The organism is Mesorhizobium sp. P3_A10 (genome assembly GCF_056403175.1).
In genome coordinates this window covers 1,235,416-1,292,707 of record NZ_JBFUFZ010000001.1, presented here as the reverse complement: position 1 = coordinate 1,292,707, position 57,292 = coordinate 1,235,416, and the positions used below count along the sequence as shown (strand labels likewise).

Genomic DNA, 57,292 nt, shown 5'->3' with positions numbered 1-57,292 from the left:
TGATCGTCGCTTTCGCTCCTATCGAAAGACTGAATAAATTCAGCTGCTTAACGCAGCCTACGATCTTTCTCAGCTCCACGCAATCCTCCACAGAAAACGACATTTTTCGACTATTCGCTGTGACGGGAGTGTGACAGGAAATTGAGGAATAGCCGGCCCGCCTATCGCCACTGTGATAATAGATCAGTTTGACGGTACACTGTCGGAATCCGAAACTGATGAGAGCGCCCAAAGCGTGGCGAGTTTCTAGATGGATTAGCTCTTGATACACGCCTTTTAAAATGTCTTCCGCAAGCCTTGGCCATCCGAGCATAGGCACAAGCACATCGTATTGGTGAATCAAATGCGCTTCTCCTCCAGGGATCGACGATAGCCTCCCAGTTGGATAGGCTGAAAATATGGACCCGGAGGTTGGTGAGTTGAAAGTCGTTTCCAGAAGCTGGGTGAGTATACTAAATATTGTGGGGAAAGAATTGTGGGGATAGACGGCGCTCTTGACGAGAGATTTTCGACATCCATCTATATTGATGGTTTCCGGTCTCTCAGAAACTTTCATGTTAAGCTTCGCCCAGGTTTAAATGTTTTGGTTGGGCCAAATGGATCTGGCAAGACTAATTTCATTGATTTTTTAGGTTTTTTGGAAGAGATTGCGAGAAGTAGTGCTACAGCAGGTGTATCTAGGTTGGGCGGGATATCAAAGGTATTTAGTCAGGAAATCATAAGAACAACGACTCCATCAGTATACACCAGAATTTGTGGAGTAGCTGAGATTCCCGAGCAGAAGGTTGGCACGCCGGGACAGAAGTTTTTTCGATATGAATACGAACTCGAAATTCGTTTCAGACGTTCTGAGCCTGTGCTCTTTATCTCAAGGGAGAAGATAAAATTCCGAACGCTCTTTGGTCCTGACGATGACATGGTAGCGGATCGAGCTGTTGGCTCCATGTCCGTTGTCAGAAAGTCCGCAAATCCCGATGCGCCACAAGAGTGGGAATTCGGACCTAGATTGGCAGCTCAGAACGGCCGCAACCCGATGAACGTCCCTGTTCGACAATCATACAGGCTCACTCCCATTCAGACTCTGGAGCGGTTTCAGGGCTTGGACCTGGCACCCGACGAAAGTATTTTATCAGCGAGGAGCATGTCGGCAGCGCTCGACGCAATCAGGCTGGCTATAACAAGGGGAAAGTCGTTCAACATTGTTCCAGACAAAGCGCGCGAGCCGGACGATCTTACGCGGCCGACGATTATTGGCCGCGACGGAACAGGTCTATCATCGACGCTCTATAGGCTCACCAAGGCGAAGAACCGAGCAAAGCCAACTTCGTCATTCGATGTAAGGTATAAGCATGGACTCGAAACGGTTGTGGAATGGACCAAGTTAGTGTTTCCGAATTTACAAGACATCGAGGTCGTGCAGGATCCGCATACGGGAAAATTTCTGGGGTATCTCATCGTTGGTGAAGAGAAGGGGCTCCGTCTTCCTCTTCAGTCTGTGAGTGATGGAACCCTTAAGTGGCTCTGTCTTGTTTGCCTGTTAGTTACCAGTGCTCATGCCTATTCGATTGAGGAGCCTGAAAATTACCTCCATCCTAAGATGCAGCAATTCCTAGTGGCCTTGCTCAGAGATACTTATGATTTTGAAGAGCCAAGCTCCGGATATTCGATCGTGTCGACCCACAGTGAGACAATGATAAATCAATTCAGTCCGATGGAGTTGGTTTTGTTCGAGTTCGTCGACGGTGCCACTCGCTGCAAAAGAATTTCTAACCCTGAAACGGTCATGGACGAGATCAACAGGACAGGATTCGGTTTGGGGTACTACTATGCAAACAACACACTCACCTAAGATTCTCGCGTTTGTTGAAGGAGAGATGGAGAGAATATTTATCAACAATAATTTCAGCTATGTAAGACTTGTTCCAGTCCAAAACGGCGACGGCTGGTCTGTCGAACTGATGTGTAAGCAAATAGTTTCGAAGTTTTTGGTTTATGGCGGTAATCCAGACTTGATAATCGTGTGGATCGATCGAGAGGATCGAGAAATATCGTCGGAGGAATTTGGGGAGGCTATCAAAAGTAGTTTGGTTAAAAACGGGGCTATCGCTGAAAGAATATCGCTTATGATATCTGACAGGATGTCGGAAAATATCATGCTGGCCGATGAAGAAGCCATGCGGCTGGAATTCGGCATTGATACCTATAAGTATGATTTCGAAGGTCAAAGAGGGAAAGGTATTATGAGTAAATTAATGAAAGATGCTGGAAACAGATACAAAGAGACCTCGGATGGTGTCAGATTGCTTAAGAAAATTAGGCTTGGTAGAAGCGCTCTTAATAGTCCGAGCGTTAGCAGGTTCTTGAGCGTTATGCAGCTAGATTGTTGGTGGGTGGCGGCGTAAATTCCAGCGCCTATTCGATTCATGATGGGCATGGAATTGCGGAGGGATGTCCGCCAGGCGCCAAGGATCGATCAGCCCGACGCTAATCCTCCTCGGCTCATCGCTTTGAGGGATTTGTTACAGCATCGGTCTAAAGGGCTATGTCGGTCGCTTCTTCGTGCAACGCCGCCAACTCGGCCGACCAAAGCCCCATTCCCTGCATAGCCGACAGCACCTTCCTAAAATTTTGGTCATTTACAACAATCGTTGCGGCGGTAGCCGCGTACTCGGCCTTTTTCTGGCACTCGCGTAGAAGATTCCTTACCGCGCTTACAAGTTTATTCCTACGGATTACCGTTTCTTCAGATAGAAATTTCTCTAGCTTATCCCCGATATCAGATATATTCGCGTGAAGTTGCTCCCCAATTTGAAACCTCTTCGTCGTAGCTCTGTCTGTATCGTTGAGAGAGACGACGTCGATGGTTGTCTCTCCTTTCTCGTCCAAGCCAACCATCCTATAGAAACGCATAGTGACGTGATCCTTCGGCGTATCTTCGTACGGATTGATAATTGGATGCGCCCCCACATTGTGGGTCGATTTACTAGCGTTGCAACGTTTGCAGGCTGGCAGAAGATTGTCCCATCTTACAACCAAGTCTGGAAAGTCATTCTTGTTCAAAAAGTGCTCAACCTCCATATATTTGCTCTCTTCGGTTAGCTTGCACTCGCAATACGCACACTTGCCAAACGATGAAGACAGAAGTGGCCTTACAATTGACTCTCTTTTCCAAACCGACTCGCCGGTATCCTTAAATTTATCTGTGAGCTCTCTCACCTTTTCGTCTGATAGATACGAAGGTATTTCAGCACGTTTCAGAGGAACCATTTTCAGTCTAACCTGATAGAAGCCATTTGGAGACGCAACAATTTTCTTAGCTGGTTTGTTGGGTGTATCATCGCATCTAGTTTTGCAAATGCCTGTTCCGCCTTCTCCAAATTGGAACTGTCAATCGCTGCATTGAATTCTTTCATACTCTCATCAAACTGCTCGGTTCTCGTATCGGACATCCCCATCACATCGGTAAGGACCTCCTCAATCGTCCATCCCTTGAATCCAAATTCAGCACTGGGAACTTGGCGCTGCACTGTATGTCCGTCCGAACCTTCAAGCGCAATTATCTCGTTTGTATCAGCTGCTTGGATAATATGGGGACTATGTGTCGTAGCTATAAACTGGCACTTCGGGAATATTGACTTCAGAACATTCGGAATCCTAGCTTGCCAGTCAGGATGCAGGTGAAGTTCTAGCTCGTCAATAAGTATTACACCATCGAAATCTTCGGCTTTAACGTGAGGATTCTTAAATCTGAATTCTATCTCCTTTATGATGCCAAAAACCACCGATAAAGTAGATTTAAATCCAGACGACAGGTACTCGTAAAATATCTCTCCACGAGGGCTATTAAGCATGATCTCATTCGAATCGGCCAGGATACGGCTAAATTTGTAGTCGCTGTCAAGAATGCCGAAGCTTCTAACTGCTAGTTGGTAGTTAGAAAACTGTTCTTTGGTCAGCGAATCCCCATGCTTTGACCACATATGTCGATTTACAAACCAATTTTTGAACTCGTATGTGTTAATGCCGCTCTTTGCCTCCTCGTACATTACGTGAATTGGGCGTTCAAGGTCTGTTCGGATGGCATCAATCTGCATGTAGTTTAGAGAGCGCGTCACTTTCAGCGAAAGCAGCTTGTTAGAGATTTGTGATAGTCCACTAACCGAGGAGTTCTTGACAGGAGAGAATTCGCTTAAGGAGAATCTGTGATTTGTCTCTGCACCGTCAACATCTACGCTTATGGAGACTGCCCCTTCTGTAGCTTGCGCGTTTCTCTTTAAAATTTGTGACTGCGAGGAAGTAAATGAGTGAGCAACACATTCTAGTATCGTCGTCTTCCCAATGCCATTCGGTCCGCAGAGGACGTTCATGCCGGGAACAAATTTTAGAGACAAGTGCCGTATTCCACCGATGTCGTCTATGATAATGGATTTAATATGCATCGCTCTTTCTGCCGGTACGTTCTACAAGTCGGATCAGGCATGCTGAATATCTACGGTACATCTTTAGAGTCAAGACGCGTGAGCTGATGAGCTTTTCCAACAGAAATCTTATGCTTCTTCGCAATGTTGCGGAAGGACATGCCTTGCAGGCGGTCCTTGGCCAATGTGTTCACATCAATCATCAATGGCGGTCGTCCTAGTTTCTGGCCCCGTTGGACCGATCGCGCCAATCCAGACAGGACACGTTCCCGAACCATTGACCGTTCGAACTCAGCAAATACGCCTGTCATTTGAAACATGGCTTTGCCGGATGGCGTTGTCGTGTCGATTGCCTGTTGATGGAGGTAGAGGTCCACGCCATTCGAATGCAAATCCTCCAGCGCCTGGACCAGTCCGGTTAGGCTCCGGCCAAGGCGAGACACGTCCCAAGCCATCACGACATCAAATTTGGCCCTGACCGCGTCTTTTAGCAAATGATCATAAGCCGGCCGTTTGTCTCGGCCTTTGGCACCACTAATTCCTTGATCCTGGTAAATGGCAGTGATGGCCCACTCCTTGGCGCTGGCTACCCGTTCCAACTCAATTCGCTGGTTCTCGGTCGTCTGCTCTTTGGTGCTTACTCTGAGGTACAACGCTGCTCGTTTCATGCGCGGCTCCTGTGTTCAGAAAACACTCCTTTTATGAACGCCGATTTTGACTCTTTGAAGGCCTTGGAAATCAAAGAGCTACCAAGCCGAATTCAATAGGGGTTTTTTGAACGGTGACTGTACGCACCTTAGCCTTCAGTGGGAGGCGCCTCGGCAGAAGTTATGCCGATATCCGTGTTGCCTGTAACAACCAAAGAGGGTCGGAGATGGCCTTTTCCGCTTTGGGCCGTCCTAATCAGCTTGGGAGGCATCTATCGGAACTTGTGGCGCAAATCTTCACTAATGTACGCTTATTGACAATTAAGTTCTGGCAGGTCTGTCTTTGATGACCGGATGATTATATTCGTCCCCTCACAGACGTCTTTGTCCTTAACTTTCTCGCAGAGGTCGCGGTTAGAAGCAATTTCATTTGCCTCAAAGCCACTAGCTGGTCCCATCTGTGCGTTCATGGCTGTCATTGCACAGGCCATTTCAGTCTCTTGACGAAACACGGCCCCGCCACAGGTGAGGAACTGTTTTATTTCGGTATCCCTCAAAACCATTGCTGATCGCACACAGTACGCCTCATCAGGGTCACGATTGCATTTTTTTATCAGATTTTTAAGCTTGGCAGCCGGTTTGTCATGCGCTTGGGCGTCGAGTTCATCGCAGGCGATATCCCATTCGGTCTTACCTCCCGACTTAGCGATTTGAACGCTGCTTACAATCCATAGGCTGGATAGCCCAATCATAAGGAAACTTTGCATGGGGCGAAACATTTGAGTTTTTCAGCCTCGCTGCTAGTGTACATGGGCAGAGGGGAGATTCTGTCCCTCAAATTTTCGTAAAGGAAGACGCTGTCCTACTAACTCGAACAGAGAATCAATTCTGGATCGACAGAGGGCAGAGTTCGAATGACTTAATCGTAATGGCGGCTTCGGAGCCTAGGCAATCATAGTAGCAAATCTTGTTCATGCCCGACTCTCGTTCACCCGTCTTGAAACACATGACTGCAACCTGCACATTGCCATCGTTGTGTCTGGTTTGGGGAGGCTGCGTAGGTAGGGCAAAAATCAAAGTGGCAAGCAGAAGACTTCCCATTTCATCCTCCAGTGCTATTAGCTAACGCAGATGGCATACACCCGTTGGCCTTCCTTGCGAACTGATATCTATCTCGCCCTTGCGTGAAGTCTCCGACAGAAGACGCCTAGGCGGGCTGCCGCTTGTGAGGGGCACCTTGGAAACTTGACAAAGCTTAAAACTCCAAATGTGTAGACGCTTTGCACCTCCCCCCGAGGTGGCAATCGCTGTCAACATTATGAATCCTTCAACCGACTAGGCCTCCCTGGTGGGGGATACCTATAGGTGACAGGGGCGGGGTCCCCTGTATCGTATATGCTCCCTGCGTAATTTGGGAAAATTCGCGTTTGTCAACTTTCAAGAAAACGCGATCGATGTGGTTCCATGAGCGATGAGATTAAGCTGAATATAGAACAACGTCTAAGCCTATAACTCTTGCACTTGTGCACCTATCTACTGGAATACGGCTTGGGGGTATCTCCCCTCGCGTCAACGAAGGGAGATAATCGATGATACTATATTCTATTCGGCCCCGTTTAGAGAAGTCGACTCGATCCTGTCAAAGAGATCTTCAGGGAGTGGCATGGCTGACCCTGAAGGTAGTTTCCGGCTTCCGATGATCAACTTAGCCTCCCGGCCCTGGCCAGGATTGGTGTTTTCCAGATAACCGTCTTCTATGGCCTTCTTTGTGGTCCTGCTGATCACTGAGGTGTCCCGGCCCAGTCGGTCAGCGATCTGGGTATTGCTGATGCCTAGAATTGCATCCCTGCCATTTTTACCTTCAACCGCCTCGACGACTGCCCGGATGTTATCGGGCACTGATTTGGCGAGGCCCTGCGAAATCGCACTGTTAACTAGCTGGTAGACGAGACGATAATCATCAGCGGTGGCGATCACGGCTCCACCCTCGGCCTGCTTCCGCGTGCAAGAATGCAATAGCGCGCTTGCTGTGATTAGAGAAAGTATGTGAGGAAAATCTCTTTTTACCTTGTCATGGGTAAACGGCAAACGCTTTGCGATGTCTCTTGCGAAAGGAATCTCGACGGACTTCGGTCCGGACTTTATATATTCATATAGAGCAAACCAAGGATCTAAGTTTAACGGCTCAACCTTTTTGGTGCTATTCTCTGCATATGCTAGGAGCGACGCAGCTATCTGATCCGACGACTCATGTATGTTCACCGAAATCATTCTGTTTTCATCTTCTGGATGAATCCCGGTTGCCGTAGTTGTCATAATCAAACCGCAGGGGCCTTCCAGGATCGGTAGTTCTGATCCTTTCAGACCTTTTTCTGTGCTCTCGACGGTGGCATACCGAACCTTTCCTTCGCTAAGCAGCTGGCGCAGAAGGGCTCTTCCCCCTCCCTCCGCCATGCCCGAGGCCTCCCCGATGATCAGGTGTTTGTTCTTCAGGGACAGGTTCCTAAGGTATATGATTGCCTTTTCTGACATGCCCTCGAACTCTTCGAACGCAGCCGGGGGAATGAACTGCTTTCCCATCCGTAGACCAAACGATTTGCCCGAGCCGGAGGGTCCCTTAATCAAGAGTGAGACCGGTCTAGGCAGCATTCCTGTAAGCAAAGTCATGTAAGACAACAACGGAATATGCGCTGGTCCGGCGAAACCCTGCTTTTGAATGTATCCTTCCAATATCAGTGGTATATCGTGAAGTTTAGAAATGTTAGCGCATTGTTCGAGTAATTCTTCTCGTTTCATAATCTCTTTCTTCATATAGTCTCCGATCTAAATAATTGTCATAATTAAAGCGGTCAATGAGGACTCAAAACGTTGACATCAACGGTTCCGCATGACCATTTTATGGGTACAAACTAAAGCAAGCTCAAAGTTCGCCTTAATTGTAAGTATAATTATATCAGTATAACCTATCCATGTCAAGAAAATGATCACGGTTTGTTCTTAGGCGGGAAGTTTCACCATTATAGGTCATGAGTTATTTATTTATGGCAATTTTCTCGACACAGCAGTCATGTTGGCGTGGGCATATCGCATCAGCATTCGTATGTCTCTGTGCCCACTGATTGACGCTACTTCCGGTAAGGATAACCCGATCTCAAAGAACCGGCTGATCGCCTCATGTCGCAGGTCATGAAAGTGGAGGGCTTCAAGGCCAACCCGCTTTGTAAGCCTTACCCACGACAGCCTGAGGGCATTGCCAGTTAGAGGAAAGACTTTTCCTGTCCCCCCTTTTAGTCCTCGCACAAGTGCAGGCCTTCGAGGTGAGTGGAATCGTCCTAGAGTGACCGTTCTTCGTGTCAGGGATGACCACTGAGCGTTGTTCCAGGTTTACGTCGCCCCAATCGATGTTGAGAATTTCACTCCTCCTCATTGCCGTTTCCAACGCAAATAGGATGATAGGGAGGACTAGGAGATTTCTTGTTTTTTCTGCCGCCGAAACGAGAAGATCGAGTTCGCCCTCCCGCAGTCGCCTTTCCCTTCTATTGCCTCTCGCCCTTAGAACGAGATCGGAAAGGGGGTTCGTTTTGATGGGAAGCTCCCACTCCCGTTTGGCAATGGTGAACATGTTGGATAGGGGAGCCAATTGGCGCGCCAACGTTGTGGCTGAGATACTCTGAAGGCGTTTATCCCTGTAGGCTGCAAAGTCGGCTGTTGAGATGGCTGACAGCTTCTTGTTGCATAAAGGGTCACGCAGAAATGCGTTAAGGACGATCGTTTCGACTTCTGCTCCCCGTTTCGCGATGACAACCTCATCCCGATAGCGTTCGACGAGTTGTCCGAGGGAAAGATATCTCAAAGCTTTTGTGTTTGTGGGAAGGTCGTTTCGATCCGCCTTGGCTTCCCAATGCCGTGCCCATTCGGCAGCATCTCCCTTCTTCAGGAATGACCTTGAAATTGTGGGGAATCCCTGGCGTCGGATCTGAACCTGCCATTTGGTCCCGCGCTTCCGAATCGTAGCCATTGCGTCGTATCCGCTGTGACAGAGTTGTGACAGCAGCGAATTCGAACGAAAATCAGGAGAGCTAACAGATCGAATTTCTTTGTGTTTTCAATCTGTTGGATGGTGGGCGTGACAGGGATTGAACCTGTGACCCCTGCAATGTCAATGCAGTGCTCTCCCGCTGAGCTACACGCCCATCCGAAGCCGCGCATACACCATTTTTGATCCAGCGCGTCAATAGCAGGAAAAAGGAAAGAGAGGCTCGCTTTGTCGCGGCGGCAAATGGCCCGCAAAAAACGCTTCAGGCTGCGTGCAGCATCTTTTCGACCTCGTTGACGAGGTCGCGCAGATGGAATGGTTTCGACAGCACCTTGGCGTCTTTCGGCGCCTTGGAATCCGGGTTCAGCGCAACAGCGGCGAAGCCGGTGATGAACATGACCTTGAGGTCGGGGTCGATCTCGGTGGCGCGGCGGGCAAGTTCGATGCCGTCCATCTCGGGCATGACGATGTCGGTCAACAGCAAGGAGAAAGGCTCCTCGCGCAGCCGCTCATAGGCGCTGGCGCCATTGTCGAAATCGCTGACCTGGTAGCCCGCGCGCTCCAGTGCCTTGACGAGGAACCGGCGCATATCGTCGTCGTCTTCAGCCAGAAGAATGCGTGCCATCTTATCCCGTCCGAATCACCCGCCAGACATTGCCGTTGGGCAAGCCTGTTAACCATCCTGTATATGAGGAGGTGACGGTAAAGATCAAGTGAACGAGGAGAAGCCAAATCCGCATTCTACAAAGTGAATTGGGCGCCGAAATGCTGGACATGCGGCGAGCGAGATGGCACTTTCCAATCATGATGCACTGGTGTTTCCGGGTTCGATCAAATTGAAGACGGCAGCCGAGGATTTTTCGGTCGTTCCACCCTTCGAAATCCGATCGGGCGCCGAGCAGCGCGTTCCCTTCCTCTTCAATTCGCCGCATAGCGGCCGCTACTACCCCGACCGCTTCCTGGCCATGGCACGGCTGGATCGAAACGCTATCCGCCGGTCCGAGGATTGCTATGTCGACGAATTGTTCGGCGGCGCCGTGGCGCTTGGCGCGCCGATGCTGGCGGCGAATTTTCCGCGCGCCTATCTCGACGTCAACCGCGAGCCGTGGGAACTCGATCCGCGCATGTTCGCCGAACCGGTGCCGTCCTTCTGCAACATCCGCTCGGCGCGGGTGGCCGGCGGGCTCGGCACCGTGCCCAAGCTGGTCGGGGAGGGGCTCGACATCTATTCCGGCCGCTTGCCGCTGGCGGAGGCGGTGGCGCGCATCGAAACCGTCTACAAACCCTATCACGAGACGCTGAAGCGGCTGTTGACCAGAACCCATGCGCGGTTCGGCTATGCCGTGCTGATCGACTGCCACTCGATGCCCGCGAGCATAAGGGTTGGCGACAATGGGGTGCGGCCTGATTTCATCGTCGGCGACCGGTTCGGCATTTCCGCATCGCCGGCGCTGACCGAGACGGCGATCGGCCTGCTCACCGGCATGGGCTATACCGTCGCCCACAACAAACCCTATGCCGGAGGCTTTATCACCGAGCATTACGGCCGGCCGGCGCGCCATCTCCACGCGCTGCAGATCGAGGTCAATCGCGGTCTTTACATGAACGAGCGGACGTTCCAGAAAACCGCCGGCTTCGATGCCCTTGCCGACGATCTGGCGCGGTTTTCGGCCGACCTGATGGCGATGCCCGATCACCACTTTATCGATCTTCCGCTTGCCGCCGAATAGCACTGCGAGCTGGGCGCGCTCCGCGAGCCATGCCGGGGCGTAAAAAAAGACCGCATCGTTTGCACGACACGGTCGAAGTCTAGGGAGGAAACGCCCAAGGAGGGCATGGACAGGAAAACCTGTCCGAGTACAAAACTATTGTGCGCTGCACAAATGTCAAGCGACCTTCAGGCTTTTTTAATTCACTATGATGTGGAAATTGCGTTTCGATGGCATTTGCGTGACATTTACGCAACAGCTATCGCTGCCCAAAAGTTTAGCACGCCCCTTGTTTTGGCGGGAAACCACCGGCAAATGACATTTCCAAGCATGCTGCAACGCGGGAGAATCAGTTGGACATCAGCATCGACTTCATGCGGCGCATTGCTCATGCCGCCGCCGCCGAGACGTTGCCGCGTTTTCGTGCGCAAGGCGCGGTGGCCAACAAGGAGGCCGGCAGCTTCGACCCGGTGACCGAGGCTGACCGTGAAGCCGAGCGTGTCATCCGGGCGCTGATATCGGCGGAGTATCCCGACCACGGCATTCTTGGCGAAGAGCATGGTAGCGAGAACATCTCCAGCAGGCATGTCTGGGTGATTGATCCGATCGACGGCACGCGCGCCTTCATCTCCGGCCTGCCAGTGTGGGGAACCTTGGTCGGGCTGACGGTCGACGGCGACGCCGTCGCCGGCATGATGGCGCAGCCCTTCACCGGCGAGCTGTTCTACGCCAACGCCTCCGGTTCCCACTATGAGGGGCCGGGTGGACCGCGAAAGCTGGCGACGCGCAAGACGACGGATCTTTCCGCGGCGACGCTGTTCACCACCACGCCGGCGCTGTTCAAGGGCGAGGCACGCAAGCGCTTTGACGCCTTCGAGAAGCAGGTCCAGCTCGTGCGCTACGGCGCCGATTGCTATGCTTTTTCGATGATCGCTTCCGGCAGCGTCGATATCGTCGCCGATCCCGGCTTGAAGCCCTACGATATCGTGGCGTTGATCCCGATCATCGAGAAAGCCGGCGGCGTCGTCACCACTTTCGAGGGCGGACCGGCGGAAAAGGGCGGCGACATCCTGGCCGCGGCGACACCGGAGCTTCACGCGGCGGCGATGGCGGCGCTGCGCGGATAGCGCTTAGCGGTCATTTGTCAGCGCCGATGGATCGAGCGCTGGAATTCCGCCGGTGTACGGCCGTAAACCTGGCGGAACGCGGAACTGAAATGGCTGTGGCTGGAAAAGCCAAGGTCCATGCCCAGAGTGGTGAGGTCGTCATAGCGGCCGAGCAGGTCAAGCGCGCGCGCCAGCCTCAGCCGCAGGTGGTAACGGTACAGCGGCATCGCCTCGACCTGCTGGAACACCTGCGTGAGATAGACCGGAGAGACGCCGACCTCGGCGGCTATTTCGGCCAGCGTCCAGCGTCTCGACAGATCCGAGGACAGGACAAGCTTGGCGCGATCCACCAGCTTCTGCCGCCCCGGACTGGCGCCGGCGCCATGCGAGGTGCGCTCGCCCAAAGCGCGGCGCACCAGCGTCAGGGCGAGCGTTTCGGCTTCGAGCGTCTCGGCGACCTTGCGGCTCAGACTGTGGCGGAGCAAAGCCACCAGCGCCTGCGCGCGCGGATCGATGCGCCGCCGCTGGCGGCGAAACGCCAAAGTGCTGCCGCTGCGCATCTGGTCCTTCGGCGCCAGCTCCCGCAACAAGCTTTCCTCGATGACGAGATCCAGGCAGGCGTCGCCGCCCTCGACCGGATGGCTGATCCGATAGGCTTCGGCCTCGTTGAAAAACAACAGCTGATTGGCTTCGGCGACAGCATCGTTGCGATCGAGATGGCGCACAAAGACGCCACGATAGGGAAACACCAGATGCGTGGCATGCGTGCACTCTTGCGCGCTCTTGTGCCGGCATTCGCCACTGCAGACGATGTCCCGGATCACCGCGGTACCGGTGTCCAGCAGAAGCTGAACCGCGAATTGCGACATGCGTTCTTCCGTCGTTGCCGAACGGGACCCGGTATTGCGGTCCCGTTCGGCACTCTACGCGGTCGACCTGCCCAATCCTGTCAGCAGTCTGTCGAAGAGCCGTCAATTCCAGAAACGGCGCATCGATTCGCAATAGGCCTCGCCGCGTGACAGACCTATGTCCTTGAGCTGTTCGTCGGTCATTTCGAGCAAGGCCAATCGACTCCTGCGCTTCACCATCTGCCGATCGATCCAGTTGGCCACCGCAATGATTTGCGCGGACAAGGACTGCCAGATCGTTCGCCGGTTTGAGGGACGAGCCGCCGCCGGCGTCGCCGCTGCTTGATTGGAGCGCATCGATCAGTCCTCACCCGAAACCGATGCGTCGGCCTCGTTCAGCGCTTGCGCGCATTCCTCACAGCAGACCTCCACCGTTCTGCCGCCGACCTTCACGCGGATGGGGTTGGCATCCAGTTTGCAGTCGCAAGCCGCACAGGTTTTCTCGGTCATGGTGTCATCTCCTTGACGTTCAGTTCGACCTGGAGAGGAGCACTTGCGGACGTCAGCGGCTGTCAAAATCTTTAGCGACTTTGCGCCGTCGCTGCGGGACGTCGCCCATCACCAAGGCGCAGCGGCAAAGCTCCTATGGGATTGCCCAACCCTCCTGACAGGAAGGTGTCAGGAGGGTTTCGCTATGGAGGTGCCATCAGAGGGAGGATTACACATGCCAACGCAATCAACAGCCAGCCGCTCCAATGATGCTCCGGCAGACGGCCGGGCCGATTTCGATTTCTTCTTCGGCCGCTGGGCTGTCAGCCATCGACGGTTGCGCAAGCGGCTCGCCGGCGACACCAATTGGGATGAATTTGGCGGAACATGCGACACGCGGCCGATCCTCGGCGGCCTCGGCAATTTCGACGATAATGTCATCGACTTGCCCGGTGGCAGCTATCGCGCCGCCACGGTCCGGACCTTCGATCCGGCGACGAAGCAATGGTCGATCTGGTGGATCGACGGCCGCAACCCGTTGACCATCGATGTGCCGATGCGCGGCACCTTTACCGACGGCGTCGGCACGTTTCTGTGCGAGGATGTCTTCGAAGGCCATCCGATCCAGGTTCGCTTCCTCTGGTCGCGGATCACAGAAAAATCCGCCCGCTGGGAGCAGGCCTTTTCAGCGGATGGCGGCAAGACATGGGAAACCAACTGGATCATGGACTTCGACCGCCAGGCATGAACGCCGGAGCGCACTTGTCAGTTACGCGTTGTCGTCGGTTCCAGGGATGAAGGCATCGAAGGCGGCGAGCAGCGGCTCGCGGTAGATATCCCGTTCCTGCAGGATTTCATGGCGGGCGCCATCGATCATCAGCAGGGAGCCGAGACGCAAATGTCTGGTGTAGGCCTCCACGGCCCTGGTCGAGACGACCTGGTCGGCGCCGGCGGCGATCACCAGCAAGGGAACCTGGATCCTGGCCATGAAATCCGGGTCGCTGACGATGTCGGTCGCCTCGGCTGCGGCTTTCAGCCAGCGGATCGTCGGGCCGCCAAGCGCGAGTTGCGGATAGGCCTCGTAGATCCCAGTGTTGCGTCGATAGCGCTCCGGGTCCGATGTCACCTTGTTGGTGGCGAACGGTGCTGTTTCCCTCGGTCGCGGACCCCATGCCGCGTAAAGCCGGCCGAGGCCGAGAATACACAAAACGGAGCAGACGCGGCGCACCGTTCTTATCGATACCGGCAGGTCTGGCACGGTGAAGAAAGGCGCGATCATCACCATGCGCCGCACACGGTTCACCATCGAGGGCGCGGCGAGCAGTGCGATCATCGCCCCGGTCGAATGGGCCAGGATGTAGTACGGCCCACGGCAATCGGGCAGCACGATCTCCTCGAAGAACTGCTCCAGATCGCCGGTGTAGTCGTAGAAGCTGCGGACATAACCGCGCTGGCGGTCGCGGATCAGCCGGTCTGAAGCGCCCTGACCGCGCCAGTCGAGCGTGGCAATGCCAAAGCCCCGATCGGCGAGGTTGCGGATGGTCTCGAAATATTTCTCGATGCACTCGTTGCGGCCGGTGAGCAGGACCACGGTGCCTTTCAACGGCCGCGTCACCGCAGGAAACAGGCCGTAGCGGATCCGCTTGCCGTCGCGGGTGGTGAAAAAGCCGCCGGCCGGGTTTTCCGGTGACGGATTGTCGGGAGTCTGGTGGAAGAGGTCCGTCATTCGGCGCTTCGTCTTTTGCTGCCTCGCCTGCCCCTGCGCGGCGTCGCCATGGTGATAGACGGCCATGCGCCAAAAGCAAAGGATTTCCGGGAGATGGGGAGAGCTGGACCTGCCAACGAGCAAGGCCGGAAACCGCTTGCGGCGAGCTTCCGGCCTCTGTCGATCCGGGAGGAAGGGACGTTACACCCGGTTCGGCCCCGTTGCCGCGCCTTGTCGGGCGCCGCTTGTTCTTAAGTCTTGAACACACTCTAGCGCCGGGTAGCTGAACGCGTGCCGAAGCCGCGGTTCATCTGCCGTTCATCAAGGGGACAAAACCGATCGGCAGGCAAAATCTTGAAATGCTTTCGGCCGCTCCCCAAATGTTGGATGCGGTCGCCAATGTCGGGGCCGCTGGTCCAGCCGAAACGCCGCTCGAGGGTTTCGCACCGGCCATACGCAAACCATGTTGCTCAACAGGAGAACACCTCATGCGTCACGTTGATTTTTCCCCACTCTATCGCTCGACCGTCGGTTTCGACCGCCTGTTCACCATGCTCGATTCGCTTGCGCAGCCCGACGGCGCGCAGACCTATCCGCCCTACAACATCGAGCGCACCGGCGAGGATTCCTATCGCATCTCGATGGCGGTTGCCGGCTTCTCGGACGAGGAAATCTCGATCGAAGCCCATCGCAATGTGCTGACCGTCAAGGGTGAGCGCAAGGACGAGGGCACCGGCGAAGGCTCCGAGCTGCTCTATCGCGGTATTGCCTCGAGGGCCTTCGAGCGTCGCTTCCAGCTTGCCGACCACGTCGAAGTCGTCGGCGCTTCACTGAAGAACGGCCTGCTTTTCGTCGACCTCAAGCGCAACATTCCCGAGGAGCTGAAGCCGCGCAAAATCGCGATCACGGCGCCTTCGGCCAAGGCCAAGCAGATCGAGGCCAAGACTGCTGCGTAATGCATCCTGAAATAAGACCGTCTCCTCCCGAGACGAAAGCGGCGCCGAGAGGCGCCGCTTTTTTGTTGCGCCGAAATCTCTGTCACCCAGAACCACGAATTAGGCCACTTGCTATTGGCCGGTTGCGATGACCGCCTCGACATTTTGCCGGTGAACAGGCTCGTACAGTGCGAAGTACTCGACCGCACCGTTGGCGAACATGTCGGCGCCAAAGGTTTTCAAATCCTGCCTCGCCAGATCGGGCTCATGTCGGCAGCGGAGCAGCTTTTGGACATATCCTTGCGTGGCGGCGATAAGGCCTTTGTCGTAACCGCCCGCTTCTATCGCTGCTAGGGAGCCGTGATTGGGCAGGATGCGGTCTATCGGCCAGCCGGCCATGCGTTCGAGATCGACCAGATGTTGCGCCAGCCGATCCGCCTCGCTGACATAGGTGATCGGGTCCTCCAGCGTGTCGCCCGCCAGCAGCAGGCCGCTGCCGGGCATGAACAGCACCGTGCCGTCATGGCTGTGGATCTCGACCTGGCGCAGCTCGACGGCGATCGATCCAACGGTGAGGTCAAGATTGCCTTCGAAGGTCCTGTTCGGCAGCACGAGAGGCTTGATTGGCGGAACGCCGCTTTCGATCTCGGTCCGGTTGTTCGCCAGCGCCGAGGCCGTGAGCGTGTTGGCGATGATCTCGCAATCCTGAAACACCTCATTGCCGGCAATATGATCGTCATGCCAGTGGCTGAGAACGACCCGGATCGAGCTTACGCCCATGGCTTCGAGCGTCTGCCTGACAAAGCGCGCATGGGGCAGCGAAATATGCGTGTCGTAGACAAGCGCCTCCGCGCCATCGACGATCGCATAGGTGCAGATGCCCAGGGCATAGGCGCCGTCGTCGAGCCAGTTCGGCTCGTCCGACCAGGCGCGAACCCCATCGATGCGGCCATCGTAGAAGCCGAGCACGTTTGGCGCCGGACGAAGCAGACGCATGGTTGAGCTGAGGGGTGAGATGGTCATCGGAAAAGCTCAGGCGATCATCTTGCCAAGGTGGTCGACTTCTTCAGTGGTCGTCGCAAAGCTGGCGACGAAGCGGTAGATCGCTTCATTATCGCCGAGGTGGCCGTCGAAGCTTTGCGGCACGCCCCATTCATAGAATTTAGCGCCGGCGCCTTGCATTTTTTCCGCATTGGTGCGGTCGAAAATGGCGAACACTTCATTGGCCTGCGGCAGCCAAGCCAGCCGGCCGGACGGCGCATCCTCGATCGTCGCGGCCAGCCTTGCGGCCATCGCATTGGCGTGGCGCGCCATCCTCAGCCACAGGTCGTCGGTAAAATAGGCCTCGAACTGAGCCGAGATGAGGCGCGCCTTGGAGAAGGTCTGCCCGGCGCGCTGGCGAAGCAGGCGCAAATCGTGCCCGATGTCAGGGTTCAGGACCACGACTGCATCGGCCATCCAGCAGCCGTTCTTGGTGCCGCCAAAGGAGACGATGTCGACTCCGCTTTTCCAGGTTATTTCCGCGGGACTGACCTCCGTCGCGGCAATGGCGTTGGCGAAGCGCGCGCCGTCCATGTGCAGCGGCAGCTTGTGACGGCGCGCGACCTCCGAGACAGCTTTCACGTCGTTGACGGTGTAGACGGTGCCGACCTCGGTCGCCTGGGTGATCGTCACCGCCATCGGCTGGCCGCCAGGGGCGAGGTCTTGCGAGTAGCGTTTGATGGCCCAGTCGAGAGCCTGCGGATTGATGCGCCCCAATGGGCCCGGAACCGGCGACATGCGCGCTCCACCGGTATAAAAACCCGTGGCGCCGAATTCATCGACATTCATATGCGCTTCGGAATGGCAGAAGGCGACCCCGCCGATCCGGTTCAACGATGCCATCGACAGCGCGTTGGCCGCCGTGCCGGTGGCGACGAAGAAGACCGCAACCTCGCGCTCGAAGATCTCGTTGAAGCGCTTGTAGACGGCGCGGTCGAGGTCGCCGTCGCCATAGGCGGTGGCGATACCGGCAGCATGGCGGGTCAGGTTGGCCGAGATATCGGGATGGACGCCCGCCCAGTTGTCGGATGCAAAGAACATTAGGAAAGGTCCATGTTTGGTTGTGAAGTCTGATGGCGAAAAAAGAGCGCGACCATGGCCGCTTCGGGGTTTGACGCGCAAGGGCCAAAGGCCGAAAAAGCGGTAAAGCCAGTGGCGGATCACGAAGGCGTGCGGAAGACCGAAGTTTTCGTTTCGGTCTCACCCCACGTAATTTTCTGTCGCCAAACGCCCAAGATTTTTGTGAATCGGTCTTGTGCGCTCTCAGGATTTCTGTCATAAAAATTTAGGACAGTAGTGCTGTCTTATTTTGTCGCACAAAACAGGCTGGATTGGCGTATCGTTGGGCCTCTCCGGCCGTTGCCGCGAGCGACAGGTAGACAGACTGGCTCTGGCCTGTACGAATACCAGATACGAACCATGCGGAAAGCCGCATGGTTCAGCCCAAGATTTCGCAAGACGTGCCGCAAGGATCAAGGGGGAGCCAAGCGCTTCCCGAGGCAAACCAGCGCCCGAACGGCTGGGAACGGAGGACAGGACGATGACGGACATGACGCTCTCTGCGACGAACGGCCAGGCCGCGCAGACGAAAGCGGCAACCGTCAAAAATACGTCCCTGACCACTATTGGCCGAACCGCCAACGGCTTTGCCGCGCAAGGTCTTTACCACCCGCGCAACGAGCATGATGCCTGCGGCGTCGGCTTCATCGTCAACATGAAGGGCGTGAAGTCGCACCAGATCGTCAAGGACGGCCTCGCCGTGCTCGAAAACCTGACGCATCGCGGCGCCGTCGGCGCCGATCCGCTGGTCGGTGATGGCGCCGGCGTGCTGGTGCAGCTTCCGGACGGTTTCTTCCGCGAAGAGATGGCAGCCCAGGGCATCGAACTGCCGCCGGCCGGTCAGTACGGCGTCGGACACTGGTTCATGCCGCAGGATGCGGCGCTGCGCGCCCATATCGAAGAAATCATCGCCGAATCGGCGCAGTCCGAAGGGCTGCCGCTGCTCGGCTTCCGCGACGTGCCGGTCGACAATGCGTCGCTGTCGAAGGCGCCTGATATCGTGGCGTCCGAGCCGTTCCACCGGCAAGTCTTCATCGGCCGCACGGCCGACATCACCGACGACGAAGAATACGAGGCACGGCTCTATTTGCTGCGCAAGGTGATCTCCGGCCGCATTTACGCGGAGAACGACAACAAGGACATCGGTTCCTACTGCGTGTCGCTGTCGGCGCGCACCATCGTCTACAAGGGCATGTTCCTGGCCTACCAGGTCGGCGCTTACTACAAGGATCTCAAGGACCCGCGCTTCGAGACGGCGCTGATCCTCGTCCACCAGCGCTTCTCGACCAACACCTTCCCATCGTGGAAGCTGGCACATCCCTACCGTATGGTCGCCCACAATGGCGAGATCAACACCGTGCGCGGCAACAACAACTGGATGGCGGCGCGACAGGCATCGGTCGATTCCGAACTGTTCGGCAACAACATCTCGAAGCTGTGGCCGATCTCCTATGAGGGCCAGTCCGATACCGCGTGTTTCGACAACGCGCTCGAGTTCCTGTTCCAGGGCGGCTACAGCCTTAGCCACGCCATGATGATGCTGATCCCTGAGGCTTGGGCCGGCAACAAGCTGATGGATCAAGACCGCAAGGCTTTCTATGAATACCATGCCGCACTGATGGAGCCGTGGGATGGGCCGGCGGCGGTCGTGTTTACCGACGGCCGCCAGATCGGCGCCACGCTCGACCGCAACGGACTGCGCCCGGCACGCTACATCGTCACCGACGATGACCGCGTCATCATGGCCTCGGAAGCCGGCGTGCTGCCGGTGCCGGAAGAGAGGATCGTCAAGAAGTGGCGGCTGCAGCCCGGCCGTATGCTGCTGATCGACCTCGAGAAGGGTCGTATCATCTCCGACGAGGAGCTCAAGTCGGAGATCGCCACCAAGCATCCCTACAAGACCTGGCTCGCCAACACGCAGCTCATCCTCGAAGATTTGAAGCCGGTCGCGCCGCGCGAATTGCGCCGGGACGTCAGCTTGCTCGATCGCCAGCAGGCGTTCGGCTACAGCCAGGAAGACACCAAGCTGTTGATGTCGCCGATGGCGACCACCGGCCAGGAAGCCGTGGGATCGATGGGCACCGACACGCCGATCTCGGCGATGTCGGACAAGTCGAAGCTGCTCTACACCTATTTCAAGCAGAACTTCGCCCAGGTCACCAACCCGCCGATCGACCCGATCCGCGAGGAGCTGGTGATGAGCCTGGTGTCCTTCATCGGGCCGCGGCCCAACATCTTCGACCTGGTCGGCAATTCGCGCCGCAAGCGGTTGGAAGTGCGCCAGCCGATCCTGACCAATGGCGATCTCGAAAAGATTCGCTCCATCGGCCACACCGAGGACCGCTTCGACACCAAGACGATCGACATCACCTATGGTTCGAACGAAGGCGCTGGCGGCATGCAGGGCGCCATCGACCGGCTGTGCGAGCGCTCGGAAGCGGCGGTCGCCGGCGGCTACAACATCATCATCCTGTCCGACCGCCAGGTCGGGCCGGACCGCATCGCCATTCCGGCACTGCTGGCGACAGCCGCGGTGCACCACCACCTGATCCGCAAGGGCTTGCGCACTTCGGTCGGTCTGGTCGTGGAATCCGGCGAGCCGCGCGAAGTGCATCATTTCTGCTGCCTTGCCGGCTACGGCGCCGAGGCGATCAACCCTTACCTTGCCTTCGACACGCTGCTCGACATGCACAAGCGTGGCGAATTGCCGAAGGAGGTCGACGCCTACGAAGTGGTCTCGCGCTATATCAAGTCGATCGGCAAGGGCATCCTCAAGGTGATGTCCAAGATGGGCATCTCGACCTACCAGTCCTATTGCGGCGCGCAGATCTTCGACGCCATCGGGTTGAAGACCGATTTCGTAGAGAAATACTTCACCGGCACCGCGACACTGATCGAGGGCGTCGGACTGGACGAGATCGCGGCCGAGACGCTCAGCCGCCACACCGATGGTTTCGGCAACGACCCGGTGCTGCGCAACAGCCTCGAGGTGGGCGGCGAATACGTGTTCCGCATGCGCGGCGAAGCGCATATCTGGTCGCCCGACGCAGTCGCCACCTTGCAGCACGCCGTGCGTCAGGGCTCGTGGGAAACGTTCAAGGACTATTCCGCCCAGATCGACAGCGAGACGGCGCGGGCGCAGACCATTCGCGGCCTGTTCAAGATCAAGCTCGCGGAAGAAAGCGGCCGCCAGAAGGTCGCGATCGACGAGGTCATGCCGGCGGCCGACATCGTCAAGCGGTTCTCGACCGGGGCGATGTCCTTCGGCTCGATCTCACGCGAGGCGCACACCACGCTGGCGCGCGCCATGAACCAGATCGGCGGCAAGTCGAACACCGGCGAGGGCGGCGAAGAGGCCGACCGCTATCTGCCGCTGCCCGGCGGCGGCAAGAACCCCGAGCGCTCGGCGATCAAGCAGGTCGCCTCCGGGCGCTTCGGCGTGACGGCGGAATATCTCGTCAACTCGGACATGATGCAGATCAAGGTCGCGCAGGGCGCCAAGCCCGGCGAGGGCGGTCAATTGCCCGGCCACAAGGTCGACGCAACCATCGCCAAGGTCAGGCATTCGACACCGGGCGTCGGCTTGATCTCGCCGCCGCCGCATCACGACATCTATTCGATCGAGGATCTGGCGCAGCTGATCTACGATCTGAAGAACGTCAATCCGGCGGCCGACGTGTCGGTCAAGCTGGTCTCGGAAGTTGGTGTCGGCACGGTGGCGGCTGGCGTCGCCAAGGCGCGCGCCGACCACATCACCATCTCCGGCTATGATGGCGGCACCGGTGCGTCGCCGCTGACCTCGCTCAAGCATGCCGGCAGTCCATGGGAAATGGGCCTTGCCGAGACCCACCAGACGCTGGTGCTGAACGGTCTGCGGGCGCGCGTGGCGCTGCAGGTCGATGGCGGCCTGCGCACCGGCCGTGACGTCATCATCGGCGCGCTGCTTGGCGCCGACGAGTTCGGCTTCTCAACCGCGCCGCTGATCGCGGCCGGCTGCATCATGATGCGCAAGTGCCATCTCAACACCTGCCCGGTCGGCGTCGCGACGCAGGACCCGGTGCTGCGCAAGCGCTTCAAGGGCACGCCCGAGCACGTCATCAACTTCTTCTTCTATGTGGCGGAAGAGGTGCGCGGGCTGCTGGCCGAAATGGGCTACACCCATATCGACCAGATCATCGGCGACACCGACCTTCTGGAAAAGCGCGACCTGATCGTGCACTGGAAGGCGCGCGGCCTCGATTTCTCGAAGATGTTCTTCAAGCCCGATGCGCCGCATGCTTCCGTGCACTGGACCGAACGGCAGAAGCATCCGATCGACGACGTGCTCGACCGCAAGCTGATCGAACTGGCCAAGCCCGCGCTCGACAGCAAGCAGCCGGTCAAGATCGAGGTCGACATCCGCAATGTAGACCGTTCGACGGGCGCCATGCTGTCGGGCGAGGTGGCCAAGCGCTTCAAGCACAAGGGCCTGCGCGAGGACACGATCTCGGTGAAGCTGACCGGCACCGCCGGCCAGTCCTTTGGCGCCTTCCTGGCGCGAGGCATTTCGTTCGAGCTCGTTGGCGCGGCCAACGACTATGTCGGCAAGGGCCTGTCGGGCGGGCGCATTGTCATCCGTCCGCCGGAAGAGGCCAAGATCGTCGCGGCTGACTCCATCATCGTCGGCAATACGGTGCTCTATGGCGCAACCGAGGGCGAGGCTTATTTCGCCGGTGTCGCCGGCGAGCGTTTCGCTGTGCGCAACTCGGGTGTCGCCGCCGTCGTCGAAGGCGTTGGCGACCATGGCTGCGAATACATGACCGGCGGCATCGTCGTCGTCATCGGCCAGACCGGCCGCAACTTCGCCGCCGGCATGTCGGGCGGCGTCGCCTATGTGCTGGACGAAGCCGGCGATTTCGCCGAGCGCTGCAACATGGCGATGGTCGAGCTGGAACCTGTTCCCGAGGAAGACGATCTGATGGAGAAGCTGCTCCATCACGGCGGCGACCTCGACCACAAGGGCCGCGTCGACGTCTCCGGCGATATGACCAGCCACGACGAGGAGCGGCTCTACCAGCTGATCTCGAACCATGTGCACTACACGGGTTCGGTCAGGGGTCGCGAGATCCTCGATGACTGGACGACTTTCCGGCCGAAATTCCGGAAAATCATGCCGGTCGAGTACCGCCGTGCGCTGATCGAGATGGAACGCATGCGCATGGGCGTGGCGGCGGAATAGGCTTTGGGAACTGCCGGGAAGCCCAGGCTTCCCGGTCAATACTTTCATCGACAGTTTGACCTCGGGCGCAAGGTTGCCATGGCTGCCTCAAGAGGTTAACGGGTGCGGCGAAACCCGCACCATCTGGACAGCAGGAACTGGACTATGGGTAAGGTAACAGGCTTTCTCGAGATCGACCGGCAGGTGCACAAGTACCAGCCGGCCTCCGACCGCATCCGGCATTTCCGTGAGTTCACGCTGCCGATGTCGGACAAGGAGGTCGAGAAACAGGCCGCGCGCTGCATGGATTGCGGCATTCCGTTTTGTCATGGGCCGACAGGCTGTCCGATCCACAACCAGATCCCGGACTGGAACGACCTCGTCTACAATGGCGACTGGGACAATGCGATCCGCAACCTGCATTCGACCAACAATTTCCCCGAATTTACCGGCCGCATCTGCCCCGCACCTTGCGAGGAAGCCTGTACGCTGAACCTCGAGGACATTCCGGTCGCCATCAAGACGGTCGAGCAGGCGATCGCCGACAAGGCCTATGAAACCGGCCATATCAGGCCCTATCCGCCGGAAAAGAAGACGGGAAAACGCGTCGCCATCATCGGCTCGGGACCAGCCGGCATGGCCGCCGCGCAGCAGCTTGGCCGCGCCGGCCACGACGTCCATGTCTATGAGCGCGAGAGCCGGCCGGGCGGGCTGATGCGCTACGGCATTCCCGATTTCAAGATCGAGAAGCACTATATCGACCGGCGCATCGAGCAGATGCAGGGCGAGGGCGTGACCTTCCATTGCGGCGTCAATGTCGGCGTCGACAAGAAGGTCAGCGAACTGCTCGCCGAATATGATGCGGTGCTCTATTGCGGCGGTTCGGAAACGCCACGCGCTGCCGGCATTCCCGGCGACGATCTCGACGGCGTGCATGATGCGATGCCGTATCTGGTACAGCAGAACAAGCGCGTCGGCGGCGAGCCGATCCAATCGGTGGCGTGGCACGCGGCGCCGATTGTCGCCGGCGGCCAGCACGTCGTCGTCGTCGGCGGCGGTGACACCGCCTCCGACTGCGTCGGCACCGCCTTCCGCCAGGGCGCCGTGCGCGTCACCCAGCTCGACATCCGGCCGCAGCCGCCGGAGAAGGAAGACAAGCTTTCGGTCTGGCCCTACTGGGCAACCAAGATGCGCACCTCGTCGTCGCAGGCCGAAGGTGCGGAGCGCGAATTCCAGGTGGCGACGCTCGAATTCATCGGCGAAGAGGGCCAGCTGACCGGCGTCAAATGCTGTGAGGTCGATGACAAGCGCAAGCCGATCGCCGGCACCGAATTCGTCATCCGTGCCGATCTCGCCTTCATCGCCATCGGCTTTGCCGGGCCGACCACCGTCGGACTGGTGTCGGAATTGGATGGCCAGATGAAGATCGTCACCGACAGCCGCCGTTCGAAAAATGTCGAGGCCAACGATCGCGACTACAAGACCAGCGTCGACAGGCTTTATGCGGCGGGCGATGTGCGTCGCGGCCAGTCGCTGGTTGTCTGGGCGATCCGCGAGGGCCGCCAGGCAGCGCGGTCCATCGACGAGGCGTTGATGGGATCGAGCGTCCTGCCCCGTTAAGGGTTGATCGCCGTCGTTGTCTCGCCTGCGGCCGCCGTCGCCGGCTGGGTCTTGGGCGGCCAGGAAAAATCGTCGGCGCGGCCCGGCGAGGCAGCGGACGCCTTGCCCTCGACGACCAGTTTTTCGCCGGGCAGGTTCACATCCGCCTTTGCCGGTGGCGCTGCACCGAGAAGTTCCGAACCGCCGTCGAGCGCCGGATCGTTGAGCAGCATCGGCACGGTGCGGTCGACCACGATGGGCGCCGCGACCGGCGACGGCACTTCGACGGGGGCGCCAGCCGGCGCGGAGGCCGTAACCGCACCGCCGGGTGCTGTCAGCCCAAGGATCTTCATCAGCGGCTTTTCGGTATAGAAGGCGAGCTTGCGCTTGCCGGCCTTCGACACGTTGATGCCGTCATCGGAGCGCAGGCGCACCGCCTGGCCGTTAATATCGGGCCCGGTGGTGACGAAGGCGCCGTTCTCGTCGACGAACCCGTCCCAGATGTCAACAAACTCACCGCCACCGCTTTCGGCCGCCGAATGATAGATGTCGTTGAAGGCCAGCATGTCGGAAGTCATTTTCGGCACCCGGAAAGCTGGCATGCCAACCCACAGGAAGGGTACCTTGGTCGACGCAATGGCCTTGCCAAGCGCATCGGTCCGGCGCTCATATTCTTTGGTCCAGTTCTCGGATCGCGGCTGTTCGCGCACGTCGTTGACGCGCATCTGCTGGCGGTCGTTGGACCCCAGCATGACGACGACAGCCGCGGGCTTCTCGGTCTCGATCAACGACTTGATCTGTTCGGGCCAGTTGTAGAAATCATCACGCACGAAACCGGAGGAGCCGTTGCTGCGAGCGACGATCCTGACGCCGGGATTTTCGGCAAAGGCAGTATCGAGGCCTTCCGCAAGGCCGCTTGCCATGAAATCGCCGACCACCAGAACGACGCGGGCATCCGGTGTTTTCTCGACAATCGGTATTGCCGGTTCGGCCGGTGGGCGAGGTGCCTTCTTTCTTGCCTTGGGCCGCGGCTTCTGGATGTCAAGCGGCGGCTCTACCCGCTCACTTCTGCGCGGGAACAACAGGTCGCGCAGCGACCAGCCCCGGTTTTGCTGTTCCTGCGCGATTGCCGGCGTGTGAAAGGAGCTGGCGGCGGCGACTGCCAGAACGGCAATGGCCAGAATCAGGATCGGCATGCGACGGACGATGACCCGGATACGCGCGACCGAAACCAATCACCCTCTCCATCCCTGGCGCATGACCCTGAAATCGGGGCCGCGCGGCGGCTCTATTTTTGTCGGAGCCATTTGAGCACTTCCATGCTCGGATACCCGTCCTGGGTCAAGCCGACCTTCGCCTGATAGGTCATGATGGCTGTTTTCGTGCCATCACCGATCTTGCCGTCGAACTTGCCGTCGTAAAGCCCGTGCTGCGAAAGCCGCTTCTGCAGCTCCTGCCTTTCCTCGAAGCTGAGCTTGGTGAAAGGCCGTTTCCAGTCCTGCACGAGACCACTGGAACCGGCGATTTCGTCGGCAAGAAGGCCGACGGCCAACGCATATTTGTCGGCGTTGTTGTAGGCCTTGATCACCGAGAAATTCTTGATCATCAGGAAGGCTGGTCCATCGCGGCCGTCCGGCACCTTCAATGTCGCCTTGTCGGCGACGTTCTTGAACGGCTTGCCATTGGCCCTGACGACGCCGAGTGCCTGCCATTGCGCCAATGTCTTCGCGCCGCCGGGGAGCTTGCCGGCCGGCAGCGTGACCTCGTAGCCCCAGGTCTTGCCGGCCTGCCAGCCATTCTTCTTCAACAGATTGGCGGCGGTTGCCAGCGCATCGGGGATCGAATTCCAGATGTCGCGCTTGCCATTGCCGTCCATGTCGACGGCATAGTGCTGATAGCTGGTCGGGATGAACTGGGTATGGCCCATGGCGCCGGCCCAGGATCCGCTGAGATGGCTTTCATCGATGTCGCCCGTCTGCAGAATCTTCAGCGCGGCGATCAGCTGGGTGCGGGCGAATTTCCCCCGCTTCGGATCGGCATAGGCCAAGGTCGCCAGCGAGCGCACGACATTGCGCATGATGTCGTCGCGCTTGAGGATCTCGCCATAGTTTGATTCCATCGACCAGATGGCGAGCAGGATATCGCGGTCGACACCGAACCGTGCCTCGATGCGGTCGAGCCAAGGCTTCCATTTCTTCGCCATCTGCTGGCCGACGGCGACGGACTGGTCATGGACCCGGTTGTCGAAATAATCCCATGCCGGGGCGGTGAATTCAGGCTGCGTGCGCGCCTTTTCCAGCACCACCGGGTCAATATCCCTGATATCCTTGAACGCCTGGTCATACACGGCGCCGGAAACGCCGCCTTGCACGGCTGTGGCGCGGAAACCGGCGACCCATTGCCGGAACCCGGCATCGGCAAAAGCCGGCCCGGCCGGCATCAGCAAGGCGAGCGAGAGGCTGGCGGCCGTCATGACGCTGGTGAAGAATTTTGCGGCATTGCGAACGGACATCTTTTCCTCCTTCTTTATCTCAGGAAGATCATTCATCGCCGAACCCGGTTAGGATTTAGTTTACCATAGGAGCCGTCGGGAACGAAAAGACGCGTCGATGCTTTACGCACAGCAAGTTTCTCACCAGACCTTCCGTAATCCCCGATTTCGGCGTGAAAATGTCTCGGAGCGGGATTGCAGAGCAGGCCCTCAAACGGATAATTGACAGCATGAAGAGAGTTCGCAAGGCAGTTTTCCCGGTCGCCGGTCTCGGCACGCGGTTCCTCCCGGCCACCAAGGCCATCCCCAAGGAAATGCTGACCGTCGTCGACAGACCGGTCATCCAGTATGTTGTCGATGAGGCGCGCGAGGCCGGCATCGAACATTTCATCTTCGTCACCGGTCGCAACAAGGCGGTTATCGAAGACCATTTCGACGTCCAGTTCGAGCTCTACGACACGCTCGCCCAGCGCGGCAAGGATGACCAACTCGCTCGCCTGCAGCGGCTGCAACCGGCTCCGGGACAGACGAGCTTTACCCGCCAGCAAGTGCCGATGGGGCTTGGCCATGCCGTCTGGTGCGCGCGCGAACTGGTCGGCGACGAGCCTTTCGCGCTGCTGTTGCCCGACATGATCATGCAGTCGGAAAAGAGCTGCATGAAGGAGATGGTCGAGCTCTACCAGGAGACCGGCAACAACATCATCGCCGTGCAGGAATGCGACCCGGCCGAGGCGCACAAATACGGCATCGTCGGCCGCGGCGAGGATACGCATCACGGCTTCCGTATCACCGAGATGGTGGAGAAGCCGAAGACCGGCACCGCACCGTCCAATCTCTACATCAACGGCCGCTACATCCTGCAGCCCGAGATCTTCGGGATTCTCGAAGGTCAGGAAAAGGGCGCCGGCAACGAAATCCAGCTCACCGACGCGATGCTGAAGCTGGAAAAGCAGCAGTCCTTCTACGGCTACCACTATCAAGGCCGCACCTTCGATTGCGGTTCGCCGGAAGGCTTCGTCGAGGCCAATGTCGCCTTCGCGCTGTGGCGTAGCGACATGAACGAGAACATGTCGGGCGTCATCCGCACGCTGCTCGATGAGATAAAACCGTCGGAACGGCGCGGCGCCGCCTAGGGCTTGTCTTACCGTTGCAGCTTCAGGCCGAGGTAGATGCTGTTGGCGGTGTAGTTGCGGCCAGGCAGGTTGCTGGTCAGCTTTTCGGTGCGGGCGCGGCTGGTGAGGCCGACATAGCGGTTCAGCCACCATGTCAGCCCGGCCTCGGCGCTCAGCGTCAGGTCATGCCCGTCGGAGCCGGTGTAGTCGCGCCAGTCGAGGCCGAGTGCGGCGTTGCCGGTCAGGTCGGCGCGAATCTGCCGCTCGCCGGTGAGGCGGCCGGAATAGAGGATGTCGCCGCTTTCGTTGGCGGCTGTGGTGCCGTCGATGGTGGTCTTCCCGGTGAGGCCGATGATGGTGCCGCGTTCCGGCGACCATTTGAGGTCGGCGTTCAGGCTTGCCCCCGCGATCGCCGCCAGGCGATCGTCGTCGATCGCTTCGCGGAGCCAGCCGGCCGAGAATTCCCCAGTCAGTTTCTCGCCCATGTCGAGTTCGACGCCGGCGCGCGCGCCGAGGCGGGTGGATGATCGTTCGAATCCGCCCGAATCGACACGCAGATCATAGGCGCGGCGGCCGACTTCGACCTCGGCAAAAGGTGTAATGGCGGGCGAGATCTCGTAGCCGGTGCGCAAAGTCGCCGTATAGAGGGTGGAGTCGCGATCCTTCTGCGACAACACGGTGCCGTTTGTCAGCTCGGCGTCGCCATAGATGTCGTGAGAGACCGCGCCGGTCAGCGCGAAGCGCAGCTTGCCGACGTCCTTCTCGATGCCCAGGCTGCCGTCGATGGTCTGGCGGATCGGCTGCGATTTGACGCCGGCAATGGCATCGGGTGAGGAGGCGGATTCCGGCGCAATTTCGTAGCCGAGCTTGGCGATGGCCCGCAGTTCATTGTCGAGATCGACGTTCAGGGTGCCTTCGAGGCGGCCGCGCCCTTCATTGATCTTCTTGCCCGAAATGGTGTTGCGGAAGTTGCCGTAGCCGTCGATGACCGCCGAGTTCTCGCGCCAGTCGGAGGCGGCGGAAAAACGCAGCGCCGTTTCGGACAGCACCGCCGACGTCCCGCCGCTGCTGGAATCGGCATTCGACGTTGCCGTCACGCCTTGCTCAAGCGTCGGCCGGAGCAGGAAGGTGCCAACCTTGATGCCGGTTGCCGCGTAGGGATCGTCTTCGGGCTTCTTCTTCAGGCCTTCGATGGCGTCGGTGCGCTCGGCGCCGGGGTCGAGCTTTTGCCGGTCGGCGCTGTCGACGGTGAGGGCACGGCGGTTGGTTGTGTCCTGGTCCGCATCGTCTGCCGCTGTGTCGGTCGACGTGGTTCCGGTCGTGGTTGGGTCTGTGGCCTTGCCGAGCTTCTTCTTGCCGGTTGTCTTGTCCTTGGCCGTGTCTGCATCGGCGGCGCGCAGCTTTGCGGTCGATGGCCGGCGCGGCTTAACCGGGGGCGGATTGTCGCCAAAACTGCCATCTGTGGCCGCCGGCGGATCAAAGATGCTGCCGGTCGGCGGTGTCGCGCCGGTGTCGTCCGGCAAGGCGCCGGCACTTGCCGGCAGATAGGTCGTCGGGGTTGGCGGGTTGGCCTGGGCGGCTGCATCGGCGGGTGTCGCCGGATCCTGAGATCCGGCCGCGCTCAGCTGTCTTACCTTGCGCTGCTGGTCAAACAGGATCGCCGATTCCGAAACCTCGCCGCGCAGCTCGGTCTCCTGGGCGCAAAGCGGTGTTGGCCGCAGCAAAGCGAAAACGCTGGCCGCCAGCAGCAGTGCGCTGATGGCTTTGCCGTTTCGACCTCTTTTGCTTTCAGGCTGGGCCCGCGACATCGTCACCACTGCTTGCGCGGCGCAAGCGCGCCATACTTACCGAACCGTAAATGGGGATGGTTAACGGAGGGTTGAGGCGGCGGCCCAATGACCCTCAAAACGGTGATGTCCTAGGGGGTTCATGCGGTGCGCTTCAAGCACCTTGTTTTCATGCCTGTCGCTGTCGCAAAACCGCTGCACAACCTTGGGTCAAGCCCGAGACCAGGCTTTTGGGCGACAGGCACGAGGTGGCATTTCTGTTGGACAGGCGAGCGCCAAAGCGCTAATCGCATCAGCCATGCATGCGGGATCCCCAGAAAAGAAGCGGCTGGACAAGCAAGCTTCGATAGAATCGGCGCTCAGGACGGTGGCAACCGAGCAGGCCGGTGTGGCGGCTCTGGCCGCCGCGCTCGAAAATGGACTGTCCGAACCATTCGCGCGCGCCGTCGATATCGTGTCGCAGGCCAGAGGCCGCGTCATCGTCACCGGCGTCGGCAAGAGCGGCCATATCGGTTCCAAGATAGCCGCGACGCTCGCCTCGACCGGCACGCCGGCCTTCTTTGTGCATCCCTCCGAAGCCAATCACGGCGACCTCGGCATGATCGCCAGGGATGACGCCATCATCGCCATGTCATGGTCGGGCGAGAGCAAGGAACTCAACGGCATCATCGCCTATTCCAGGCGCTTCTCGATTCCGCTGGTTGCGATCACCGCCGGCGAGACATCGGCGCTGGCGCGCGAGGCGGACGTGGTGCTGTTGCTGCCGCGCGCACCCGAAGCCTGCCCGCACGGCCTGGCGCCGACGACATCGACGCTTTTGCAGCTGGTGATGGGCGATGCACTGGCCATCGCCCTGCTCGAAGCGCGGGGCTTTACCCCGGACCATTTCCGTACCTTCCATCCCGGCGGCCAGCTCGGCGCCAATCTGACGCAGATCCGCGACATCATGCATGTCGGCGACAGGCTGCCGCTCGTGCCTTCGGGCACCGGCATGCGCGAGGCGATCCTCGAATTGTCGAGCAAGGGGTTCGGTTGCGTGGCGATCACGGCCGCGGACGGCGCGCTGATCGGCATCATCACAGACGGCGACATCAGGCGCCATATCGGCAGCAATTTGCTGGAAATGAGTGTCGATCAGGTGATGACAAGGGAGCCGAAGACGGCCCGCCCGGACACACTGGTGGCAACCGCGCTGCAGACGATCAACAACTCAGCCATCACCAGCCTGATGGTTGTCGAGGGCAGGCAGCCGGTCGGGCTCGTCCACCTGCATGATCTGCTGCGCATCGGCGCCGCCTAAGGTGTATTGATATTCAGGTGAGGCCGGTCTGCAAACGCCGGTCTCCTGCGCTTCCGGTGCTCACGTACTTTGAGTACGCTCCGCTCCGGTTCTCGGAAACCATCGTTTTCGACTCGGCCTGACCTGAATCTCAACACACCTTGCGCGTAGGCGCGCCTGAAAACTCAGACGGCCTCGACCGTCAGTTCCAGATCTGTATCGGCCGAACTGACTACACGCACCTGCGTGCCGGCCGGCAGGTCGGGACCGGAGACGCGCCACAGCGTGTCGCCGAGCTTGATGCGGCCGCGACCGTCCTTGATCGGTTCGGCAAGGGTAGCCATTTTGCCGACCATCTGGGCGCCGCGTCGGTTGAGCAACGGCTGGTCGGTCGTGTCATTACGCCCGCCGACCAGCTTCTTGCCGACGAAGGCCGAGACCAGCGACAAAGCGAGGAAGGCGAGAACCTGGATCTCCCAGGTCCAGAAGCCTGCGTCCCAGATCAGCAGTGAGACCACGCCGATCAGCAGCGCGGCGATACCGATCCACAGCATGAAGATGCCTGGCGCGATGACTTCCAGCACCAGCAGGACGAAGCCCAGAACCATCCAGTTCCACGGGCCGAGTTCGGAAATGATGCGGTCGAGCATGGGCGTGTGCTCCTATTTCCTGTTGAGCATGATCTTTTCCGAAAACCGGTGCCCACTTTTCGGGATCATGCTCCCATGATCTCAGTTGTCGCTAGGGCGAACCACCGGAGGGCGGGCAGTCCGCGCGGCGCCGGCTGTGCCTTCGCTGCGAAATACCTCCTTGGCGATCTCGCTTATGCCGCCGAGCGTGCCGATCAGCGCCGAGGCTTCCATCGGCATCAGCACGACCTTGCTGTTGGTGGCCGTGCCGATCTTGCCCATCGCTTCGGTGTATTTCAGCGCGACGAAGTAGTTGAGCGCCTGCACGTCGCCCTTGGAGATGGCTTCCGACACCACCTGCGTGGCGCGGGCTTCGGCCTCGGCCGAACGCTCGCGCGCCTCGGCATCGCGGAAGGCAGCTTCCTTGCGGCCCTCGGCCTCCAGGATCTGCGATTGCTTGAGACCTTCGGCGGCAAGAATCTGCGCGCGCTTGTTACGTTCGGCGGTCATCTGGCGGCCCATCGATTCGATGAGATTGGCCGGCGGGTTGATGTCCTTGATCTCGACGCGGGTGATCTTGATGCCCCACGGGTGCGCCGCCTCGTCGACGACGCGCAGCAGGCGCTCGTTGATGGCGTCGCGGTTCGACAGCAACTCGTCGAGATCCATCGAGCCCATGACGGTACGGATGTTGGTCATCGTCAGGTTGAGGATGGCGTTCTGCAGGCCGGAGACCTGATAGGCCGCCTGCGCTGCGTTGAGGATCTGGTAGAAGGCGATGCCGTCGACACCCACTATGGCGTTGTCGCGGGTGATGATTTCCTGGCTCGGAACGTCGAGCACCTGCTCCATCATGTTCATCTTGGCGCCGATACGGTCGACGATCGGAAAGATGACATTGAGGCCGGGGCTCAGTGTCTTGGTGTAACGGCCAAAGCGCTCCACCGTATAATTGTAGCCTTGCGGGATTGTCCTGATGCCTTTGATAAGGAGTACCAGCACCAGAACGGCAAGCGCACCAATCGCAATACCGAAACCACTGAAGTCCATCTTAATCTCCCTCAGACGCCGGCCATGGCGTTGATTCCATGCAGCCAACTTCACCAAACACTTAGGTGTGTTTCAATAATGTTACAATCTGGTGATCGCTGATTATCTATGTACAGCTGATTGCGGGAGTCGTTGGCTTCAGATCCAACCCGATAGTTCGCGCCGCACCATCGCCTCGATCACCGCCATGCCTTCCGCGCTGTCGTTGAGGCAAGGGATATGGGCGAATTTTTCGCCTCCGGCGTGATGGAAGGTTTCGGCCGCCTCACGGCCGATTTCGTCCAGTGTCTCGATGCAGTCGACGGAGAAACCAGGATTGACGATGGCGATCGACTTCACGCCGTCATGGCCGAGTTTCTCGACCGTCTTGTCGGTGTAGGGCTGCAGCCATTCCTGCGCGCCGAAGCGCGACTGGAAGGTGGTGATCAGCTTCTTGTCGCTCCAGCCGAGCCTTTCGCGCAGCAGGCGCGTCGTCTTCAGGCAATGGCAGTGATAGGGGTCGCCTTTTTCGAAATAAGGCTTTGGGATGCCGTGATAGGAGGCGATGACCACCTCCGGTTCGAAGTCGAGCGCCGCCAGATGCTGTTCGATCGAACGGGCGAGCGCCTCGATATAGACCGGCTCGTCATAGTAGGGCGGCACGCTGCGGATCGCCGGGGCTGCCCGCATCTTCATCAGCGCGCGAAACAGCTGGTCGTTGGCGGTCGCGGTGGTGGTTGCTGAGTATTGCGGGTAGAGCGGGAAGCAAAGGATGCGGTCGCAGCCTTGCTCGACCAGATTTTTGGCAACGCTCGCGGTCGAAGGGTTGCCATAGCGCATCGCCCAGTCGACGACGACATTGGGCAGGTCGCGCAGCGCCTCGGCCAGCTTCTCGCCCTGGGCGCGGGTGAAGGTGCGCAGCGGCGACTCGTTGCGCTCCCGGTTCCAGATCCTGGCGTAGTTGGCGCCGGACTTCTTGGGCCTTGTGGTTAGAACCAGGCCGTAGAGGATCGGATACCAGATCGCCCTGTTGAGTTCGATGACGCGCGGATCGGACAGGAATTCCCTGAGATAGCGCCACATCGGCTTGAAATCGGTGCCGTCGGGCGTGCCGAGATTGACCAGCATGACGCCGATCTTGCCGGTTCTGACCGGCGGATGTCCTGCCGGCAGCGGGCCAAGCGCCTTCGCGGCTTTGGGATCGACAGGCGTGGAAAGCGTCATAAAGATCTCCCGACACCGCGCGAAACCGGCGACGTCGCGGCGAAACTAGCGATGCGGCGCAAGTTTTCAATGCTGCGTCTGGCCGCACCTTACCCTGAAAGCAGAAAACCCGCCCGGTTTCCCGGGCGGGTCTTGCTGGTCGCGGACGCGAAGCGAGGTTACTTCGGCGGAATGGTCAAGGTCGCGCCGAGAGGAAGCCGGCGTGGCTCGTAGCCCTTGTTGGCTTCAGAGATCACCTTCCATTTGGTGCCGTCGCCATAGGCCTGCTTGGCCAGATCCCAATAGGTATCGCCGGCGACGATGACATGGCTGGCTTCGGCAGGAGTGGCGTCGGCCGGCTTTGCCGGCTCGGCCGGAGCTGGTGTCGCCGGTGCCGGGGCAGCCTCGGCTGGCTTGGCCGGTTCGGCAGGCGCCGGTGTCGCCGGTGCGGTTTCCGCCGGGACCGTTGGCGGGGTTGCAGCGATGTCGCTTGAGCCAGCCGGCGGCGCAGGCAGTGCCGGCTCGGCGGGTGCCGGCGCGGCTTCCGCGGGCTTGGCCGGTTCGGCCGGCTTGGCAGGTTCGGCGGCGGGAGCCGCAGGCGCCGCCGCAACCGTGGCGGCGATCTCGGTGATGCGGCCGTCGAGCTTTGGCGTGTAGGGCTTGTGCGCGCCGAGATAGTCGGCGACCACCTGTTCGAGGCCCGGACCATAGTCATAGGCGTTCTTGGCCTTCTCGGCGAAGACCTTGTAGCCGTCGCCGCCCTGGCGGACATAATTGTTGGTGGCGACCAGATAGTCCTTGTCTGGATTGAGCGGGACCCAGGCGCCGCCCTCCATGACCTCGACGGATTTGACGCGACCGGCATTGGGCGCGACCGACTTGTCGAAGGAGTATTTCAGGCCGGCGACCTGCGGGAAGCGTCCGGCGCCATCCTCCAGCTGGCTGAGACCGTTTTCCAGCCCGGCAACCAGATCCTTGCCGGAAATCTGAAAGGTGGCCAGCGTGTTCTGGAACGGCAGCACTGTCAGCACCTCGCCCATGGTGACGGTGCCCTGGTCGATCGAGGCGCGCAGGCCGCCGCCATTCGAGATGACGATCTCGACGCCCTGGCCCTTGACCCGATCGAGGATCGCGTCGGAGACGAGATTGCCCATCTCGCATTCGCGGGCGCGGCAGTTTTCGCGGCTGCCGTCGATCGCCTTGGTCGTCTCGGCGACCTCCTTGTTCTTCAGCGCCTCGATCGGCGCGCCAAGCTCCTTGATGCGGGCAAGCACGGCGGGATCGGGCGTGATCGACTTGTCGAGAAAGATCGGGTCGCCGCTGGCCGATTTGACGACGCCATTGTCATCGAACACGATCTTGAACTCGCCGAGATATTTCGAATAGGACGCCGCCTGGACGACCGGAACCTTGTAGCCGTCCGGATTGTCGACCATCGTCGGGTAGGGGCCTTCCGCCTTCGGGTCGGTGTTGGACAAAAGCGAATGGCTGTGGCCGCCGACGACAATGTCTATGCCCGGTATCTTGGCGATGACGTCGCGCTCGCGCTTGTAGCCGATATGGGTCACCGCGATGATCTTGTTGACGCCCTGCGCCTTCAGCTTCTCGACCTCTGATGTGATCGACTTGACGTCGTCGGCGATGGTGATGTTGGGGCCGGGCGAGGCGAGCTCCGGCGTGTCGTTGGTGACCGCGCCGATGATGCCGATCTTCTGGCCGCCGACCTCAAGCACGATCGACGGCTTGATCTTGCCTGCCGCGCCAGACTTGTCGTTGGGCACGACATTGGCGCTGACGATCGGGAACTTCGCCTTGTCCAGGTAAGGCACCAGCGCGCTCTCGCCATCGTCGAACTCGTGGTTGCCGAGCGTCACCGCGTCGGGCTTGATCTGGTTGAGGAATTCCTCCTCCGCGGTGCCCTTGTAGGTGATGTAGAACAGCGATCCCTGGAAGCTGTCGCCTGCATTGAGCAGCAGCACGTTCTGGCCTTCCAGCTTCTTGCGCTCCTGGGCGATCGCGGTGACCAGCCGGCCGGCGCCGCCAATGCACTCGCCCTTGGTCTCCTCGTCAGCCGAGCAGGTCGACTCATATTTGTTGTTGCCTTCGATGCGGCTGTGCCAATCGTTGAAGTGCAGGATGTTCAACGTGTAGTCGGCAAAGGATGCTCCGGCCGACAGGCCGAGCGTGGATGCCGACAGAGCGGCAATGGCAGCAAACTTCTTCATCTTCGTCTCCCGGATGGCCTGACCAAGGCGTTTAGCGCTGTTGCTTGACTGGAGCATAACAGCCAGCTTTTGGGCCATGTTCACATCGCGGTTCTGGCGATGCAAGAAGAAATCAGGCGAGCGGAACGGGATCGGTTTGCCGACATAAAAAAGGCGGCGGGCATCGTGCCGCCGCCTTTTTGCTAACCCTTGCGGGATCGAGCTCAGCCGCGCCTGGTCAGCACAAAGTTCTGCCCGGCGGCGCTGGTGCAATTGAGCTGATTGATGGAGACCAGCAGGCAGTTGAAGGCTATCGTTTGCTGCCTGATCAACGAGGTGCCGTTGATCTCGACCGAGGTGGGCCCGGTCTTTGAGTAGCTGCCATCGGCAAATTTCTCGCCGGTCTCGGCGGAAACGGTGGTGAACGTTCCGCCATTCAACGTCGACACTGCGTTGCCTTCGGCGTTCAGCCAGGAACCTTCGACCCCCTTAGGGGCAGAGGCGGCCGGTGGCTCGTCGGGGCCGCCGGTCACGCAGGCAGCAAGCATCGTCGCAAGGGCGCCGGCCACGCCCATCGAAAGAACTTTGCGCGCAATGGTCATATGAGAATCCTCTCCTCAGTCCGCATCCCTTCAATCGCCCGATTTCCGGGCGATTGCAAGGCAGTGAGACATGCCTAGAGAACCGCTATCGAACGAGGATGTTGCGGAATTGCCACGGGTCGTTTTTGTCGAGGTCTTCGGGAAACAGGCCAGGGCGGTTATCGAGCGGCGTCCAGTCGGTATAGTAGCCCTTGACCGGTCCGAGATAGGGGCTCTGCACTTCCAGGCAGCGTCTGTAGTCCATCTCGTCGGCCTCGACGATGCCGGCCTGCGGATTTTCCAGCGCCCAGACCATGCCGGCTAGCACTGCCGAGGTGACCTGCATGCCGGTGGCGTTCTGATAGGGCGCCAGCTTGCGGGCGTCGGCCAGCGACAGCTGCGAGCCATACCAGTAGGCATTCTTGTCGTGGCCGTAGAGCAGCACGCCGAGCTCGTCGACACCGTCGACCAGTTCGTTTTCGTCAAGCACGTGATGCACAGGCTGCGCCTTGCCGGCGGCGCCGAACATCTCGTGCAACGACAGCACCGCGTCGTTGCAGGGGTGATAGGCATAATGGCAGGTCGGGCGGTATTGGACCTTGCCTTTTTTGCCGCGCACGGTGAAGAAATCGGCGATCGAAATCGCCTCATTGTGGGTCACCAGGAAGCCGTATTGCGGGCCAGGCGTCGGGCACCATGAGCGCACGCGCGTGTTGGCGCCCGGCTGCTCCAGATAGATCGCCGCCTGCGAACCATGCTTGTGCTCCTTGCCGTTCTTCGGCATCCATTTCTCATGCGTGCCCCAGCCGAGTTCGGCCGGCTGTAGCCCCTCGGAGATGAAGCCTTCGACCGACCATGTGTTCCAGAACACGTTCATCGGCTTCGGCTTCTTGGTGCGCTGGGTGTCGCGCTCGGCAATGTGGATGCCCTTGACGCCGGCCTTCTTCATCAGCTTCGCCCAGCCGTCACGGTCGTCCTGCGCCGGCTCGGAAAACTCGAGGCCGAGATCGCCAGCGAGGTTCAGCAGCGCCTGCTTGACGAACCACGAGACCATGCCCGGATTGGCGCCGCAGGTGGAGATGGCGGTCGCGCCGCCCGGGTTTTCGCGCTTTTCCTCGATCATCGCTTCGCGCAGCGCGTAGTTGGTGCGGCTTGCATTGTCGGCCTTGGCGTCGAAATAGAAGCCGAGCCACGGCTCGACCACCGTGTCGATGTAAAGCACGCCGAGTTTGCGGCAGAGCCGCATCAGGTCGACCGAGCCGGTGTCGACCGACAGGTTGACGCAAAAGCCCTGGCCACCGCCATTGGTGAGCAATGGGGTCAACAGCTTCTTGTAGTTCTTCTCGGTCACGTGTTCCTGGACGAAGGCGATGCCGCGCTCGTCGAGCAGCTTGCGGTCGGTGTCGAGCGGGTCGATGACCGTCACGCGCGACTTGTCGAACTTGAAATGGCGCTCGATCAGCGGCAGCGTTCCCCGTCCGATCGAGCCGAAGCCGATCATCACAACAGGGCCGGTGATCTCACCGTAAACGGGCCAATTTTCAGTCGCCATCTATCGAACACTCCTCAAAAGAACGCTTCACACCGGCCGCCTGGCCGCGGCGCGACAAACCATAGATCATTGTCACAATAAAGGAAAAAGCGGGAAATGGCCGGCTTTCCCCGGCGTCATCGCGCCTATAGGCCGAGCAATTTTGCGAATTCAGGCTTGAAAAGATCGTGGGCCTCGGAGACCGGCAGGGTCAGCACATCGTCGCCGCAGGCCTGGATCGCATGCGGCAGGCCCTGGAGCCCGAAGACCAGGGACTCCTTGTCGCCCTCGCGCCAGAGGCTGGCCGCCAGATATTCGGGGATCAGATCGTCGATGCCGCATTCGGTTTCGAAATCGATCTGGGTCTGATCGGTCGGCTTCTTGCGCCGTTGCGCGACAAAGGCGACGAGTGACGGGCCGGGCTTGCCATCGACCGTATCGGAAAACATATCCTGAAGGCCAAGCAGCACGCCGCGGTGCACGTCCATCACATAGGCGTCCAAATAGTTGGTCGGGTGCGCACCGCCGCAAAACAGGCTGCCGGATTCCCGCCAGCTCATCAATTGCGGGGTAAGCGAGCTGACCTGTGACGACGAGTCTTCGAAGCCGCCGAGCGAACCGTCCTCCATGCTGTCGATCGGGCCGCCCTCGTGAAAGCCGGCATAGCGCAACGCCGCGCAGCTCAACGCGCCGAGGCTGGCGTGCCGGTGCCGATTCTCAAGCAAGGCATTCGCCGCCTCGACCGACGCGCCGCCCGACAGTTCGACGATGCGCGGCGTGGCAAATCTGGTGCGGGGATCGGCGACATATTCATAGGAGGCATCCGGCCAGCCGATCTTGTCGCCAGTCTTCGGGTCTTCAGTTTTGGCGGCAAGAGCCTTGGGGGCAAAATCGAGCCGCAAATAGTCGTAGGGCGATGCTTCCATGGTGATCGGCGCATCGTCGCCAGAGAACTTGCTGTCGGTGAAATCATAGAGATCGAGCGGGCTCGCGGCCGGCGGCTCGGTCTGCTCACGCTCTGCAATCCGGGTCAGCTTCAACGGCCGTGTCTTTTTCCCGTTCCAAGTGCCTTCCAGTGTCTTGCCCTTGTCGGCGGAGGCGAGGCGCCAGATAGCGGCTATTGGCGCGGCCTGGCCCTCTCCGCATTTCTCGGGGCCGCACGCCTCCTTCTCCGCCAATTCGAACCGGCGCCCCTTCAGCGGCCTGGCCTGCAGCGGGATGTCGACACCTTTCGAGCGGTAGAAGTAGCGGCCGGCGAGCGGTCCATCCGGCGCCGACGGGTCGCTGGTGAATTCGACGACGATGTCGGTCTGTCCGACCTTGCCGGCATAGGTCACCGGCTCGGCCAGCGCTGCCGTCGCCATGCCCAAAAGCACACAGGCGAGTGCAACCGGCTTGCTAGGATGATGGATCATTGTTCCCCCGAGCCATGATATCAAGGCTTTGCGCCAGTCTGTCACGGTCGGCGGTCAGGCCCTTATAGTCAAGCTGCGCCTGGTCCAGCGCCTGCAGCTGGGCGGCAAAGGACGCCGCCAGCGTGGCCCTGTCGGGATGCCGCGCCAGCACCTTGAGCGGGTCGAGATGGATGCGGATGGTGAACAGGATGTCGCGCGAAACAGGCAGTTTCCGCAGCGTCTGCCGCTCGACGCGGATGAAGGCATGAGCGTTGACGTCGCCATCGGGAAACCGGGTCGGGCGGTTTGTGGCGCGATCGATGCGCTCGACGTTGGACAGCGGATGATAGAGCGCGGCGTCGGCCTGGATCGACCAGTTGTAGCGCTCGACCGCCTGGCCCTGCAGGCCGTCGAACATGCGGTTGATGAGGTCGGCCGAACGCGTGCCGGGCCCGAAACCCGGCACCGGCGCGTGGATCTGCTGCAGCGGCCTGCCGAATTTTTCAACCAGCGACCATGACGAGGGAAAGCACAACGAGCCGGCGGCCAGCCGCCAGACGCTGTCATCACGACGCATCAGGATCAAATCTTCCTGGACAAGCAAGGAGGCGGCGACAAGCGGAGCGTCGCTGAAACTGGCGGTGGTGCCGCCAGCCAAATTGCCTGCCGCGCCGACCACTTCGATCCCCGTCGCCGTGCGCCTGTAGGTCTCGGGAAATCTTGCCGTGAGATGCGGGCCGAGCAATTCGAGCACTTCACGCTGGGCGTCGCGCGTGCCGGCCTCCTCGACAAAAACCTTGTCGGGAATGTCCGCATAAAGCCGGCGCTTCTCGGCGAGATAGGGCTGGAGGTACTCGTCGACCTCGATCCAGCTGTCGAGGTCGAGCGGCTTCAGCCCGATGGTGAAGAGCTTCGAGGAGCCGTCATAGGGCGTATGGGTGGGCTGGCGGACGCTCATGCCTCGTTATAGGCGTCCAGCGCAGCGGCGGTCATCTTTGCTTGGAATTCAGTAACATCATAGTCGGCGGCGCCCGCCTTGGCGAAAGGATCGGCGGCCAGCCTGGCGTCGAGCACGTCGCGGGGGCCGCGTGCGATGATGACGCCGCCGGTTCTTGGTTTCTTCGGTCCGGAAGCGACAAAGATGCCTTCGGCGTAGCAAGCCCTAAGCCACTCCAAATGTGCGGGCGCCAGCCGGTCGATCTCTGTCAGCGGCACTTTATAGTTCAGCGAAACCACGAACATTCTTTTCTCCCGGACCTCTGTCAGTCTTCTTTCCAGACCATGATCTTTTCCGAAAACCGGCTTCCACTTTTCGGGATCATGGTCCTAGCCGCGCGGGAATCAGGCCGCGCAAGGAATTGCCGACAAAGAGTGCCTTGGCCGACTTCAGATCGTCCAAGGTGTAGATCGCTTCCTGGGCGCGGCCTTCATCCAGCAACGCGCCGCGCAATACGCCAGGCAGCAGGCCGCAGTCGAGGCGGGGCGTCGCCAGCACGCCATCGCCGAAATCGGCGAAGACATTGCTGATGGTGCCCTCGCAGATTTCGCCGCGCTCATTGGCCAGAAGCACTTCGTCGGCCTGGCTGATCAGGTATTCGGCACGGGCCCGCTGATAGGTGTGCCGCCGGCTGGTCTTGTGACGCAGCAGCGTGTCGTTGGAATCCAGCCGCACCCGGGCCAGCTGCAGGCGCCAGACCTTGTCGGCGGCAAGCGGTTCATAGGGCTGGGCAGCGGCCGTCGCCTTGCCGTTGCGCGACAAAACGAGGCGTGTGCGCAGGGCGATGCCTTGTCGGCCGACCGTGTCCATCAGCACCTCGCCGATCTTCTGCGGATCGCAGCCGAAGCCCAGTTCGGCTGCAGAACCATAGAGGCGCGCAAGGTGGCGGTCGAAGCGGAGAAAGCCTGTTCCAGGCTCCCAGCGCATGGTTTCGATCAGTTCGAAGTCGGCGGCGTTCCCGTCGCGAAGCGCGCTTTCAGCAGACACTCCTGGTACTCCTCCTCGGCTGTCGAATCGAAGACGACGCCGCCGCCGACATTGTAGACGGCTTCGCCGTTGGAGAAGAGTGAGATGGTGCGGATCGCCACCGAAAAGCGCATCGTGCCTTCAGGTGCGATCCAGCCGATGGCGCCGCAGTAGACGTCGCGCGGCACGCCTTCCAATTCGTGCAGGATTTCCATGGCGCGAATTTTCGGCGCGCCGGTGATCGAGCCGCAGGGAAACAGCGCCGCAAAGATCTGGCGGATGGTGAGGTTCGGCAGAAGTTTTGCCCGCACGCGGCTGACCATCTGGTGGACGGTCGGATAGCTTTCGATGCGGAACAGCTCCGGCACTTCCAGCGTGCCGACCTCGCTGATCAGCGAGATGTCGTTGCGCAGCAGGTCGACGATCATCCGGTTCTCGGCCTGGTTCTTCTCGTCATTGCGCAAAAACGCTTTCAGCCGCGCATCTTCTGCCTTGGTCGCGCCGCGCGGTGCGGTGCCTTTCATCGGATGAGTCTCGATCATGCCCTCAGTGCCGATCTCGAAGAACAGCTCCGGCGAACGCGACAGAACGATCGGATCGCCGAGCGCGACCAGCGCGCCGTACTTCACCGGCTGGCGTTCGGTCAGCGCGTCGAAGGCGGCAAGTGGATCACCCGACCACTGCGCATGGATCGGAAAGGTCAGATTGCCCTGATAGCAGTCACCCTTGCGGATGTGATTGTGCAGCCGCGCAAAGCGTTCCGCGTAGTCTTTCGATGACCAGTCAGCCCTGGCGTCGAAAATCGGGCCGTTGGTGGCCGGCGCGCCGCGATGCGGCAGGGCCTGTTCCACCGGAGCATCGAAAACACCCAGGCAAACGAGTGGCGCACGACGTCCGCCCGGCAGCAGCGGAACGAGTTTCGGCTCTAGCAGATAGCCGGCCTCGTAGGAGAAATAGCCGGCGAGCCATTTGCCGGCATCCGTTGCTGCCTGCGCGGCCTCCAACGCCGGCAGGAAATCCTCAGCCCTGTTTGCGACGATGACGTCAGCCGGGCGGTCGAAAACGAGCTGACGGCCGCTTTCATCATTGCGGAAAATTGCAGAGGGCAGGGACATGAGGCTCGGATGCTGCAGAGTCGATGGTGCCAGTGATGGCTCTATATGGGGGGGTGACCGCGCGCAATCGAGGGAACGGCGTCTGAAGACGCAAAGGTGGTCACGGCCAAAAGACAAAGGCGGCGTCCGGGGACGCCGCCTTGTTCAAAATGCAGTCTTGTTGCCCGGGCAGCTCGGTCAGGTGTTGTTGGCGGTTCCTGCCGTCGGGAACTGCTTGGCGAATTCCGTCTCGTCGCCGGCGGCCAGAAGCTTCGCCTGCTCGATCCAGTGCTCACGCGCGATACGGCCGTCGAAGTTCAAAACGTCTTCGATCCGCTTGACGTCGTCGGCGGTCCAGCCGGCGATCTGGGCGTAGGTTGTAACGCCAAGGCCCTTGAGCAGTTTCTCGTTGACCGGGCCGATGCCGATCAGGCGGCGCAGATTGTCGGCCTTGCCGGCGGTCGGTGCTGCTGGCGCGGCCTTCTTCGGTGCGGCACTTGCCTTTGGCGCAGCCGCCTTCGTGGCGGCGGCCTTTGGTGCGGCTGCCGTCTTGGCTGCGGCTGGTTTTGCGGCCGCAGGCTTGGCGGCTGCGGGCTTTGCGGGCGCAGGCTTGGCCACTGCTGGTTTGGCTGCTGCAGGTTTGGCCGGGGCGGATTTGGCGGCCGCCGGTGTCGACACCAGGGCTGCCGGCGCCTGGCCAGCTGCCTTTGCCGGGCCGGGCTTGGCGGGTGCCGCTTGCGCTTCGCGCAGCCGGCGCTCGAGATCGGCGCGGGTCTTGCCGCATGCATCCAGTTCGCCGGTCAGGCGGTCGGAATCGGCACGCAGCCTGTCGCGCTCGCTGCGGGTGCGGTCGAGGTCGCCGCGCAGGCTGTCAAGCTCGCCGCGGAGACGGCCCCAGATAAACCAGCCAACCAACAAACCTACAAGGAACGCCAGGACAATGTAGAAGAAGGTCATCGTCTCTCTCCAGTCGTATCCGTCCGCCGCCGCCTCAAGTCGTGACCTTGGCAGACACGATCATCCAATGGTGGTTCTGCGGTTCGCAGAACAGCCGGCTTCTTATCGACTGTCGGTGATCGGCTTCCCGCCCATAGCCAACGGTCGTCGTCGCATTCGCCGAACCGCCATGACCGGCCGAAATCTTGCCGGCCGGAGCCGCGAGCCCGGCTGAGCTTCAGGCGCGACGCTACCATACAGCCTACGGAAAGCTAACGGAAAATTTCCACGCAGAGTTGTTCAAGAACAAATATTTAGAGCAAGAATAGAGCGTCTCAACATGCATTCCGGCTAAACTGTTCTGCCGGACCCGCCAGATGAGATCGCGCGCCAGGGCGCTCAGTTGTCCAGCGCTTCCAGTTCGTCGATCAGTCCGCCGATCACGCCGAGCCCGATCTGCCAGAAGGCGGGGTCGGTGGCGTCGAGGCCGAAGGGCGCCAGAAGCTCCGAATGGTGCTTGGTGCCGCCGGCGCGCAGCATCTCGAAATACTTGTCCTGAAAACCGCGTTCGGCATTCTGGTAGACGGCATACAGCGAGTTCACCAGGCAATCGCCGAAGGCATAGGCATAGACGTAGAAGGGCGAGTGGATGAAGTGCGGGATGTAGGTCCAGAAGACCTCATAGCCTTCGCGCAATTTGATCGCCGGCCCGAGGCTCTCGGCCTGCACTTCGAGCCAGAACTGGCCGAGCTTGTCGGAGGTTAGTTCGCCGTTCTTGCGCTCGGCATGCACCTTGCGCTCGAATTCGTAGAAGGCGATCTGGCGCACGACCGTGTTGATCATGTCCTCGACCTTCTGCGCCAGCATGGCCTTGCGCTCGCGCTTGTCGGTGGTCTGGTCGAGCAGCGAGCGAAAGGTCAGCATCTCGCCGAAGACGGATGCCGTCTCGGCCAGCGTCAGCGGTGTCGAGGCCATCAGCGCTCCCTGGCCACCGGCCAGCACCTGGTGAACGCCGTGGCCGAGTTCGTGCGCCAGCGTCATCACATCGCGCGGTTTGCCCATGTAGTTGAGCAGCACATAGGGATGCGCCGACGGCACCGTCGGATGCGCGAATGCGCCCGGCGACTTGCCCGGCCTGACCGGCGCGTCGATCCAGTTGCGGTCGAAGAACGTTCTGGCGATTTCCGCCATGTCGGGCGAAAAGCGCTGGTAGGCGGACAGCACCGTGTTCTTGGCCTCGTCCCAGCCGATCACCGACTGCGGCGTCTCCGGCAACGGCGCGTTGCGGTCCCAATGGTTCATCACCTCCATGCCGAGCCAGCGCGCCTTCATCGCGTAATAGCGGTGCGACAGGCGCGGATAGGCATCGCGAACGGCCGACGCCAGCGCATCGACCACGCTGCGCTCGACGCGGTTGGCGAGATGGCGTGAATCGGCGATGTCCTCGAAGCCGCGCCAGCGATCGGAAATCTCCTTGTCCTTGGCCAGCGTGTTGGTGATCAGCGTGAAGGTGCGCAAATTCTTGCGGAAGGTTGCGGCCAGCGCCTCGGAAGCCCGGCGGCGCACCTCACTGTCGGCATCCTGCAGGCGGTTCAGCGCCGGCTCGAGCGCCAGTTCCTCGCCGTCGATGTCGAAGCGCAGATCGGTCATCGTCTCGTCGAACAGCCGGTTCCAGGCGCCGCGCCCGGTAATCGACTTTTCGTGGAAAAGCTGCTCGACGCGATCCTCGAGCTGATAGGGCTTGTCCATTCTGAGATCGAGCACCCAGGGCCGGTAGTGGGCGAAGCCCGGGTCGGAGGCAAGCGCGTCCTCGATCGCGGCATCGTCGATCAGGTTCAGTTCGAGCGCGAAAAACAGGAGATGCGCGCTGGCGTCGGTCATCTTCTCCTGGATGTCGCCATAGAGCTTGGCGCGCTGCGGGTCGGCCGTGTTGCCGGCATAGACCAGACCGGCATAGGAGACGATGCGACCGATCAGTTCCTCAAGCGCCTCATAGGCGGCAAGCGCCTCGCCCAACTTGCCTGCGCTGCCGCGCCCGGCCTCGGCGGCCAGCGTGCCTTTCCAGCGGTTCTCGAAGGCGGTGGCGTCGGTGGCGGCCTTGGCTATATCGCGCTTCAACTCGGGCGCTTCCATGCCGGGATAGAGATCGGCGAGGTTCCATTCCGGCAGGTCGCCAAGCTCCGCCGCGCCCTGACCGGACGCGGCCGCCGCCGCAAGCTGCCGACCTGGAACCATGCGCATCAACAATAACCTTCCGGAATCAAGGGGAAAGGACAAGCCGGTCAAATCCTAAGGAATTCATTCACCGGGTTTTTTGAAACCTTATTTAGAACCCTGTGCCAAGATGATCCATAGGGCGGATACAATCGGGCGGGTAATTCAAAACAGTCATGACAGGTTCCATACTCATAGTCGATGACGATCCGGTGCAGCGCAGGCTGCTCGAGGCGGCAGTGACGCGGTTCGGCCACACCGCGATAGTTGCCGATGGTGGCGAAGCCGGTCTCTCGGTCCTCGATGGGCCCAACGCAGGCGATGTGTCGGCGATCATCCTCGATCTTGTCATGCCGGGCCTCGACGGCATCGGCGTGCTGAAGGCCATGCGCCAGCGCGGCATCCATATCCCGGTTATCGTGCAGACCGCCCAGGGTGGCATCGAAACCGTCGTTTCGGCGATGCGCCACGGCGCTTTCGATTTTGTCGTCAAACCGGCCTCTCCCGACAGGCTGCAGATGTCGATCGGCAACGCGCTCAAGGTCGAGGCGGTCGAGGACGAGGTCAAGCGCACGTCGCGACGGCGCGGCGGCCATCTGACCTTCAAGGACATGATCACACACAGCCCGGCGATGGACCGGGTGATCCGTCTCGGCCAGAAAGCGGCGGCGTCCAACATCCCGATCCTGATCGAGGGCGAGTCGGGTGTCGGCAAGGAACTTGTGGCACGTGCCATCCAGGGCAGCGGCGACCGCCGCTCGAAACCCTTCGTCACCGTCAATTGCGGCGCCATTCCCGACAATCTGGTCGAATCGATCCTGTTCGGTCACGAAAAGGGTTCGTTCACCGGCGCCACCGAAAAACACACCGGCAAGTTCGTCGAGGCGCATTCGGGCACGTTGTTCCTCGACGAGATCGGCGACCTGCCGCTCGACGTGCAGGTCAAGCTTCTGCGCGCCGTTCAGGATGGCGAGGTCGATCCGGTCGGCGGCCGTTCGACCGTCAGGGTCGACATCAGGCTGATCTCGGCAACGCACCGCAATCTTTTGCAGCAGGTCAAGGACGGCAAGTTCCGCGAGGACCTGTTTTACCGGCTGAATGTCTATCCGATCTTCGTGCCGCCGCTGCGCGACCGTCGCGACGATATTCCTTATCTGGTCGCGCACTTCATGGAGAAGGTTGCCCCCGTCGATTCGCGCCATCGTCTGCTCGGCATTTCGGACGCCGCGCTCGCCATGCTGCAAGCCTATGACTGGCCGGGAAACATCAGGCAGCTGGAAAACGCCGTGTTCAGGGCCTCGGTGCTCGCCGAAGGCGACATGCTGACCACGGAGGAGTTTCCGCAGATCCGGGCGCAGGTGGACGGCACCGTCAATCTCGATGCGTATGCCGCATTGCCAACGCCCGGCTCGGTCACGGGCAGCCAGCCGCAAGACGATGGCGGTACTGTTGCAGTCGAGCTTGATCCTCCGGCGAGGCTTCAGCCGCGTTTCGGCACGCTGCGGGCGCTGGACGAGCGCGGCAATGTGCGCGCGCTGGCCGATGTCGAGCTCGAAATGATCAAGCTGGCGATCGACCACTATAACGGCCAGATGAGCGAAGTCGCCCGCCGCCTCGGCATTGGCCGCTCGACGCTCTACCGAAAGCTGAAGGAATACGGCATCGACCCGGAAACCGGCCGCGTCGACCGACTCGCATCCTGACAGCGCAAGGCCGGGACCAGTTCCCCGGATCATAATGCGGCCCTGTTTCAGGCGTCAAAGCCGGAATGTGGCAGGCTGGGGCGACACACCACGGTGCTGTTCACGCATTAAGGCTAACGGTAACAGATCGTGTTGCGGTAAAAGGCTGAATCCTGATCTAAACCAGCAGTTTACCAAGAAACCTTGTGGAGCATTTTTGACGGGATATCGCCACGGTGTTACCGCATTTCGGCTTCAATAAGCGATGATTAACCATTAGGATCGATATTCGGATGTGAAAACGACGCATCCGTTTGGGCAAATCCGGGGACAAACGGCAGCCTGCAGGGCCTTTTGATTTGAACAGAGTCGAACGACACACAAACGGGCGGCACTATCACATGAGCGTCTGGCCGAGATGGCTGGCAGCGGTGATTTTTGCTGTTTGTTTCCTTTCAGCAGCGGCGACCGGCGCCAGCGCGGAAACTCGTTCGCTCAAGCTGTATCATCTCCACACGCACGAAAAGGCCGAGATCGTTTACAAACGCAATGGCCGCTATGTCCCCGAGGGGCTCAGGAAGATCAACATCATCCTGCGCGACTGGCGCCGCAACGAGCCGACCAAGATGGATCCGCGCTTGCTGGACCTGGTCTGGGAAGCCTACAGGGAAAGCGGTGCCACCGACTACATCCAGGTCGTCTGCGGCTATCGCTCGCCGGCCACGAATTCGATGCTGCGCAGCCGCAGCCGGGGCGTTGCCGAGAAAAGCCAGCATATGCTTGGCAGGGCCATGGACTTCTACATTCCCGGCGTGCCGCTGAAGAAGCTGCGCAACATCGGTCTCAAGATGCAGGGCGGCGGCGTCGGCTATTATCCGACCTCCGGCTCGCCCTTCGTCCACATGGATGTCGGCAATGTGCGCCACTGGCCCGGCATCAGCCGCCAGGAACTGGTGAGCGTATTCCCCAACGGCAAGACGCTGCATGTGCCGAGCGACGGCAAGCCGCTGCCTGGCTATGCACAGGCGCTCGCCTCCTACAAGGCGCGCAAGGGTTCTGGCGCCCCCGCCATCGAACTGGCAAGTGCCGGTGGCAGCACCAAGAAGTCCGGTGGCTTCCTTGCTGCTTTCTTTGGCGGCGGCGACGACGAAGCCGACGACAGCGCTGATGTCGAAACGGCTTCGGCCGCGCCCGCTCCCAAGTTGAAGAGCGTTAAGCCGGCGGCGACCGCCAGGAACAGCAACCTTCCCGGCATAACCATCGTGGCGCCGCAGGATGCGCAGCGTGCTGAGATTCCGCAGGTTGCCGATGACGCTGCCGATTCGGAGCCGCAGCAGGACACGCCGGCGACGATCATCGCGGCGCTGCCGGCCAAAGAGATTCCGCTGCCTGATTTCGCACCGCGTCCGAAGGCCGATGTCGGCGCGCAGACACCTGAAAATGTTCCGTTCGGCACGGCCGATGCCACCGGCACCACCGAGCAGGCGGTGGCGACGGCGCAAGCGCCGACGAGCGTTCCTTTCGGCATGGCCGATCAATCCACTGTTGCCGATCCGGCGCAGGTCGCGGTCAACAACATCCCGTTGCCGAGCTGGCGCCCCGACCGTACGCTGCCGGCCGATCTCGCGCCGCAGGACAAGGATGTGCTGCTGGCGCTGGCGGATACGGCCTCGCACAACCAGACCGCCACGGATGCCTTCTCGGTGCTGCCGTCGCAGCGTCCGGATGAGGTCAAGGCTGTTCTCGAGCAGGCCGGCGCCACCGACGGCTATCAGGTCGCTTCGCTTGAGCCGCGCTCGGCGTTCAACGACCCGTCGGGTGTCGATGCCGCATCGCCGCGCGACGCGATCGCTGCCCGCCCGGCTGGTTCCGATCCGGCTGCCGCGATCGGCGCCGGTGTCAAGACCACCCGCAAGGAAGCAAGGGCCACCGCCCGCGACCTGAAGCCGGGACCGAAAGCGGTGGTGGTTGCCGCCGCGCCGCAGGCGGCGCGCTGGGCGCTGCACAGCGGCGAGTATGTCGCCACCGTATCGGACTCCACGACGGCGCCGCGCTTTGCCTACAATCTGGTGCGTACGGCGCCGAGCGAGGTCTACACGGCCGGCTTCCAGCAGGACAACCAGATGGCCGATGCCAACCGGTTCACCGGCAACGCCATCAAGTTCCTTTCGGTCGCCCGCTTCCAGACCAAGTAACGGTCTGGCCGAATGACACAAAAGCCGCGCTGGGCAACCGCGCGGCTTTTTGCTTCTCAAGAAACTCTACAAATAGACGCGCCTGCGGATGGTCTTTTCCACACAGCGCTGGCGTCCATTGCGCTGGGATGCTAACCACCAATCCACCATTCTCCCGCTTCGTCTAATGGTAGGACAGCGCCCTTTGAAGGCGTGAATCGTGGTTCGAGCCCATGAGCGGGAACCAGCGTCATCCAATGGATTGTTTTCGCGCCCGCACGGGCTTGGGCCTGCAAGGTCATGCAAGGAAGCAGCGAGCCCCGGTCGGCGAAAGCCGGCCGGATTTTTTGTGCCTGGCGAAAGCGCCTACTTCCCGAGCTTGCTTGCGGCCCGCGCGAGGGCCTCGATCTCATCCCACATGCCGGCCTTGACCAGTTCGTCCGGGGCCACCCAGGAGCCACCGACGCAGATGACGTTGGGCAGGCTCAGATAGTCGGTGGCGTTCTTGGCCGAAATGCCGCCGGTCGGGCAGAATTTCACGTCGGCGAGCGGCGAGGCGAATGCCTTGAGCGAGGCGATGCCGCCCGACTGTTCGGCCGGGAAGAATTTCAGGAAACGCAGTCCAGCTTCCCGCGCCGCCATGACTTCGCCCGGCGTGATGGCGCCGGGCAGCAGCGGAACCTCGCTGTCCTTCGCCGCCGCCAGAAGCTCGCGGGTGATGCCGGGGCTGACGATGAATTTCGAGCCTGCGGCCGCCGCCTCGTCGAATTGCCTGCTATCCAGAATGGTGCCGGCGCCGACGATGGCGCCTTCGACCTCGCCGGCCACCCGCCGGATCGCTTCCAGCGCATCGGCGGTTCTGAGCGTGATCTCGATCGCCGGCAGGCCGCCCCGGGCCAGCGCGCGGGCCAGCGGCACGGCGTCGGCAACATTGGCGATCTTCAGCACCGGGATGACCGGCTGGCCATTGAGGAGCGACAGGAGCTTTTCGGTCTGGGCTGACATTTGTCGTCTCTCCGGCTTCGAACAATTCAACCGATTAGCAGAAGGCCGTTTTTCTGTCCACGAAGGGTAAGCGTGTCGCGATGTCACGCGTGGCCGGCAATGCCGTGAAGAGGGTCGCTGCGTCACCCATGGAAAGACCGGGCGCGCAGGCCTTGCCTTGAATCGGCTTTCGCAAGCGTTTAGTGGCTTGGCGATGACTCTGTCCAATCAACCTTTGCGCGTTGCGGCGCTCTACCGGTTTGCGCGGCTCGATGCCTTCGAGGCGTTGCGTGCGCCGCTCGCCGCCTTCTGCTGCGGACGCGGCATCAAGGGCACGCTGCTTCTGGCGCATGAGGGCATCAACGGCACCGTTGCCGGCAGCGAGGCGGCAATCGCTGAACTGATCGATCATCTGGAAACCATCGAGGGTCTCGCCGGTCTCGAAGTCAAATACAGCAGCGCCGAGGCGATGCCGTTCCACCGCATGAAGGTGCGGCTGAAGCGTGAGATCGTCACCATGGGTGTCGAGGATATCGATCCGGCAAGAAGTGCGGGCACCTATGTCGCGCCGGCGGACTGGAACGCGCTGATCGCGGACCCGGACACGATCGTCATCGACACCCGCAACGCCTATGAGGTGTCGATCGGCACCTTCAAGGGTGCGGTCGATCCGGCAACGGCGAGCTTTCGCGAATTTCCGGCCTGGGTCGAAAAGCATCGGGACGAATTCGATGGCCGCAAGGTGGCGATGTTCTGCACCGGCGGCATACGCTGCGAGAAGGCGACAGCCTATGTGAAGTCGCTCGGCTTCGAGGACGTATTCCACCTCAAGGGTGGCATCCTCAAATATCTCGAAGAGGTGCCGGCCGAGGAAAGCCTCTGGCAAGGCGAGTGCTTCGTCTTCGACGAGCGGGTTTCGGTAGCGCACGGACTTGCCGAAGGTGACGCCGAACTCTGCCGCGCCTGCCGGCATCCGTTGACACGAGAGGATCGCCTGTCGCCGACCTATGCCGCCGGCGTCTCGTGCCCGCATTGCTTCGACGCCCGCTCGGACGAGGATCGCGCCCGCTATGCCGAGCGGCAGCGCCAGGTCGAGCTGGCGCAGGCGCAGGGCAGGGGTCCGCATATCGGCAGCTGACATTGGCGCGGGCTCGGATTGCGTCACCAGGCGACGGAATAGCGGTCGATCACCCACAGCCATGTGCCATCGCTTTGCCGACGGGCGACCTCGGAGGTCACCGTGCCGTCGGGAAGCCGGGTCGACGTCAGCGCCAGGTCGCCGTTGATCACCGCCGGCCGCTGCTCTCCGCGCTGGAATTTTCGCCCGGTGGCGGCAAACGCGACATACAGCGCGCGGATCGCTTGGCGGCCGCGCGTCAATTCAGCCTCGCCGCTATCGATGACGGCATCGGGTTCGAACAGCGCAACCATGCCGTCAATGTCTCCGGCCCATTGCCGGTCAATCAGCAAGCGCTCGAGATCCTGTGGATCGCGTGCGGGTTCATGGCTTGATTCATCGGTCATGCAACGCTCCAGGCAATCCGGTTGGGAGCGTGACACTAGCCGAAGCCGAAGCTGGTTTCGACACGTCGATTTCCGCCGCTTCTGGCAAAGCGCGCGGCTGTCATTGTAATGTCCATATGCGGGGCCTACCTCTCTGACGTTCGAAACCTGCCCGTCTGGCTGGGCAAATTCTGGAGGCATTGATGTTCGATCCCAAGAAGCTCCTCGACGATCTGCTCGGCTCACAAATTCCCGGCACCAGCGGCACCGTCCGCGACAAGGCCGGGCAGGCCGTGCAGATGGCCAAGGACAATCCGCTGGCGGCCGGCGCGCTGGCCGCGGTGCTGCTTGGGACCGGCACGGGACGACAAGTGACGGGCACTGCGATCAAGCTTGGCGGCCTGGCCGCGATCGGCGGCCTCGCCTACAAGGCCTACCAGAACTACAAGGCCGGCAACGCGCCGGCGGAGACGCCGGCCGCTGGCGAGCCGGAACTGCTGCCACCGCCCGCCGATACCGCCTTCCATCCCTCGCAAGCGCCGCAAGGCGAGGATGAATTCACGCTGACGCTGGTGCGGGCGATGATCTCGGCGGCGAAGGCCGACGGCCATGTCGACGACGAAGAACGCCAGAAGATCGCCGGCAAGCTCAGCCTTGCGGGCATCGGTTCGGAAGCGGAAAAGTTCATGATGGCTGAGCTGGAGAGCCCGCTCGACCTCGATACGCTGGTCGCCGGCGCCAAGACCGACGCCCAGAAGCTCGAGCTCTACACCGCGTCGCGCCTCACCATCGATCCCGACACACGCGCCGAACGCGGCTATCTCGACCTGCTGGCCGGCCGGCTCGGCCTGCCGGACGCGCTGGTCGATCATGTCGAGGCGACGGTGTCGGCGGCCAAGGTTCCAGCGCCGACCGGAACCGCGCCCAATCCGCGCTGGTAGGCGGCGCGGGCCGGAGCCGGAAAATGCGCTAACGTCTCGTTAACCTACCAAGCGCATGATTCTAGACAGTCGGATCGGCTTTTCCTCCTCCCAAGCCCGATTCAGATCAGGGGCGGTCGCCAATGACCGCCCTTTTTGTCGGGCACRCGCCCTTCGAGCAGCTTGCCATAGCGCCCATCTTTTGCGATGCCACATGTTCTTCCAGCCATGACCAGGGAGGACGGCGATGACAGCCATCACTAAGAAAACCGCCATCGTCACCGGCGCCGGCACGGGCATCGGCAAGAGCGTCGCCACGGCGCTGCTCAAGGCTGGCTGGAACACAGTGTTCTGCGGCCGCCGCAAGCCGGTTCTGGAAGCCGCGATCGCGGAAGCCGGGCCAACGCAGGCCAAGGCATTGGCGGTGGCCTGCGACATCAGCAAGGCCGACCAGGTCGACGACCTCTTCGAGACGGTGGCGGAGGCTTTCGGGCGCGTCGACCTGCTCTTCAACAATGCCGGCATGGGCTACAAGTCGACACCGATCGACGAGATCCCGGTCGAGGTGTGGAACGACATCGTCGGTGTCAATCTCACCGGCTCGTTCCTGTGCGCGCGTGCCGCCTTCGGCGCCATGCGCAAGCAAAAGCCGATGGGCGGGCGCATCATCAACAACGGCTCGGTGTCGGCCTATGCGCCACGGCCCGGCTCGGTGCCCTACACCGCGACCAAGCATGCCATCACTGGCCTCACCAAGACGCTGGCACTGGACGGCAGGCCCTTTGACATCGCCTGCGGCCAGATCGACATCGGCAATGCGCTGACCGACATGGCGCATGCCATGACCGTCGGCGTGCCGCAGGCCAATGGCAGCATCGCCGTCGAAGCAGTGATGGACGTTCAGCGCGTCGCCGACGCCGTCGTCCACATGGCCAGCCTGCCGCTCGACGCCAATGTGCTGTTCATGACCGTGATGGCGACCAAGATGCCGTTCGTCGGGCGGGGGTGAGCAGCCGGAAGGTCAGTCCTTGCCCTTCGCCAGGAACGCCTCGATCCGCTCCAGCGCGCGCAAAATGTTTTCCTCGGAATTGGCGTAGGAAAGCCTGATGTAGCCCTCGCCGAGAATGCCGAAATCGGGGCCGCCGATCAGCGCCACGCCGGCATCCTCAAGCAGCGCCGAGGCGAGTTTCTTGGCCTTCCAGCCGGTCTTGGACACGTTGGGGAAGGCGTAGAATGCGCCTTTCGGCGTGATGCAGGAGACGCCGGGCAGGGCGTTCAGCCCCTCGACCACGACCCTCCTGCGGTTGTCGAAGGCGCGCATCATGTTATCGACGTCGTCCTGCGGGCCGTCGATGGCGGCGATGCCGGCATATTGGCTCGGCGCGTTGACGCAGGACCAGCAATTGACCGCCAGCTTGCGCACCTTGTCGTAGAGATGCGCACCCTTGTCGCCGTTCGGCCAGATCGACCAGCCCATGCGCCAGCCGGTCATCGCCCAGGTCTTCGACCAGCCATTGAGCACGATCAGCCGGTCGCGGATTTCGGGGAAGGTGAGCAGCGAGCAATGCGTCTCGCCATCGTAGGTCATGACGTCATAAATCTCGTCGGAGAGGATGGCGACATGTGGGTGCGCTTCGAGCCCCTTGACCAGCTTCTCGATCTCGGCGCGCTGCGTCACGCCGCCGGTCGGGTTGGCCGGCGAGTTGAGGATCAGGAGCCTGGTCTTTGGCGTGATCAGCGCCAGCGTTTCTTCGGCCGAGAAGGCAAAGCCGTTCTCCTCACGGATCGGCACGGGAATGGGTGCCGCCCCGGTGAACTCGATCATCGAGCGGTAGATCGGAAAACCGGGATCGGGATAGAGGATCTCAGTGCCCGGTTCGCCGAACATCAGGATCGCCGCGAACATGGTCGGCTTACCGCCGGGCAGGATCATCACATTCTCCGGCGAGACCTCGATGCCGGTGGTGGTCAGCGTGCGCCGCACCACCGCTTCGCGCGTCGCCAGCAGGCCGTTGGCCGGCGTGTAGCCGTGGTGGCCGTCGCGCAGCGCCTTGATCGCCGCCTCGACAATGTGCTGCGGCGTCTTGAAGTCGGGCTGGCCGATGCCGAGATTGACGATATCGCGGCCCTGGTGCGCCAGTGCTGTCGCGCGCGCGAGCACCGCAAAAGCATTTTCCTCGCCGAGACGGTCGAAGGCCGAAATCGTGTGGAGCATTTTTACCGTCCGTGTGGTTCTTTCCCTGGGCGTGCGTTTTTGTGAGCGTCCGGTCACAAATGTCAAACGGATTGGAGTCTTGCGTGTCGGAAAATCTGAAGAATTGGCAGCCTCGCCCGCGTCCCGAACGCAAGATCATCGACGGCCGCTATGCCAGGCTTGAGCCGTTGAGCGCCGCAAAGCATGGCGACGGCCTCTACGAGGCGTCGTCGGTGTCCGATGTCGGCGGCCGTTTCGCCTGGCTGCCCGACTATCCGCCGGAGACCCGTGCCGACTTCCAGCCATGGCTGGACAAGGTCGAAGCCAGCGAGGACCCGCTGTTCTTCACCGTCATCGACAAGGCCAGCGGCAAGGTCGCCGGGCGCCAGACGCTGATGCGCATCGATGCCGCCTATGGCGTCATCGAGATCGGCAACATCTATTGGGGGCCGCTGATTTCGCGAAAAGCCGCAGCGACCGAGGCGCAGTTCCTGTTCATGAAATACATTTTCGACGAGCTTGGTTATCGCCGCTACGAATGGAAGTGCAACAACCGCAACGAGCCGTCGAAGCGCGCTGCCGAGCGGTTCGGCTTCAAGTTCGAGGGCATTTTCCGCCAACACCTTGTGGTCAAGGGTGAAAACCGCGATACCGCGTGGTATTCGATCATCGACAAGGAATGGCCTGATCTGCGCAGCGCCTATGAGGCATGGCTCGATCCGGCCAATTTCGATGGCGACGGTGGGCAGAAGCGACGGCTCGAGGATTTCCGCGCCGAGTTCGGTGCGTAGCGGGAGTTGGATGATGGCGCATAGCCACGACCATGGTGCGCAAGGGCATGACCACAGCCATGGCGCCGGTCATGTGCACGGCTCGACCGACAAGAAACGCGTGCTGATCGCAGCGTGCCTGACCGCCGGCTTCATGGTCGCGGAAGCGCTTGGCGGCCTCCTCACGGGGTCTCTGGCATTGCTGGCGGATGCCGGCCACATGCTTGCCGATGCGATCGCGCTCGGCCTTGCCTGGTATGCGTTTCACCTGGCGGGACGACCGGCGACCGTCCGGCTCACCTATGGCTTTGGCCGGGTCAAAACCCTGGTGGCCTACACCAACGGCATTGCCATCTTCGCCATTGCGCTGTGGATCGTCTACGAGGCCTGGGGCCGCCTGCAAACGCCGGCGCCCGTGCTCGGCGGGCCGATGCTGGTGGTTGCGATCCTCGGCTTGCTGGTCAACATCGGCTCGTTCTTCGTGCTGCATGGCGGAGACCGCGACAGCCTGAACATGCGCGGCGCCATCCTACATGTGCTGGGCGATCTGCTCGGCTCGGCGGCGGCTATTGTTGCGGCGCTGGTCATCCTGGCGACCGGCTGGACGCCGATCGATCCGATCCTGTCGGTGCTGGTCTCGCTGCTGATCCTGTCCACCGCCTGGTCGCTGATGCGCGAAGCCGCCCATGTACTGCTCGAAGGCGTGCCGGCGAGCCTCGATCGCGACCTGATCGCCAGGGATATCCAAGCGAAGGTCAAGGGTGTGCGCGAGGTGCATCACATGCATGTCTGGTCGCTCGACGGTTCAAGCAACATGGCGACATTGCAT

General features: G+C 60.6%; 50 protein-coding genes and 2 tRNA genes (1 of these 52 cut by a window edge). 18 read left to right on the top strand and 34 right to left on the bottom strand.

What is annotated here, in order from left to right:
- Positions 1–475: 475 nt before the first annotated feature.
- Both AC1DXU_RS06240 and AC1DXU_RS06235 read left to right on the top strand, forming a co-directional pair.
- Positions 476–1,849 carry an AAA family ATPase gene (locus AC1DXU_RS06240; protein ID WP_477365665.1) on the top strand — a complete coding sequence of 458 codons (1,374 nt, stop codon included), beginning with the start codon at positions 476–478 and terminating at the stop codon, positions 1,847–1,849.
- Positions 1,827–2,402, top strand: a complete 576-nt coding sequence (locus AC1DXU_RS06235) for a hypothetical protein (RefSeq protein WP_477365662.1) — start codon at positions 1,827–1,829, stop codon at positions 2,400–2,402. The genes AC1DXU_RS06240 and AC1DXU_RS06235 overlap by 23 nt, the downstream gene beginning before the upstream one ends.
- Positions 2,403–2,532: 130 nt before the next feature.
- Here AC1DXU_RS06235 and AC1DXU_RS06230 read toward each other — a convergent pair whose 3' ends face one another.
- The 9 genes from AC1DXU_RS06230 to cpdR all read right to left on the bottom strand — a co-directional run bounded on the left by AC1DXU_RS06230 (position 2,533) and on the right by cpdR (position 9,726).
- Complete coding sequence (locus AC1DXU_RS06230) at positions 2,533–3,267, bottom strand: HNH endonuclease family protein (protein WP_477365659.1); 735 nt, start codon at positions 3,265–3,267, stop codon at positions 2,533–2,535.
- 2 nt (positions 3,268–3,269) lie between these two features.
- A complete protein-coding gene (locus AC1DXU_RS06225; protein ID WP_477365655.1) occupies positions 3,270–4,439 on the bottom strand; it encodes an AAA family ATPase in 1,170 nt (389 codons plus the stop codon).
- A 50-nt stretch (positions 4,440–4,489) separates the two neighbouring features.
- On the bottom strand, positions 4,490–5,086 hold the full coding sequence (locus tag AC1DXU_RS06220) for a recombinase family protein (RefSeq protein ID WP_477365652.1): 597 nt from the start codon (positions 5,084–5,086) through the stop codon (positions 4,490–4,492).
- Positions 5,087–5,376: 290 nt separating this feature from the next.
- Positions 5,377–5,844, bottom strand: a complete 468-nt coding sequence (locus AC1DXU_RS06215; RefSeq protein ID WP_477365650.1) for a hypothetical protein — start codon at positions 5,842–5,844, stop codon at positions 5,377–5,379.
- A gap of 823 nt (positions 5,845–6,667) precedes the next feature.
- Complete coding sequence (locus AC1DXU_RS06210; RefSeq protein WP_477365647.1) at positions 6,668–7,876, bottom strand: hypothetical protein; 1,209 nt, start codon at positions 7,874–7,876, stop codon at positions 6,668–6,670.
- Positions 7,877–8,104: 228 nt separating this feature from the next.
- The gene (locus tag AC1DXU_RS06205; protein WP_477365644.1) at positions 8,105–8,365 is read right to left on the bottom strand and encodes a tyrosine-type recombinase/integrase; all 261 of its coding nucleotides are present in this window, start codon (positions 8,363–8,365) and stop codon (positions 8,105–8,107) included.
- Entirely contained in the window at positions 8,268–9,083 is an 816-nt protein-coding gene (locus tag AC1DXU_RS06200) for a tyrosine-type recombinase/integrase (RefSeq protein WP_477365640.1), read from the bottom strand. The genes AC1DXU_RS06205 and AC1DXU_RS06200 overlap by 98 nt, the downstream gene beginning before the upstream one ends.
- A gap of 100 nt (positions 9,084–9,183) precedes the next feature.
- Positions 9,184–9,258: transfer RNA gene (locus AC1DXU_RS06195), tRNA-Val, on the bottom strand.
- 105 nt (positions 9,259–9,363) lie between these two features.
- Positions 9,364–9,726 carry a cell cycle two-component system response regulator CpdR gene (cpdR, locus tag AC1DXU_RS06190; protein WP_010911372.1) on the bottom strand — a complete coding sequence of 121 codons (363 nt, stop codon included), beginning with the start codon at positions 9,724–9,726 and terminating at the stop codon, positions 9,364–9,366.
- Positions 9,727–9,889: 163 nt separating this feature from the next.
- Here cpdR and AC1DXU_RS06185 point away from each other — a divergent pair, with 163 nt between their 5' ends.
- Positions 9,890–10,831, top strand: a complete 942-nt coding sequence (locus tag AC1DXU_RS06185) for an N-formylglutamate amidohydrolase (protein ID WP_477365637.1) — start codon at positions 9,890–9,892, stop codon at positions 10,829–10,831.
- A gap of 332 nt (positions 10,832–11,163) precedes the next feature.
- Complete coding sequence (gene hisN / locus AC1DXU_RS06180; protein ID WP_477365634.1) at positions 11,164–11,937, top strand: histidinol-phosphatase; 774 nt, start codon at positions 11,164–11,166, stop codon at positions 11,935–11,937.
- 17 nt (positions 11,938–11,954) lie between these two features.
- Here hisN and AC1DXU_RS06175 read toward each other — a convergent pair whose 3' ends face one another.
- The 3 genes from AC1DXU_RS06175 to AC1DXU_RS06165 all read right to left on the bottom strand — a co-directional run bounded on the left by AC1DXU_RS06175 (position 11,955) and on the right by AC1DXU_RS06165 (position 13,274).
- Positions 11,955–12,785 (bottom strand): helix-turn-helix transcriptional regulator, encoded by an 831-nt coding sequence (locus tag AC1DXU_RS06175; protein WP_477365631.1) that lies wholly within the window; start codon positions 12,783–12,785, stop codon positions 11,955–11,957.
- A gap of 102 nt (positions 12,786–12,887) precedes the next feature.
- Complete coding sequence (locus AC1DXU_RS06170) at positions 12,888–13,121, bottom strand: DUF1127 domain-containing protein (protein WP_477365628.1); 234 nt, start codon at positions 13,119–13,121, stop codon at positions 12,888–12,890.
- A 3-nt stretch (positions 13,122–13,124) separates the two neighbouring features.
- Entirely contained in the window at positions 13,125–13,274 is a 150-nt protein-coding gene (locus AC1DXU_RS06165) for a hypothetical protein (protein WP_477365625.1), read from the bottom strand.
- Positions 13,275–13,488: 214 nt separating this feature from the next.
- On the opposite strand from AC1DXU_RS06165, the gene AC1DXU_RS06160 reads away from it, so the two are divergent.
- The gene (locus tag AC1DXU_RS06160; protein ID WP_477365622.1) at positions 13,489–14,001 is read left to right on the top strand and encodes a DUF1579 domain-containing protein; all 513 of its coding nucleotides are present in this window, start codon (positions 13,489–13,491) and stop codon (positions 13,999–14,001) included.
- A gap of 21 nt (positions 14,002–14,022) precedes the next feature.
- On the opposite strand, the gene AC1DXU_RS06155 is transcribed toward AC1DXU_RS06160, so the two are convergent.
- Positions 14,023–14,979, bottom strand: a complete 957-nt coding sequence (locus tag AC1DXU_RS06155; protein WP_477365619.1) for an alpha/beta fold hydrolase — start codon at positions 14,977–14,979, stop codon at positions 14,023–14,025.
- A gap of 467 nt (positions 14,980–15,446) precedes the next feature.
- Between AC1DXU_RS06155 and AC1DXU_RS06150 the strand changes: the two genes are divergently transcribed.
- Positions 15,447–15,914 (top strand): Hsp20 family protein, encoded by a 468-nt coding sequence (locus AC1DXU_RS06150; protein WP_477365616.1) that lies wholly within the window; start codon positions 15,447–15,449, stop codon positions 15,912–15,914.
- Positions 15,915–16,025: 111 nt separating this feature from the next.
- Here AC1DXU_RS06150 and AC1DXU_RS06145 read toward each other — a convergent pair whose 3' ends face one another.
- Positions 16,026–16,916, bottom strand: coding sequence for an MBL fold metallo-hydrolase (locus AC1DXU_RS06145; protein ID WP_477365613.1), 891 nt, complete (start codon positions 16,914–16,916; stop codon positions 16,026–16,028).
- A 9-nt stretch (positions 16,917–16,925) separates the two neighbouring features.
- Positions 16,926–17,975, bottom strand: coding sequence for a threonine aldolase family protein (locus AC1DXU_RS06140; RefSeq protein WP_477365610.1), 1,050 nt, complete (start codon positions 17,973–17,975; stop codon positions 16,926–16,928).
- Between the two features lie 499 nt (positions 17,976–18,474).
- On the opposite strand from AC1DXU_RS06140, the gene gltB reads away from it, so the two are divergent.
- Positions 18,475–23,211, top strand: coding sequence for a glutamate synthase large subunit (gene gltB, locus AC1DXU_RS06135; protein ID WP_477365607.1), 4,737 nt, complete (start codon positions 18,475–18,477; stop codon positions 23,209–23,211).
- A 144-nt stretch (positions 23,212–23,355) separates the two neighbouring features.
- Positions 23,356–24,810 (top strand): glutamate synthase subunit beta, encoded by a 1,455-nt coding sequence (locus AC1DXU_RS06130; protein ID WP_477365604.1) that lies wholly within the window; start codon positions 23,356–23,358, stop codon positions 24,808–24,810.
- On the opposite strand, the gene AC1DXU_RS06125 is transcribed toward AC1DXU_RS06130, so the two are convergent.
- Both AC1DXU_RS06125 and AC1DXU_RS06120 read right to left on the bottom strand, forming a co-directional pair.
- Positions 24,807–26,024 (bottom strand): SGNH/GDSL hydrolase family protein, encoded by a 1,218-nt coding sequence (locus AC1DXU_RS06125; RefSeq protein ID WP_477365601.1) that lies wholly within the window; start codon positions 26,022–26,024, stop codon positions 24,807–24,809. The two genes, AC1DXU_RS06130 and AC1DXU_RS06125, sit on opposite strands and share 4 nt — an antisense overlap.
- 53 nt (positions 26,025–26,077) lie before the next feature.
- Positions 26,078–27,301 (bottom strand): lytic murein transglycosylase, encoded by a 1,224-nt coding sequence (locus AC1DXU_RS06120; RefSeq protein ID WP_477365598.1) that lies wholly within the window; start codon positions 27,299–27,301, stop codon positions 26,078–26,080.
- A gap of 209 nt (positions 27,302–27,510) precedes the next feature.
- Here AC1DXU_RS06120 and galU point away from each other — a divergent pair, with 209 nt between their 5' ends.
- The gene (galU, locus tag AC1DXU_RS06115; protein WP_477313406.1) at positions 27,511–28,413 is read left to right on the top strand and encodes a UTP--glucose-1-phosphate uridylyltransferase GalU; all 903 of its coding nucleotides are present in this window, start codon (positions 27,511–27,513) and stop codon (positions 28,411–28,413) included.
- Between the two features lie 8 nt (positions 28,414–28,421).
- On the opposite strand, the gene AC1DXU_RS06110 is transcribed toward galU, so the two are convergent.
- Entirely contained in the window at positions 28,422–30,200 is a 1,779-nt protein-coding gene (locus tag AC1DXU_RS06110) for an outer membrane beta-barrel protein (protein ID WP_477365595.1), read from the bottom strand.
- A gap of 277 nt (positions 30,201–30,477) precedes the next feature.
- Here AC1DXU_RS06110 and AC1DXU_RS06105 point away from each other — a divergent pair, with 277 nt between their 5' ends.
- Entirely contained in the window at positions 30,478–31,479 is a 1,002-nt protein-coding gene (locus tag AC1DXU_RS06105; protein ID WP_477365592.1) for a KpsF/GutQ family sugar-phosphate isomerase, read from the top strand.
- A gap of 164 nt (positions 31,480–31,643) precedes the next feature.
- Here the strand turns inward: AC1DXU_RS06105 and AC1DXU_RS06100 are convergent, their stop codons facing one another.
- From AC1DXU_RS06100 to AC1DXU_RS06040, 13 genes are all read right to left on the bottom strand, one after another.
- Positions 31,644–32,108, bottom strand: coding sequence for an NfeD family protein (locus tag AC1DXU_RS06100; RefSeq protein WP_477365589.1), 465 nt, complete (start codon positions 32,106–32,108; stop codon positions 31,644–31,646).
- Positions 32,109–32,189: 81 nt separating this feature from the next.
- On the bottom strand, positions 32,190–33,137 hold the full coding sequence (locus AC1DXU_RS06095; protein WP_477365586.1) for an SPFH domain-containing protein: 948 nt from the start codon (positions 33,135–33,137) through the stop codon (positions 32,190–32,192).
- Positions 33,138–33,275: 138 nt separating this feature from the next.
- Positions 33,276–34,340 carry a ferrochelatase gene (hemH, locus tag AC1DXU_RS06090; RefSeq protein ID WP_477365583.1) on the bottom strand — a complete coding sequence of 355 codons (1,065 nt, stop codon included), beginning with the start codon at positions 34,338–34,340 and terminating at the stop codon, positions 33,276–33,278.
- 158 nt (positions 34,341–34,498) lie between these two features.
- Positions 34,499–36,544 (bottom strand): 5'-nucleotidase C-terminal domain-containing protein, encoded by a 2,046-nt coding sequence (locus AC1DXU_RS06085; protein WP_477365580.1) that lies wholly within the window; start codon positions 36,542–36,544, stop codon positions 34,499–34,501.
- A 203-nt stretch (positions 36,545–36,747) separates the two neighbouring features.
- The gene (omp10, locus tag AC1DXU_RS06080) at positions 36,748–37,125 is read right to left on the bottom strand and encodes an outer membrane lipoprotein Omp10 (RefSeq protein WP_477365577.1); all 378 of its coding nucleotides are present in this window, start codon (positions 37,123–37,125) and stop codon (positions 36,748–36,750) included.
- 85 nt (positions 37,126–37,210) lie between these two features.
- Positions 37,211–38,656: a homospermidine synthase gene (locus tag AC1DXU_RS06075; RefSeq protein WP_477365574.1), complete on the bottom strand. Its 1,446-nt coding sequence runs from the start codon at positions 38,654–38,656 to the stop codon at positions 37,211–37,213.
- 125 nt (positions 38,657–38,781) lie between these two features.
- Entirely contained in the window at positions 38,782–40,050 is a 1,269-nt protein-coding gene (locus AC1DXU_RS06070) for a hypothetical protein (RefSeq protein ID WP_477365571.1), read from the bottom strand.
- Entirely contained in the window at positions 40,034–40,987 is a 954-nt protein-coding gene (locus AC1DXU_RS06065) for a heme-dependent oxidative N-demethylase family protein (protein WP_477365568.1), read from the bottom strand. The genes AC1DXU_RS06070 and AC1DXU_RS06065 overlap by 17 nt, the downstream gene beginning before the upstream one ends.
- Positions 40,984–41,271: a YciI family protein gene (locus AC1DXU_RS06060; RefSeq protein ID WP_477365565.1), complete on the bottom strand. Its 288-nt coding sequence runs from the start codon at positions 41,269–41,271 to the stop codon at positions 40,984–40,986. The genes AC1DXU_RS06065 and AC1DXU_RS06060 overlap by 4 nt, the downstream gene beginning before the upstream one ends.
- Positions 41,272–41,347: 76 nt before the next feature.
- Complete coding sequence (locus AC1DXU_RS06055; protein WP_477365562.1) at positions 41,348–42,013, bottom strand: aminotransferase class IV family protein; 666 nt, start codon at positions 42,011–42,013, stop codon at positions 41,348–41,350.
- The gene (locus tag AC1DXU_RS06050; RefSeq protein ID WP_477365559.1) at positions 41,962–43,107 is read right to left on the bottom strand and encodes an aminodeoxychorismate synthase component I; all 1,146 of its coding nucleotides are present in this window, start codon (positions 43,105–43,107) and stop codon (positions 41,962–41,964) included. Before AC1DXU_RS06050 ends, AC1DXU_RS06055 begins: the two co-directional genes overlap by 52 nt.
- A gap of 177 nt (positions 43,108–43,284) precedes the next feature.
- Positions 43,285–44,043: a proton-conducting membrane transporter gene (locus tag AC1DXU_RS06045; protein WP_477365556.1), complete on the bottom strand. Its 759-nt coding sequence runs from the start codon at positions 44,041–44,043 to the stop codon at positions 43,285–43,287.
- Between the two features lie 378 nt (positions 44,044–44,421).
- A complete protein-coding gene (locus tag AC1DXU_RS06040) occupies positions 44,422–46,263 on the bottom strand; it encodes a M3 family oligoendopeptidase (RefSeq protein WP_477365553.1) in 1,842 nt (613 codons plus the stop codon).
- 149 nt (positions 46,264–46,412) lie between these two features.
- Here AC1DXU_RS06040 and AC1DXU_RS06035 point away from each other — a divergent pair, with 149 nt between their 5' ends.
- The 3 genes from AC1DXU_RS06035 to AC1DXU_RS06025 all read left to right on the top strand — a co-directional run bounded on the left by AC1DXU_RS06035 (position 46,413) and on the right by AC1DXU_RS06025 (position 50,339).
- On the top strand, positions 46,413–47,939 hold the full coding sequence (locus AC1DXU_RS06035; RefSeq protein WP_477365550.1) for a sigma-54-dependent transcriptional regulator: 1,527 nt from the start codon (positions 46,413–46,415) through the stop codon (positions 47,937–47,939).
- Between the two features lie 380 nt (positions 47,940–48,319).
- Positions 48,320–50,113 (top strand): peptidoglycan L,D-endopeptidase MepK, encoded by a 1,794-nt coding sequence (locus AC1DXU_RS06030; RefSeq protein WP_477365547.1) that lies wholly within the window; start codon positions 48,320–48,322, stop codon positions 50,111–50,113.
- A 152-nt stretch (positions 50,114–50,265) separates the two neighbouring features.
- Positions 50,266–50,339, top strand: a tRNA-Gln gene (locus AC1DXU_RS06025).
- Between the two features lie 119 nt (positions 50,340–50,458).
- On the opposite strand, the gene AC1DXU_RS06020 is transcribed toward AC1DXU_RS06025, so the two are convergent.
- Complete coding sequence (locus tag AC1DXU_RS06020) at positions 50,459–51,097, bottom strand: 2-dehydro-3-deoxy-phosphogluconate aldolase (protein WP_477365544.1); 639 nt, start codon at positions 51,095–51,097, stop codon at positions 50,459–50,461.
- A 193-nt stretch (positions 51,098–51,290) separates the two neighbouring features.
- On the opposite strand from AC1DXU_RS06020, the gene trhO reads away from it, so the two are divergent.
- The gene (trhO, locus tag AC1DXU_RS06015; protein ID WP_477365541.1) at positions 51,291–52,214 is read left to right on the top strand and encodes an oxygen-dependent tRNA uridine(34) hydroxylase TrhO; all 924 of its coding nucleotides are present in this window, start codon (positions 51,291–51,293) and stop codon (positions 52,212–52,214) included.
- Positions 52,215–52,237: 23 nt separating this feature from the next.
- Here trhO and AC1DXU_RS06010 read toward each other — a convergent pair whose 3' ends face one another.
- Positions 52,238–52,600: a YybH family protein gene (locus tag AC1DXU_RS06010; RefSeq protein ID WP_477365538.1), complete on the bottom strand. Its 363-nt coding sequence runs from the start codon at positions 52,598–52,600 to the stop codon at positions 52,238–52,240.
- Positions 52,601–52,782: 182 nt separating this feature from the next.
- On the opposite strand from AC1DXU_RS06010, the gene AC1DXU_RS06005 reads away from it, so the two are divergent.
- Both AC1DXU_RS06005 and AC1DXU_RS06000 read left to right on the top strand, forming a co-directional pair.
- On the top strand, positions 52,783–53,520 hold the full coding sequence (locus AC1DXU_RS06005; protein ID WP_477365535.1) for a tellurite resistance TerB family protein: 738 nt from the start codon (positions 52,783–52,785) through the stop codon (positions 53,518–53,520).
- 226 nt (positions 53,521–53,746) lie between these two features.
- Positions 53,747–54,508, top strand: a complete 762-nt coding sequence (locus AC1DXU_RS06000; protein ID WP_477365532.1) for an SDR family oxidoreductase — start codon at positions 53,747–53,749, stop codon at positions 54,506–54,508.
- 12 nt (positions 54,509–54,520) lie between these two features.
- Here AC1DXU_RS06000 and AC1DXU_RS05995 read toward each other — a convergent pair whose 3' ends face one another.
- On the bottom strand, positions 54,521–55,714 hold the full coding sequence (locus tag AC1DXU_RS05995; protein ID WP_477365529.1) for a pyridoxal phosphate-dependent aminotransferase: 1,194 nt from the start codon (positions 55,712–55,714) through the stop codon (positions 54,521–54,523).
- An 83-nt stretch (positions 55,715–55,797) separates the two neighbouring features.
- Here AC1DXU_RS05995 and AC1DXU_RS05990 point away from each other — a divergent pair, with 83 nt between their 5' ends.
- Together AC1DXU_RS05990 and AC1DXU_RS05985 are read left to right on the top strand one after the other, a co-directional pair.
- Positions 55,798–56,484: a GNAT family N-acetyltransferase gene (locus AC1DXU_RS05990; RefSeq protein ID WP_477365526.1), complete on the top strand. Its 687-nt coding sequence runs from the start codon at positions 55,798–55,800 to the stop codon at positions 56,482–56,484.
- A gap of 13 nt (positions 56,485–56,497) precedes the next feature.
- Positions 56,498–57,292, top strand: partial view of a cation diffusion facilitator family transporter gene (locus AC1DXU_RS05985; protein ID WP_477365523.1) — the 5' portion only. 186 nt of this gene lie beyond the right edge of the window; only the first 795 of its 981 coding nucleotides appear in the window; the start codon lies at positions 56,498–56,500; its stop codon lies off the right edge, out of view.

Coding starts and splice junctions, on each gene's coding strand:
- AC1DXU_RS06235 (WP_477365662.1), top strand. CDS start 1,827: ATGCAAACAACACACTCACCTAAGATTCTCGCGTTTGTTGAAGGAGAG.
- AC1DXU_RS06230 (WP_477365659.1), bottom strand. CDS start 3,267: ATGGTTCCTCTGAAACGTGCTGAAATACCTTCGTATCTATCAGACGAA.
- AC1DXU_RS06225 (WP_477365655.1), bottom strand. CDS start 4,439: ATGCATATTAAATCCATTATCATAGACGACATCGGTGGAATACGGCAC.
- AC1DXU_RS06220 (WP_477365652.1), bottom strand. CDS start 5,086: ATGAAACGAGCAGCGTTGTACCTCAGAGTAAGCACCAAAGAGCAGACG.
- AC1DXU_RS06215 (WP_477365650.1), bottom strand. CDS start 5,844: ATGTTTCGCCCCATGCAAAGTTTCCTTATGATTGGGCTATCCAGCCTA.
- AC1DXU_RS06210 (WP_477365647.1), bottom strand. CDS start 7,876: ATGAAGAAAGAGATTATGAAACGAGAAGAATTACTCGAACAATGCGCT.
- AC1DXU_RS06200 (WP_477365640.1), bottom strand. CDS start 9,083: ATGGCTACGATTCGGAAGCGCGGGACCAAATGGCAGGTTCAGATCCGA.
- cpdR (WP_010911372.1), bottom strand. CDS start 9,726: ATGGCACGCATTCTTCTGGCTGAAGACGACGACGATATGCGCCGGTTC.
- AC1DXU_RS06185 (WP_477365637.1), top strand. CDS start 9,890: ATGGCACTTTCCAATCATGATGCACTGGTGTTTCCGGGTTCGATCAAA.
- AC1DXU_RS06175 (WP_477365631.1), bottom strand. CDS start 12,785: ATGTCGCAATTCGCGGTTCAGCTTCTGCTGGACACCGGTACCGCGGTG.
- AC1DXU_RS06170 (WP_477365628.1), bottom strand. CDS start 13,121: ATGCGCTCCAATCAAGCAGCGGCGACGCCGGCGGCGGCTCGTCCCTCA.
- AC1DXU_RS06165 (WP_477365625.1), bottom strand. CDS start 13,274: ATGACCGAGAAAACCTGTGCGGCTTGCGACTGCAAACTGGATGCCAAC.
- AC1DXU_RS06160 (WP_477365622.1), top strand. CDS start 13,489: ATGCCAACGCAATCAACAGCCAGCCGCTCCAATGATGCTCCGGCAGAC.
- AC1DXU_RS06155 (WP_477365619.1), bottom strand. CDS start 14,979: ATGACGGACCTCTTCCACCAGACTCCCGACAATCCGTCACCGGAAAAC.
- AC1DXU_RS06150 (WP_477365616.1), top strand. CDS start 15,447: ATGCGTCACGTTGATTTTTCCCCACTCTATCGCTCGACCGTCGGTTTC.
- AC1DXU_RS06145 (WP_477365613.1), bottom strand. CDS start 16,916: ATGACCATCTCACCCCTCAGCTCAACCATGCGTCTGCTTCGTCCGGCG.
- AC1DXU_RS06140 (WP_477365610.1), bottom strand. CDS start 17,975: ATGTTCTTTGCATCCGACAACTGGGCGGGCGTCCATCCCGATATCTCG.
- gltB (WP_477365607.1), top strand. CDS start 18,475: ATGACGGACATGACGCTCTCTGCGACGAACGGCCAGGCCGCGCAGACG.
- AC1DXU_RS06130 (WP_477365604.1), top strand. CDS start 23,356: ATGGGTAAGGTAACAGGCTTTCTCGAGATCGACCGGCAGGTGCACAAG.
- AC1DXU_RS06120 (WP_477365598.1), bottom strand. CDS start 27,301: ATGTCCGTTCGCAATGCCGCAAAATTCTTCACCAGCGTCATGACGGCC.
- galU (WP_477313406.1), top strand. CDS start 27,511: ATGAAGAGAGTTCGCAAGGCAGTTTTCCCGGTCGCCGGTCTCGGCACG.
- AC1DXU_RS06110 (WP_477365595.1), bottom strand. CDS start 30,200: ATGTCGCGGGCCCAGCCTGAAAGCAAAAGAGGTCGAAACGGCAAAGCC.
- AC1DXU_RS06105 (WP_477365592.1), top strand. CDS start 30,478: ATGCATGCGGGATCCCCAGAAAAGAAGCGGCTGGACAAGCAAGCTTCG.
- AC1DXU_RS06100 (WP_477365589.1), bottom strand. CDS start 32,108: ATGCTCGACCGCATCATTTCCGAACTCGGCCCGTGGAACTGGATGGTT.
- AC1DXU_RS06095 (WP_477365586.1), bottom strand. CDS start 33,137: ATGGACTTCAGTGGTTTCGGTATTGCGATTGGTGCGCTTGCCGTTCTG.
- hemH (WP_477365583.1), bottom strand. CDS start 34,340: ATGACGCTTTCCACGCCTGTCGATCCCAAAGCCGCGAAGGCGCTTGGC.
- AC1DXU_RS06085 (WP_477365580.1), bottom strand. CDS start 36,544: ATGAAGAAGTTTGCTGCCATTGCCGCTCTGTCGGCATCCACGCTCGGC.
- omp10 (WP_477365577.1), bottom strand. CDS start 37,125: ATGACCATTGCGCGCAAAGTTCTTTCGATGGGCGTGGCCGGCGCCCTT.
- AC1DXU_RS06075 (WP_477365574.1), bottom strand. CDS start 38,656: ATGGCGACTGAAAATTGGCCCGTTTACGGTGAGATCACCGGCCCTGTT.
- AC1DXU_RS06070 (WP_477365571.1), bottom strand. CDS start 40,050: ATGATCCATCATCCTAGCAAGCCGGTTGCACTCGCCTGTGTGCTTTTG.
- AC1DXU_RS06065 (WP_477365568.1), bottom strand. CDS start 40,987: ATGAGCGTCCGCCAGCCCACCCATACGCCCTATGACGGCTCCTCGAAG.
- AC1DXU_RS06060 (WP_477365565.1), bottom strand. CDS start 41,271: ATGTTCGTGGTTTCGCTGAACTATAAAGTGCCGCTGACAGAGATCGAC.
- AC1DXU_RS06050 (WP_477365559.1), bottom strand. CDS start 43,107: ATGTCCCTGCCCTCTGCAATTTTCCGCAATGATGAAAGCGGCCGTCAG.
- AC1DXU_RS06045 (WP_477365556.1), bottom strand. CDS start 44,043: ATGACCTTCTTCTACATTGTCCTGGCGTTCCTTGTAGGTTTGTTGGTT.
- AC1DXU_RS06040 (WP_477365553.1), bottom strand. CDS start 46,263: ATGCGCATGGTTCCAGGTCGGCAGCTTGCGGCGGCGGCCGCGTCCGGT.
- AC1DXU_RS06035 (WP_477365550.1), top strand. CDS start 46,413: ATGACAGGTTCCATACTCATAGTCGATGACGATCCGGTGCAGCGCAGG.
- AC1DXU_RS06030 (WP_477365547.1), top strand. CDS start 48,320: ATGAGCGTCTGGCCGAGATGGCTGGCAGCGGTGATTTTTGCTGTTTGT.
- AC1DXU_RS06020 (WP_477365544.1), bottom strand. CDS start 51,097: ATGTCAGCCCAGACCGAAAAGCTCCTGTCGCTCCTCAATGGCCAGCCG.
- trhO (WP_477365541.1), top strand. CDS start 51,291: ATGACTCTGTCCAATCAACCTTTGCGCGTTGCGGCGCTCTACCGGTTT.
- AC1DXU_RS06010 (WP_477365538.1), bottom strand. CDS start 52,600: ATGACCGATGAATCAAGCCATGAACCCGCACGCGATCCACAGGATCTC.
- AC1DXU_RS06005 (WP_477365535.1), top strand. CDS start 52,783: ATGTTCGATCCCAAGAAGCTCCTCGACGATCTGCTCGGCTCACAAATT.
- AC1DXU_RS06000 (WP_477365532.1), top strand. CDS start 53,747: ATGACAGCCATCACTAAGAAAACCGCCATCGTCACCGGCGCCGGCACG.
- AC1DXU_RS05995 (WP_477365529.1), bottom strand. CDS start 55,714: ATGCTCCACACGATTTCGGCCTTCGACCGTCTCGGCGAGGAAAATGCT.